The 57,671-nt window shown below is 71.3% G+C and carries 47 protein-coding genes (1 of these 47 cut by a window edge); 39 read left to right on the top strand and 8 right to left on the bottom strand.

The annotated features are described in order from the left end of the window. The 3 genes from AC07AB_RS20480 to AC07AB_RS20470 all read left to right on the top strand — a co-directional run. A protein-coding gene (locus tag AC07AB_RS20480) for a hypothetical protein (RefSeq protein ID WP_478568764.1) crosses the window boundary here: on the top strand, window positions 1-848 show its 3' portion. It extends 415 nt beyond the left edge of the window; only the last 848 of its 1,263 coding nucleotides appear in the window; its start codon lies beyond the left edge, outside the window; its stop codon occupies window positions 846-848. 157 nt (window positions 849-1,005) lie between these two features. Next, entirely contained in the window at window positions 1,006-1,989 is a 984-nt protein-coding gene (locus AC07AB_RS20475; protein WP_478568761.1) for a TauD/TfdA dioxygenase family protein, read from the top strand. Window positions 1,990-2,005: 16 nt separating this feature from the next. Beyond that, window positions 2,006-2,857 (top strand): glycosyltransferase family protein, encoded by an 852-nt coding sequence (locus AC07AB_RS20470; protein ID WP_478568758.1) that lies wholly within the window; start codon window positions 2,006-2,008, stop codon window positions 2,855-2,857. 11 nt (window positions 2,858-2,868) lie between these two features. Here AC07AB_RS20470 and AC07AB_RS20465 read toward each other — a convergent pair whose 3' ends face one another. Then, window positions 2,869-3,561 (bottom strand): class I SAM-dependent methyltransferase, encoded by a 693-nt coding sequence (locus AC07AB_RS20465; protein ID WP_478568755.1) that lies wholly within the window; start codon window positions 3,559-3,561, stop codon window positions 2,869-2,871. 192 nt (window positions 3,562-3,753) lie between these two features. Between AC07AB_RS20465 and AC07AB_RS20460 the strand changes: the two genes are divergently transcribed. From AC07AB_RS20460 to AC07AB_RS20435, 6 genes are all read left to right on the top strand, one after another. Beyond that, entirely contained in the window at window positions 3,754-5,856 is a 2,103-nt protein-coding gene (locus AC07AB_RS20460) for a Gfo/Idh/MocA family oxidoreductase (protein ID WP_478568752.1), read from the top strand. Further along, window positions 5,853-6,455 (top strand): hypothetical protein, encoded by a 603-nt coding sequence (locus tag AC07AB_RS20455; RefSeq protein WP_478568749.1) that lies wholly within the window; start codon window positions 5,853-5,855, stop codon window positions 6,453-6,455. Before AC07AB_RS20460 ends, AC07AB_RS20455 begins: the two co-directional genes overlap by 4 nt. A 113-nt stretch (window positions 6,456-6,568) precedes the next feature. After that, on the top strand, window positions 6,569-7,474 hold the full coding sequence (locus AC07AB_RS20450) for an ABC transporter ATP-binding protein (RefSeq protein WP_478568746.1): 906 nt from the start codon (window positions 6,569-6,571) through the stop codon (window positions 7,472-7,474). Next, the gene (locus AC07AB_RS20445; RefSeq protein WP_478568743.1) at window positions 7,471-8,217 is read left to right on the top strand and encodes an ABC transporter permease; all 747 of its coding nucleotides are present in this window, start codon (window positions 7,471-7,473) and stop codon (window positions 8,215-8,217) included. Before AC07AB_RS20450 ends, AC07AB_RS20445 begins: the two co-directional genes overlap by 4 nt. Next, window positions 8,214-9,329, top strand: coding sequence for a sensor histidine kinase (locus tag AC07AB_RS20440; RefSeq protein WP_478568740.1), 1,116 nt, complete (start codon window positions 8,214-8,216; stop codon window positions 9,327-9,329). The genes AC07AB_RS20445 and AC07AB_RS20440 overlap by 4 nt, the downstream gene beginning before the upstream one ends. Beyond that, window positions 9,326-9,928, top strand: coding sequence for a response regulator (locus AC07AB_RS20435; RefSeq protein ID WP_478568737.1), 603 nt, complete (start codon window positions 9,326-9,328; stop codon window positions 9,926-9,928). Before AC07AB_RS20440 ends, AC07AB_RS20435 begins: the two co-directional genes overlap by 4 nt. 28 nt (window positions 9,929-9,956) lie before the next feature. Here AC07AB_RS20435 and AC07AB_RS20430 read toward each other — a convergent pair whose 3' ends face one another. Continuing rightward, window positions 9,957-12,029, bottom strand: a complete 2,073-nt coding sequence (locus AC07AB_RS20430) for a radical SAM protein (RefSeq protein WP_478568734.1) — start codon at window positions 12,027-12,029, stop codon at window positions 9,957-9,959. Between the two features lie 314 nt (window positions 12,030-12,343). Between AC07AB_RS20430 and AC07AB_RS20425 the strand changes: the two genes are divergently transcribed. From AC07AB_RS20425 to AC07AB_RS20370, 12 genes are all read left to right on the top strand, one after another. Further along, window positions 12,344-13,408, top strand: a complete 1,065-nt coding sequence (locus AC07AB_RS20425) for an LLM class flavin-dependent oxidoreductase (protein ID WP_478568731.1) — start codon at window positions 12,344-12,346, stop codon at window positions 13,406-13,408. 21 nt (window positions 13,409-13,429) lie between these two features. Further along, window positions 13,430-13,597: a thiomuracin/GE37468 family thiazolyl RiPP peptide gene (locus AC07AB_RS20420; RefSeq protein ID WP_106980492.1), complete on the top strand. Its 168-nt coding sequence runs from the start codon at window positions 13,430-13,432 to the stop codon at window positions 13,595-13,597. A gap of 118 nt (window positions 13,598-13,715) precedes the next feature. Beyond that, the gene (locus AC07AB_RS20415) at window positions 13,716-15,716 is read left to right on the top strand and encodes a hypothetical protein (protein WP_478568728.1); all 2,001 of its coding nucleotides are present in this window, start codon (window positions 13,716-13,718) and stop codon (window positions 15,714-15,716) included. Further along, entirely contained in the window at window positions 15,709-17,361 is a 1,653-nt protein-coding gene (locus tag AC07AB_RS20410; RefSeq protein WP_478568725.1) for a TOMM precursor leader peptide-binding protein, read from the top strand. Before AC07AB_RS20415 ends, AC07AB_RS20410 begins: the two co-directional genes overlap by 8 nt. Window positions 17,362-17,375: 14 nt before the next feature. Next, window positions 17,376-18,938 carry a SagB family peptide dehydrogenase gene (locus AC07AB_RS20405; protein WP_478568722.1) on the top strand — a complete coding sequence of 521 codons (1,563 nt, stop codon included), beginning with the start codon at window positions 17,376-17,378 and terminating at the stop codon, window positions 18,936-18,938. After that, window positions 18,938-21,601, top strand: coding sequence for a lantibiotic dehydratase (locus AC07AB_RS20400; RefSeq protein WP_478568719.1), 2,664 nt, complete (start codon window positions 18,938-18,940; stop codon window positions 21,599-21,601). Before AC07AB_RS20405 ends, AC07AB_RS20400 begins: the two co-directional genes overlap by 1 nt. Then, window positions 21,594-22,571 carry a lantibiotic dehydratase C-terminal domain-containing protein gene (locus AC07AB_RS20395; RefSeq protein ID WP_478568716.1) on the top strand — a complete coding sequence of 326 codons (978 nt, stop codon included), beginning with the start codon at window positions 21,594-21,596 and terminating at the stop codon, window positions 22,569-22,571. Before AC07AB_RS20400 ends, AC07AB_RS20395 begins: the two co-directional genes overlap by 8 nt. A 3-nt stretch (window positions 22,572-22,574) precedes the next feature. Then, window positions 22,575-23,990: a nitroreductase family protein gene (locus AC07AB_RS20390; protein ID WP_478568713.1), complete on the top strand. Its 1,416-nt coding sequence runs from the start codon at window positions 22,575-22,577 to the stop codon at window positions 23,988-23,990. Window positions 23,991-24,003: 13 nt separating this feature from the next. Continuing rightward, window positions 24,004-25,857, top strand: a complete 1,854-nt coding sequence (locus AC07AB_RS20385; RefSeq protein WP_478568710.1) for a TOMM precursor leader peptide-binding protein — start codon at window positions 24,004-24,006, stop codon at window positions 25,855-25,857. Then, window positions 25,854-28,340 carry a lantibiotic dehydratase gene (locus AC07AB_RS20380; RefSeq protein ID WP_478568707.1) on the top strand — a complete coding sequence of 829 codons (2,487 nt, stop codon included), beginning with the start codon at window positions 25,854-25,856 and terminating at the stop codon, window positions 28,338-28,340. Before AC07AB_RS20385 ends, AC07AB_RS20380 begins: the two co-directional genes overlap by 4 nt. Further along, the gene (locus AC07AB_RS20375) at window positions 28,337-29,443 is read left to right on the top strand and encodes a thiopeptide maturation pyridine synthase (RefSeq protein ID WP_478568704.1); all 1,107 of its coding nucleotides are present in this window, start codon (window positions 28,337-28,339) and stop codon (window positions 29,441-29,443) included. Before AC07AB_RS20380 ends, AC07AB_RS20375 begins: the two co-directional genes overlap by 4 nt. Before the next feature lie 404 nt (window positions 29,444-29,847). Further along, the gene (locus AC07AB_RS20370) at window positions 29,848-30,282 is read left to right on the top strand and encodes a winged helix-turn-helix transcriptional regulator (RefSeq protein WP_478568701.1); all 435 of its coding nucleotides are present in this window, start codon (window positions 29,848-29,850) and stop codon (window positions 30,280-30,282) included. A gap of 131 nt (window positions 30,283-30,413) precedes the next feature. Here the strand turns inward: AC07AB_RS20370 and AC07AB_RS20365 are convergent, their stop codons facing one another. Together AC07AB_RS20365 and AC07AB_RS20360 are read right to left on the bottom strand one after the other, a co-directional pair. Further along, a complete protein-coding gene (locus AC07AB_RS20365) occupies window positions 30,414-30,851 on the bottom strand; it encodes a hypothetical protein (RefSeq protein WP_478568698.1) in 438 nt (145 codons plus the stop codon). A 57-nt stretch (window positions 30,852-30,908) separates the two neighbouring features. Further along, window positions 30,909-32,147, bottom strand: a complete 1,239-nt coding sequence (locus tag AC07AB_RS20360; protein WP_478568695.1) for an MFS transporter — start codon at window positions 32,145-32,147, stop codon at window positions 30,909-30,911. Between the two features lie 251 nt (window positions 32,148-32,398). On the opposite strand from AC07AB_RS20360, the gene AC07AB_RS20355 reads away from it, so the two are divergent. Continuing rightward, window positions 32,399-32,887, top strand: a complete 489-nt coding sequence (locus AC07AB_RS20355; RefSeq protein ID WP_478568692.1) for a hypothetical protein — start codon at window positions 32,399-32,401, stop codon at window positions 32,885-32,887. Between the two features lie 515 nt (window positions 32,888-33,402). Here AC07AB_RS20355 and AC07AB_RS20350 read toward each other — a convergent pair. After that, window positions 33,403-34,128 (bottom strand): dienelactone hydrolase family protein, encoded by a 726-nt coding sequence (locus AC07AB_RS20350; RefSeq protein WP_478568690.1) that lies wholly within the window; start codon window positions 34,126-34,128, stop codon window positions 33,403-33,405. A 562-nt stretch (window positions 34,129-34,690) separates the two neighbouring features. On the opposite strand from AC07AB_RS20350, the gene AC07AB_RS20345 reads away from it, so the two are divergent. From AC07AB_RS20345 to AC07AB_RS20290, 12 genes are all read left to right on the top strand, one after another. Further along, a complete protein-coding gene (locus AC07AB_RS20345) occupies window positions 34,691-35,686 on the top strand; it encodes a beta-ketoacyl-ACP synthase 3 (RefSeq protein ID WP_478568687.1) in 996 nt (331 codons plus the stop codon). A 51-nt stretch (window positions 35,687-35,737) separates the two neighbouring features. Further along, window positions 35,738-35,980 carry an acyl carrier protein gene (locus AC07AB_RS20340; RefSeq protein ID WP_478568684.1) on the top strand — a complete coding sequence of 81 codons (243 nt, stop codon included), beginning with the start codon at window positions 35,738-35,740 and terminating at the stop codon, window positions 35,978-35,980. 225 nt (window positions 35,981-36,205) lie between these two features. Continuing rightward, window positions 36,206-37,498, top strand: a complete 1,293-nt coding sequence (mvk, locus tag AC07AB_RS20335) for a mevalonate kinase (protein ID WP_478568681.1) — start codon at window positions 36,206-36,208, stop codon at window positions 37,496-37,498. 7 nt (window positions 37,499-37,505) lie between these two features. Further along, on the top strand, window positions 37,506-38,489 hold the full coding sequence (mvaD, locus tag AC07AB_RS20330; RefSeq protein ID WP_478568678.1) for a diphosphomevalonate decarboxylase: 984 nt from the start codon (window positions 37,506-37,508) through the stop codon (window positions 38,487-38,489). Then, on the top strand, window positions 38,489-39,685 hold the full coding sequence (locus tag AC07AB_RS20325; protein WP_478568675.1) for a phosphomevalonate kinase: 1,197 nt from the start codon (window positions 38,489-38,491) through the stop codon (window positions 39,683-39,685). Before mvaD ends, AC07AB_RS20325 begins: the two co-directional genes overlap by 1 nt. Next, window positions 39,682-40,809 (top strand): type 2 isopentenyl-diphosphate Delta-isomerase, encoded by a 1,128-nt coding sequence (fni, locus tag AC07AB_RS20320; protein WP_478568672.1) that lies wholly within the window; start codon window positions 39,682-39,684, stop codon window positions 40,807-40,809. Before AC07AB_RS20325 ends, fni begins: the two co-directional genes overlap by 4 nt. Next, the gene (locus AC07AB_RS20315) at window positions 40,757-41,857 is read left to right on the top strand and encodes a hydroxymethylglutaryl-CoA reductase (RefSeq protein ID WP_478568669.1); all 1,101 of its coding nucleotides are present in this window, start codon (window positions 40,757-40,759) and stop codon (window positions 41,855-41,857) included. Before fni ends, AC07AB_RS20315 begins: the two co-directional genes overlap by 53 nt. After that, window positions 41,847-43,037 carry a hydroxymethylglutaryl-CoA synthase gene (locus AC07AB_RS20310; RefSeq protein ID WP_478568666.1) on the top strand — a complete coding sequence of 397 codons (1,191 nt, stop codon included), beginning with the start codon at window positions 41,847-41,849 and terminating at the stop codon, window positions 43,035-43,037. Before AC07AB_RS20315 ends, AC07AB_RS20310 begins: the two co-directional genes overlap by 11 nt. A gap of 576 nt (window positions 43,038-43,613) precedes the next feature. Continuing rightward, a complete protein-coding gene (locus AC07AB_RS20305; protein WP_478569220.1) occupies window positions 43,614-44,690 on the top strand; it encodes a hypothetical protein in 1,077 nt (358 codons plus the stop codon). A 324-nt stretch (window positions 44,691-45,014) separates the two neighbouring features. Further along, window positions 45,015-45,584, top strand: coding sequence for a flavoprotein (locus AC07AB_RS20300; RefSeq protein WP_478568663.1), 570 nt, complete (start codon window positions 45,015-45,017; stop codon window positions 45,582-45,584). 92 nt (window positions 45,585-45,676) lie between these two features. Continuing rightward, a complete protein-coding gene (locus AC07AB_RS20295; protein WP_478568661.1) occupies window positions 45,677-46,138 on the top strand; it encodes a hypothetical protein in 462 nt (153 codons plus the stop codon). Window positions 46,139-46,154: 16 nt separating this feature from the next. Then, entirely contained in the window at window positions 46,155-46,643 is a 489-nt protein-coding gene (locus AC07AB_RS20290) for a hypothetical protein (protein ID WP_478568658.1), read from the top strand. A gap of 317 nt (window positions 46,644-46,960) precedes the next feature. Here AC07AB_RS20290 and AC07AB_RS20285 read toward each other — a convergent pair whose 3' ends face one another. Then, window positions 46,961-47,983, bottom strand: a complete 1,023-nt coding sequence (locus AC07AB_RS20285; RefSeq protein ID WP_478568655.1) for a recombinase family protein — start codon at window positions 47,981-47,983, stop codon at window positions 46,961-46,963. A gap of 208 nt (window positions 47,984-48,191) precedes the next feature. Continuing rightward, entirely contained in the window at window positions 48,192-48,689 is a 498-nt protein-coding gene (locus AC07AB_RS20280; RefSeq protein ID WP_478568652.1) for an Lrp/AsnC family transcriptional regulator, read from the bottom strand. 320 nt (window positions 48,690-49,009) lie between these two features. Between AC07AB_RS20280 and AC07AB_RS20275 the strand changes: the two genes are divergently transcribed. After that, complete coding sequence (locus AC07AB_RS20275; protein ID WP_478568649.1) at window positions 49,010-49,543, top strand: EamA family transporter; 534 nt, start codon at window positions 49,010-49,012, stop codon at window positions 49,541-49,543. 123 nt (window positions 49,544-49,666) lie between these two features. Next, a complete protein-coding gene (locus AC07AB_RS20270; protein WP_478568646.1) occupies window positions 49,667-50,827 on the top strand; it encodes an aminotransferase class V-fold PLP-dependent enzyme in 1,161 nt (386 codons plus the stop codon). On the opposite strand, the gene AC07AB_RS20265 is transcribed toward AC07AB_RS20270, so the two are convergent. Continuing rightward, window positions 50,814-51,971 carry a hypothetical protein gene (locus tag AC07AB_RS20265; RefSeq protein ID WP_478568643.1) on the bottom strand — a complete coding sequence of 386 codons (1,158 nt, stop codon included), beginning with the start codon at window positions 51,969-51,971 and terminating at the stop codon, window positions 50,814-50,816. The two genes, AC07AB_RS20270 and AC07AB_RS20265, sit on opposite strands and share 14 nt — an antisense overlap. 261 nt (window positions 51,972-52,232) lie before the next feature. On the opposite strand from AC07AB_RS20265, the gene AC07AB_RS20260 reads away from it, so the two are divergent. The 3 genes from AC07AB_RS20260 to car all read left to right on the top strand — a co-directional run bounded on the left by AC07AB_RS20260 (window position 52,233) and on the right by car (window position 57,466). Beyond that, window positions 52,233-52,973: a FadR/GntR family transcriptional regulator gene (locus AC07AB_RS20260; protein WP_478568640.1), complete on the top strand. Its 741-nt coding sequence runs from the start codon at window positions 52,233-52,235 to the stop codon at window positions 52,971-52,973. Then, the gene (locus tag AC07AB_RS20255; protein ID WP_478568637.1) at window positions 52,970-54,211 is read left to right on the top strand and encodes a CynX/NimT family MFS transporter; all 1,242 of its coding nucleotides are present in this window, start codon (window positions 52,970-52,972) and stop codon (window positions 54,209-54,211) included. Before AC07AB_RS20260 ends, AC07AB_RS20255 begins: the two co-directional genes overlap by 4 nt. Before the next feature lie 357 nt (window positions 54,212-54,568). Further along, window positions 54,569-57,466: a carboxylic acid reductase gene (gene car, locus AC07AB_RS20250; RefSeq protein ID WP_478568634.1), complete on the top strand. Its 2,898-nt coding sequence runs from the start codon at window positions 54,569-54,571 to the stop codon at window positions 57,464-57,466. The last annotated feature ends 205 nt before the right edge of the window (window positions 57,467-57,671 follow it).

Raw genomic sequence — 57,671 nt, 5'->3', positions numbered from 1 at the left:
AATTCCCCGCCGAATTCGGCGCTCCGGCCCACCCCTTCGGCTCGCTCATCAACGCGCTCGCCGCATCCATGCGCGAACGGCTCGGGCCGGACCCGGTCGCGCATCATCTGACCAACAACGCCTCCCGGCCGCACGGGGTCCACTACACCGTGCAGCGACTGCGCGAGGCGGGTATCCGGCACTTCGGCTGGGACCCGGTCCAGTGGCAGGACTGCGATTTCATCCGGGCCCACGAGTTCTACGACCTGAGGTACAACGGGTTCTTCGACCAGTGGATGGAGAAGTGCGAGAAGGGGGGGCTGCAATTCGACCATCCCCCCATCCCGCTGTACGACGCCAAAGTGGTCATGGCGTGGCCCTTCTGGGACAAGACCCGGAAATACTATTCGGACGAGATCCGTGGGTTGTTCCCCCACACCGAGATCATCACGCCCGACGGTTTCCGTATGCCCGACGGGTCCTGGATCAGCCTGGAGGAATACTGCACCCCGGGCGAGCGTAGTAAGCGCGTGCACTATTTCAAGTTCGGCAGCCACCACCCGACGCTCAACTGGGGCAGCCGCGCCGTGTACTTCTCCGGCAGTTTCTCGACGGTGGCCCTGCGGAAGCTGCTCGACCGCATCCTCGCCGACAGTGCGGCAGGGCACCCCTGGGTGGCGCAGGAGGCGCGGATGCACCCCGAGCCGGCCACCGCGGTGACACGGCAGGGGGAGGAGCTGAAGATCGAGGCGTACACCAAGTTCAGCGCCTTCTACACCCCCGAGCGCCTGATCGGAGTGCTGGCCATGCAGGAACGGTCCCGCAAGGTCCACGGCTCGGTGCAGACCGTGGTGAGCATCGCCTACTGACGCCGGGAACGGCGAGCGGGTCCGTACCCGGCGCGTGCGCGCCGGAACCCGGCAGCGTACTCACCGGCACCACACGACGACGCCGGCGCGCACCTCACCTCGTGGACCGCGAGGCGTGCGGGGTGCGGCGCACCGGCATCCGGAGTCAGGAGGGGGCATGGCGACAGCGTTCGAAACCTTCGCCAGGATCGGGGTACGACGGGTCGCGGGGCGCATCGGGGCCGATATCGAGGGGGTGCACCTCGCCAAGCCCGTCGACGCCGAGACCATGGCCGAGATCCGTGCGGCGCTGCTGCGCCACAAGGTGATCTTCTTCCGGGGCCAGCACCTGAACCACGCCGAACACGTGGCGTTCGGGGAGCGTTTCGGCGAGCTGACCAGGCGTCCGGGGAGCAAGCACGGGATGCACCCGGAAGGCTTCCCGCAGGTCCTCACCGTCGACCCCGACGCCGACGACACCCGGTACGGCCAAAGGTTCGAGGAGCGGCTGAAGCCGAAGTCGCTCAGGCACGACTCGGGCTGGCACGTCGACCTGGCCGCCGCCGTCAATCCGCCGGCCATATCCGTCCTACGGGCCGAGGTCGTCACCGAGTTCGGCGGCGAGACCCAGTGGACCAACCTCGTGTCGGCCTACGACGGTCTCTCCCGTCCGCTCCAGGAGCTGGTCGGCGGGTTGCGGGCGGAGCACACCCCTTATGCCGCCTGCCAGTTGCTGCTGTCCGATACCGAGGACGTCGAGATCATCCGCAAGCTCACCGAGGACACCCTCCTCTCCGTCCACCCGTTGGTGCGGGTCCACCCCGAGACAGGCGAGAAGGCGCTGTTCGCGCCGCCCGCCTCGGTGACCCACATCGTCGGGCTGCTGCCCTGGGAGAGCCGGCGGATCCTGGCGCTGCTCTTCGAGCACAGCACGCGCGCGGAGTACACGCTGCGGCAGCGCTGGGCAGCCGGCGACGTCGCCGTGTGGGACAACCGGGCCGTGGCGCACCTCCAGCCGTCCGACCTGGACGACACGGAATACCACCGGACCCTCTACCGGGTCACGGTCCTGGGCGACCGCCCCGTCGGACCGGACGGCTTCCGTTCCGAAGCGGTCCGCGGCGAGCCGCTCACGGCCTTCACCGCAAGCCCCGACCACTGAGAGGGAGCGTGCGCCGATGCCCGAGAAGCGAGGCGTCTACTTCGTGGCCAATGACAGCGTCCGGGAGCTGGCCATCGTCTTCCTCAACAGTTTCAGGAGGAGCAACCCGGACATCGCGCTCTGCCTGATCCCCTTCGACGACGACTTCGAGGGCGTCGCGTCGCTGCGGTCCCGGTACGACTTCTCCGTATGGGACGATCCCGACCTGCTGCGGCAGTGCGACAAGGTCAGCCTGTCGTTCCACGACCGGCCCATGGGGCATTTCCGCAAGCTCGCGGCCTGGGAGGGCGAGTACGAGGAATTCCTCTACATCGACTGCGACACGGCCGTCCTGCACGATATCGGCTTCGTCTTCGCCTACCTCGAAGAATTCGGCTTCGTCGTCGCCACGTCCCATGTGCCGGGGCGCGCCTGGAAGGCCAGCATCGGACCGTCCGGAAAGCTGACGCCGGAACAGTTCGAGTACGCGGCGAACACGGGTTTCGTCGCCTCGCGAAAGGGCGCGCTGACGCTCTCCCGCATCGCCGACAGCCTGCCCGCGGCGCGGGAGCTGGCCCCTCATATGAAGCTGGGGTACGAGCAGCCGCTGCTGAACTACCTGATGGTGACGTCCGGGCTGCCGTACACGAGCCTGCGCCGGCTGAGAGGAACGACGGGGGACCAGAGCATTCCCGGTGAGGTCTACGCCTGGACGCCGGGTGTCGTCGCGCGCGACGGAAAGGTGGTGGACCCGGCCTCGCCGCCGACGCTGCTGGTCCACTGGACGGAGCCCGTGAAGCCGACCCAGCCGGACAAGCGAGCCGTTCCCCTGTACGAGCTCTGGCAGCACTACCGGAACCTGCCGGCGCCGCGAAGGCAGCGAGCCTGAGGGGCGCCGGATCAGCGCCCGTGCGGCGCGGCGGCCTTGCCCGCCACCACGTACAACGACTGCTGATCGTCATGGCGGGGCGGGAAGCCGGGATGGGCGGCGAGCAGGTCCGCCTCGACGATCCGGTCCACCGCCCCGAAGCCCGCCTGATCGAGAGCCCAGGCCAGGAGCTCGAAGTCGAACAGGTTCCGGTGTCTGCCCCTGGCCTGGAAGAGGTCGTTGACGAAGTGCTGGACCGGCGCCCCGCCGAGGGTGTAGTCCGGCCACCGCTGCCGCCGGTCCTCCATCAGCGCGCGCCCCCGGTCGTCCAGATACGCCGTGCACACCTTGGCCAGGTCCGGGCACGACAGCCACACCCGGCCGCCGTGGGCGCAGATCCGGTGCAATTCCCGCAGGAGCGGTATCAACTGTTCCCGTAGATCGAGGTGTTCGACGACGTGCTGCATGACGATGTCATCGGACGAGCCGTCCGGAAACGGCAGCCGTCCCGCCGCCAGGTCGATGTCGAACTCCGAACCCGCCACATCGCAGTTGAGCCATCCTGGAACGCGGCGGTCACCGCAGCCGAGGTGCAGTCTCCGTACGTCCTCGGGGACCTTGCGGTACCGCTGCCCCAGGCGCGCCCGAAGCCGGATCATGTCGTGCCTGATCAATGCCGCCGTCCGCTGATCGAGCAGCAGTCTGTGCGATATCCGAGCCGACATGTGATCACCGCTCTACTGAGGGGCATGAGGGGTTCGGCAGCTCACCGTACGCCATGGCCGACACGCTCTGTGCCGCTTCGCATATGCGGCTCGGCGCTGCGGTCGCGACCTTGGAAATCAGTGAACCCGGGTGGCCTCAAGGGCTGTTGTCCCCTGCGGTCCACGCGTCGGTCAATTCTCGCGGAGGTGCGTATGCGATCGGTGGTCCTTTCCGGTGCCGGAGTGTGCGAGGTCATCGAGTGCGACGAGCCGGCGGGCGGGCCGGGTGACACGGTGGTCGACATCAGCGTGAGTGTGATCAGCCCCGGAACCGAGCGGGCCATCCTCCTGGACTTGCCGACCGCGGGTGCCCGGTTCCCTGAACACCCCGGCTACATGGCCGCGGGCGCCGTACGTACGCGGTCCTCGCTGCCGGCCGGCACGCGGGTCGCGGTGCGCCGGGCCCGCCACGGCGACGTCGCCGTCGTACCCGCCGCCTGCGTGCGCGCCGTGCCCGGTCACGTACCGCTGGTGGACGCCGCGGTCTGGCAGCTCGCCCTCACCGCGCTGCACGGCCTGGAACGCGGAGCGCAGCGCCCCACCGAGCCGGTCACCGTGATCGGCGGCGGTCTGCTCGGCGTGATCACCCGCAGGCTCGCGGCGGCCCGCGGAGCACCGGAGGTACGGGCGGTCGCCGCCTCCGCGGCGAAGGCATGGGCCGCGGAGGCCGAGCCGGTCACCACCTTCCTCTCCGCCGGCGAGGCCGGTGGAGGCGCCCCGCTCGTACTGGACGTGACCGGCAGCGGGGCCGGGCTGCACGCCGCCGTCGCCGCCGCGGCGGACGGCGGCCGGGTGGTCCTGCTCGGCTCGCCCCGGAGCGACCTCGCCGACGTTCCGCTGCGGCGGTTCCACGACCGGCGGCTGGACCTGCGCGGCGCGCACGTCTCCCGGATGGGGAAGGAGGAGGAGACCAGGCTCAGCGATGTCTTCTTCACCCTGCTCGCGAAGGGGCTGTTCACCGTCCGGGACGTACTGGCCGAGTACCCGGCGGCCGAGGCCCCGTCGGCCTACCGCCGGTTGGCCACCGACCGCACCCTGGTCAGCGCCGTCCTGCGCTGGGGCCCCCGCCCGCCGTCCGGAACCTCCGCCGCCCCCGCCGGCACGGCGCGGGAGTCCGTGGCGAGCGGCTCCGTAACGCGGCAGGCGCCGGCCACCGCGCGTCCGCGGCGCACACCGCCCCCGTCCCCGGTGCGGTTCGGGCTGATCGGCTGCGGTGACATCGGGATCGAGGACGCCAGGGCCCTGGCGGACGCCGAGGGGGCCGACCTGGTGGCGTGCCACGACCCGGTCCAGCGGCTGGCCGAGAGCACGGTGGCGCGGTACGGCGGCGCCCACGAGCGGGACCTAGAGCGGCTGATGGCGCGCCGCGACGTGGACGCGGTGATCATCGCCACGCCGCACGACACCCACGAGCCGCTGCTCGCCGCCGCGCTCGCGGCCGGCAAGCATGTGCTGCTGGAGAAGCCCCTCGCACAGAACCTGCCCACGGCGCGGCGGATGGCGTCGGCCGCCGGCGCCAGCGGCCTGACGGCCGGTGTGCTGTTCCCGACGCGGACGGATCCGCGCTTCCTCCGAGCCCGCGAGGCGCTCGGGGCCGGAGCCGTCGGCACGCCGCTCGGCGTATCGGCCCACTACCTCGTGGACAGGTCCGCGGACTACTTCCACGGCGGCCTCAGCGGGCGGTCCCCCTCCACATGGCGGCTGTCGGCGGCCCGCTCCGGCGGCGGATTCCTGATCATGAACCTGATCCACCAGATCGACACGGTCCGCGCGCTGCTCGGCCGCGAGGCCGACCGCGTGTACGCCGAGACCGCGCCGTCCACCGTCGCCGGCGCCCCGGGCATCGAGGACGCGGTGACGGTGATCATCCGATTCGGCACGGTCATCGCCACCTTGGTCGGTGCGTCCAGCGTGGTCGGCGGCGACGGTCAGCACATCCGCGTCTGGGGAGACAAGGGGCACCTCCAGGTACTCCCGCACTACGCCGTCACGAACCGGCCGCGGGAAGCCGACCCGGCACCGGGCGGGAAGGGGCATCCCGCCCCTGCGGAGGCCGCCCCCGCGAAGCCGACCGCCATCGACCTGCGGGCCCGGGCCTTCACCAGGTTCGCGGGGGCCGTTCGCGACGGCGCGCCCGTCGACGTCAGCCCGTACGACGCGCTGCTGACCCAGGCCGTCGTCGAAGCGGCGTACGCCTCGGCCCGCTCCGGCCGGGGGACCACCCCCGCGCTCCACACCGCCGAGGGCGGGCCATGAGCATCTGGTGGCGGATCGCGGTCGGCGCGGACGGCGGCTACGCGCTGCCCGCCGAGGCCGGGCCGGACGCGGTGTGCTTCGTCGAAGGCACCGCCGAAGCGGCGACGTGGGGACGCGGCTACCCCACCGACGAAGCCGCCGCGCACGCCTGGGCGGCCACCGCGCAAGCCGCCGCCCGGGCCGCGCACGAAGCCGGCGGCACGGCGGCCGTCGTGGGGGAGGGAGCGCTCGCCGCGCTCATCCGGCGGGCGCTCCCGCTCGGCGGCATGCCCCCGGACGCCCCGCCGGACGTGGTCATGGAGACCACCGGAACCGGCGCCGGGATCGCCCGGGCCCTGCGGACGGTACGGACGGGAGGCCACGTGATCCTCGCCGCCCGCCCGCTGGAGCCGACCACCCCGGTCGCCACCTACCGTGACGTGCACCAGCGCGAGGCACGGGTGACGTCTGTCCCGTGGTGCGGCCGGAACGCACCGCCGGCGCCGGCGCACTCCATCGCCTGGGCGCTGGCCCGCCTCGGCTCCGCGACACCGGGGCGGCCGGCGCCACCGGGCCTCTGGCACCGCCTGGCGGGAGGCCCCGCACCGCCGCCCGCCTGAGGCGAGCCCGGACCCTCCCGCCGCCCGGTCGCATCCGGGATGACATTTGTCATTCGGGGCCGGTGACGGGGCATCACTACCAGCGGCGCCGGCGGGACGGGAACGTGGTGGCCATGGGAACGACACAGGCGGTGATGACAGCCGAGGGGCTGCGGTACCGGTACGGGGAGGCGGTCGCACTGGACGACGTGGACCTTCGGGTCGACCCGGGGGAGTGCGTCGCGCTGCTCGGGCCGAACGGGGCCGGGAAGTCGACACTGGTGACGATCGCGGTCGGGCTGCGCACGCCGCAGCACGGGACCGTACGGGTCCTGGGCGGTGATCCGCGCCGCGCCGCGACCCGCCGGCGGCTGGGCGTGGCGCAGCAGACGCTCGGCTTTCCGAACACGCTGACGGTGCAGGAGCTGGTGACCGGCGCCGCCGTCCGGGGCGGGCTGCGGGCGGCGGCGGCCGGGCCGGTCCTGGCGGAACTCGGGCTGAGCGAGTTGGCGCGCAGGCGGGTGTCCAAACTCTCCGGCGGCCAGAAGCAGCGCGTGCAGCTGGCGATGGCGCTGGTCACCGAGCCCGCGCTACTGGTGCTGGACGAGCCGACGGCCGGCCTGGACACGTCGGCCCGGCGGCACTTCTGGCAGATCCTGGCGCACCGCCGGGAGCAGGGCGCCGCGGTGCTGGTGACCACGCACCTGATCGAGGAGTCGGCCGCGGTCGCGGACCGCGTCGTGGTGCTCGACCACGGCCGGGTACTGGCGGACGCGCCGCCGGAGGAGCTGGTGTCGCGGCTGCCGGACCGCACGGTGACCGTCCGGACCGGCCTCGGCCGCGATGAACTCCAGCGGCTGCCGGGCGTACTGTCGGTCACGCCCGAGCACGACCTGGTGAACATCCAGACGCGCTCGCCCGAGGACCTGCTGCGCGTGCTGCTCGACCGGGACCCGGACCTGTCGGAACTGCGGGTGCGGGACGCGGGCCTGGAGGAAGCCGTGTTCGCGCTGACCGACGGTGCGGAGGCGGCGGCGTGAACGTACTGACGGCACGGATCTTCGGGGTCGAGCTGCGGGACGAACTGCGGGCGATCGTGCGGGAGCCGACATCGCTGTTCTTCAGCATCCTCATGCCGGTCGGGTTCTTCGTCCTGTTCAACCTGTTGTACGGACACGGCACCACGCAGGGGCTCTCGGCCGGTACGGCGATGGTGGCCACGTTCGGCACCTACGGGGTGATCACCGTGGCCGCGTTGCAACCGGGGATCGGGGTCGCGCAGGACCGGGACCTGGGCTGGCTGCGCATGAAGCGGGTGTCCGCGGTGCCGGTCGGGATCAGCCTCGCCGCGAAGGCCGCGGCCGCGCTGCTCTACGGGGTGGGCGTGCTGGCGCTGATGGGGGTGGCGGCCGCGGCGTTCGGCACGCTGCACGCCGCGCCCTGGGCGCTGCTGCGGGTGGCGGCGGTACTGCTGCTGGGCACCGTCCCGTTCACGCTGTTCAGCGTGGCGGTCGGGCTGCGGTTCCGCACGGGCGCGACGATCGCGCTGCTCAACGCGGTGCTGTTCCCGCTGGCGGTGCTGTCCGGGCTGTGGATCCCGATTCGGTTCCTGCCCTCGGCGGTGCGGCACATCGCGGAGTTCCTGCCCACCTACCACCTCGCGCAGCTCGGGCTCTCGCAACTGGGCGAGGGCACCGTCGTGATCCATGTGCTCGCCCTGGTCGTCACCACCGCGGTGGCGGGCGGAGTGGCCACCATGTCCTATCGTCATGCGCGGATATGAGTACCGTCGATGCTTCCGAACCCGGGTCCCTGGCCGCGCGGCTGCGGACCTGGGAGTGGGTCTACCTGGGCTATGTGCTGTTCGTGCTGGCGCAGCCGTACTTCTCACCGGACTGGGCGTGGTGGGACTGGCCGCTGGCGATCGCGGTGTGCGTGGCCACGGCCGTGCTGTACGCGACGGCGCTGCTGCGCGGCCCGTCCGCGCGGCACATCTGGTCGTCGATCGTGCCGCTGGCCGCGATCGGCGCGCTGGCCACGCCGTTCAACACCAACGCGAGCGTGCTGTTCATCTACGCGGCGGCCGTCGCCGGCAAGACGCTGGCATGGCGCGACGCGCGGCTGTGGTTCGCGGGCCTGACCGTGCTGAACAGCGTCACGGCGCTGGTGTCCCAGGTGCCGATGCCCTACCGGCTGTGGGGCTTCGGCTCGGCGCTCGTGCTGATCTGGGTGATCGGGCTGCTCGAACTCAAGCAGCGCGACCGGCGGCAGGAACGGGAGAACGAGCGGCTGCGCACCTCGCAGGTCGAACTGCTCGCCGCCATCGGGGAACGCGAACGGATCGCGCGTGACCTGCACGACCTGCTCGGGCATTCGCTGACCGCGGTGGTGATGCGCGCCCAGCTGACCAAGGAGCTGGTGCTGGCCGACCCGCGGCGGGCGCGCGCCGAGGCCGAGGAGATCGAACGCAACGCGCGGGAGGCGCTGGCAGCGGTGCGCAGCACGGTCACCGGCTGGCGGCAGACCAACATCCGGGCGGAGCTGGAGGCGGCGCGGCGGGCGCTGGCCGGGACCGAGGTGACCTTGCGGGTGGACTACGACGAGAAGATGATCCTGGTCGCGACGGCCGAGCACGAACTGGGGCTGGCGTTGCGGGAGGCGGTGACCAACGTGGCCCGGCACGCACGGGCCTCCACCTGCCGGATCGGACTGGACGCGGACGGGGAACGGGTGCGGCTGGTGATCGCGGACGACGGGATCGGGAGTACGGCTCCGGAGGGCACCGGGCTGACCGGGCTCCGGGAGCGGATCGCGAAGCTCGGCGGCGCGGTGCAGCGCACCGGCTCGGCCGGCACGACGGTGACCATCACGGTGCCGGTCGAGGCGGCCCGGTGATCCGGGTGGTGCTGGCCGAGGACCAGGGCATGGTGCTGGGCGCGTTCGCGTCCCTGCTGGACCTGCAACCGGACATCACGGTGGTGGCGACCGCGACCAATGGCGACGACGCGCTGGCCGCGGTGCGCGAGCACCGTCCGGACGTCCTGGTGACGGACATCGAGATGCCCGGCCGCACCGGTCTCGACCTGGCCGCGGAGCTGAACGGCCTGGGCGACCCCGCCCGGGTGCTGATCGTGACCACGTTCGCGCGCAGCGGCTATCTGCGGCGCGCGGTCGACGCCGGGGTGGCCGGGTACGTGCTCAAGGACGCGCCGATCGGTGAGCTGGCGGCGGCCCTGCGCCGGGTCCACGCGGGGGAGCGGGTGGTCGCGCCGGAACTGGCGGTGGCGGCCTGGGACGCGGCCGATCCGCTGACCGACCGGGAGCGTGAACTGCTGCGAGCGGTCGCGGAAGGGGCGGGAAACGCCGAGATCGCCGCGCGGCTCTTCCTGGCCGAGGGCACCGTACGCAACTACCTGTCCAGCGCCATGACCAAGCTGGGAGCGCGCAACCGGACGGAGGCGGCCAGGACGGCGCTGGCGCGCGGCTGGCTGTGAGTCGCGGCCGGCTGTGAGCCAGGCGGTCCTACGGCGCCGCCGGGGCGATAGCGGCCGGTCGTGAGGCGACCGGGAGCCGATCGGGCAGCGCGAACAACAGGTCGTGCAGGGGCCGGCCGGTGCCGTGCCAGATGGACAGCGCGTACACGCTGATCGGGTAGCGGACCCAGCGCGGCGGCGCCCACACCGTGCCGCGCACGGTGCCTCCCTGACCGCTCGCGTCGAGACTCGACGGCACGTCGCCGTCCGCGACGAGCAGGTCCCAGCCCTGCCGGGGCATGGCGAACTCCGCCTCGCGCAGGTCCCCGCGCAGGCTCGCGCGCAGGATCGTGGTGGCCGCGATGTCGAGCGTCAGCGCGCCGTCGACCAGCACGCGGTCGACCTCGTGTCCGGAGTCGGCCAGCCGGCCGCACAGCCGGTCGACCGCGGCGGTGAGCAGCTCCGCCGTGCCGCGTTCGGTGGAGACGGCGCGGCACAGCAGCGCCTGGAAGTGCACTTCCTCGGGCACGACGATTTGGTCGCCGATGACCGTCTTGAGCAGTTCCATGTCCAGGGCGGCCGGTTCCTGATGGGTGACGGCGACGTTGCGGGCGACGGCTCGCAGGAACGGGTCGGCGCAGTCTTCGAGCAGGAACTCCCAGACCCGCTGGCACAGTTCGACCAGCCGGACGCCTGTCGTCGCATGGATGACGCGCAGCGCACAGCGCAGCAGGATCTTCTGAAACAGCGTCATGCCCACCCGGAACTCCATGCCGCGCGCCCATTCCTCGGCGGTCATGGTCTCGTGCGCGACGACGACGTCGGCGATGAGTTCGGGGTTGGTGACGTCGCCGGGCATCCAGCGCGTCGTCAGCTGGTGCTTGTCCTGGAAGGACTCCCGCGAGTACTCGGTGTTGTTGAGCAGCAGCAGCGGATAGATCACCGGGGAGCCGCCCGCGGTCAGCACCTCCTCGACCCCCTTGAGGTACGAGTCGTACGTCTCGCCGGGCAGGCCCCAGATCAGGTCGGTGTAGGTGGGAACGCCGAGTTCGCGGAACCGGGACAGCAGTCGGCGGTAGTGGTCGGTACGGATGTTGGCGCGGTTGGCGATCTTCAGCACGTCGGCGTCGAAGGACTGCGCGGACAGCGTGATCGCGCCGGTCAGGTCGGCGGCGTGCAGCATGCTCGCGATCTCGACGATGCGCTCGTTGCCGTTCTTCGCCCAGTTCGTGCTGATGATCAGCCGCTTGTCGTAGCGCCGGCTGAGTTCCACGATGTGCTCCGCGATCTGCCGGTCGCGGGCGAGGATGCCGAAGTTCGCGTCCGCGATGAACAGTGTCGCGTCCGTGGGCATCAGCCGGATCAGGCGGCCCAGTTCGGCGAAGATCCGGTCGAGCTCGAACTGGCGCACCTTGGAGTTGGTCGCGCCGCCCCAGTAGCAGAACGCGCACTTGTACGGGCAGCCCCGGTTGGTCTCGTAGACGATCATGGACGAGCCGGTGATCTCCTCGTCGGAGTAGACCGGGGTGAGGATCGGCGAGACGATCTGGTCGAGATCGGTGATGCGGTCCGCGTCCGGGTTGGTGACGACCGCGCCGTCGGACCAGTGGCTGATGCCGGGGATCGTGGTGAGGTCCCCGTCGGCGAGGAAGCGGTGCATCAGCTCGCGGAACCGGAGTTCACCCTCGCCGTGCACCAGCACATCCACCCAGGGGGCCTCGGCGAACAGCGGCTCCTGCTGGTAGCTGACGTCATTGCCGCCGATGACGACCCGGCACTTTGGCCAGCGCCGCTTCACCTGGCGGGCCAGTTCCAGCGACTGGGCGCGGTTCCAGAAGAACACGGTCAGAGCGACGACGAACGGTTCGTCCCAGGAGTCGAGCAGCTCCGCCATCGCCCGGTCCCCGCCGCTCTGTTCGCGCACGCAGATCCGGAACTCGCAGGCGTCGTCGAGGACAGGGTCGGCGACCGATGTCGCCTTGAGATAGCCGAGGGTGATGCTGTATCGGACACCGTGCATCGCGGTGAACTCTACGAGTTGTACGGACTTCTTCCGGGCGGGCGCCGGCGCCGACTGCTCGCCGGCATGGGCGACGTGGAGCGTATCCATCGTGGAGGTCATGGCTGAACATCCGTCGAGCGAGTTTGCGGAGGCGGTGCGGGAGATTCCCGCATCGATACTCGGGGATGCACACGCTTGCAGTGCCGAGCGTAGGTGTCAATAACACGCGCTTTGTAGTGTAGGTATCTTTGAGGATACCGAGGCAAACCTTAAAGAACTTTCAGGTTCGGATAGTTGAGCTGACGGTTATTGACGGCCTAGCAGGCCAGATGTAGCGTCATCCGCGAATCGGCGGCGCCGGCAGGCCCCGAACCGTAGGGGACGCAAACCGGATGTCTATCCGGTGAATGCCCGGCTGCTAAGGAGTGGTATCGGTGCGCTTCGGTCTTTCCTTTCTTCCTGACTGCACGCCGGAGACGAAATCTCCACAGACCTACTTCGGCGACGCACTGGAACTGTCGGTCCAGGCCGAGCTGGGCGGTCTGGACACAGTCAAGATGACCGAGCACTACCTCCATTACTACGGCGGCTACTGCCCGAGCCCCTTTGGATTCCTGTCCGCCGTGGCCGCACGGACGAGTTCGGTCAGGTTGATGACCGGCTGCGTGCTGCCGGTCTTCCACCACCCGATCCAATTGGCCGCGGAAGCGGCGCAAGTGGACGCGATCAGCGGCGGCAGACTCGACGTGGGATTCGCGCGGGCATATCTGCCCGACGAGTTCGACGCGCTGGGCCTGGAGATGGACGAGAGCACCGACCGATTCCGCGAGACCATTCGCGCGGTACTGCGGATATGGACCGAGGAGAAAGTCAGCGAGCAGACGCCGTTCTTCTCCTACCGCGATGTGACCGGCCTGCCCCGGCCCACCCAGCGGCCGCACCCGCCGGTGTGGGGCGCGGCGGTGCGCACGCCGGAGAGCTTCACCTGGCTGGGCACCGAAGGGCTGGGGCTGCTGATCACCCCGATGATCTCGCCGCACGAGTTCCGCGGTCACCTGGGGCTCTACCGCGACGCGTTCCGGGCCACGCACGGCGCCTCCGGGCCCCGCCCCCGGGTCGCGGCCAGCCTGCCGCTGGTGATCGCGGACACCGACGAGCGCGCGGAGCGGATCGCCGAGACCTACCTGCGCCGCTATCTGGACGTATGGGCGGAGGCCGTGAACCCGTGGGACCGCAGGGAATCCTCGGCCTACCGCGGCTACTCCGGATTCGGCTGGATGCTGCGCGGCCTCCAGCCCGCCAAACTGTTCACCGAAGGTGGTGTGATCGCCGGATCACCGACCACGGTCATCGACCGAATCCGCGCGTTCAACGACCGCATCGGCGGCGTCGACGAAATCCTGTGGCAGGTCGATTTCGGCGCGATGCCGCTCCCCGAGGCTCGGCAGACCTTGGAACTCTTCTGCGACAAGGTGCTGCCCGAGGTGAAAGAACTCTGAAAAGGAAGGGAGGTGTACGACATGGAGGGATTCGACGACCTGGTGCTGGATGACAGCGCCTTCGAGTTGGTGGACCTGGGCGAGGTGGTGCCCGAGTCGGTGACGGCCGGTTACGGCCTGACCGAGCTGTCCGCTTCGGGCGGAGCGAGCAGCTGTTGCTGCTGCTGCCCGTGCTGTTCCTGCACCTGATCCGGGTGCTGATGTTCCGGGCACATGTGCTCTAGCCGGTGCGCGCCGTGAACGGGGACCGGGTGGCTCTCGGTCCTCCTCCTGACCAGACATCGAGAATGCGTGAGAAGCGGTGTTCATGGAAGCCAATGCCGAGCGAATACGGCCGCGACTGCGTGGCGACGTCTACGTCATGCGCGTGCCCGAAGGCGCTTACATCCGCAGCAACCTGGGCGGGTCGATACTCAAGGGCGCGTCGACCTATGAGTGGATCCAGCGGATCGCCCCGATGCTCGACGGCACCAGGACCCTCGGCGAACTGTGCGCGGGCGTACCGGAGTCCAGCCGCTCCGGGCTGGCCAAGCTGACGATGCTGCTGCTCGGCAAGGGATACGTCAAGAACGTGCTGGACGACCGTCCGCACACGCTGCCGGCCGACGTGGCCAAGACCTACGCGGCCAACATCGCCTTCGTCGAGTACTTCGTCGAGTCGCCGGAACTGCGCTTCGAGGACTACCGCGACAGCACCCTCGTGCTGGCCGGGTCCGGCCCGTTGCTGCAAGCCCTGGCCAACTCGCAACTGCGCTCCGGCGTCCGCGCCCTGTCGCTCGCGCCGTTCGCCGAGTCGCCGTTCGACCGCGACCGCGTCGCCGAGCACCTCGCCGCGGCCCGGGCGCAGGACCCGGAGCAGCGGATCGACTACCTGGACGCCGACGGCGGCCTCGACCGGATCGCGGCCGGCGCCACCATGGTGCTGCACGTCGCGGACCGCCCCATGATCGAACGCGCCCGGCGGCTGCCCCACAGCGCGGTCGCCGCGGGCGCCGCGTGCGCGCAGGTGGTCGTGGCGGGCGACGAGGCGTGGATCGGCCCGGTGACCGGCAAGGACGGTGACGCCACGGCCTGGGAGTCGGCCTGGCGCCGGCTGCGCGCACTCGCGCCGGACCTCGCCGGCGCGGATCTGCGCGACCACCCGGACGCCGCGGTGAGTGAGTTCCTGCGCGGCCCCACGGTCGCCCTGGTCGCCAACCAGCTGTGTTTCACGGCGTTCCGGCACCTCACCGGCATCGACCCGAGCGCCGAGGCCGATCACCTGGTCCGGTTCGACCTGGAGACGCTGGAGACCGCCAAGCACCCCTTCCTGCCGCACCCGCTCGCGCTGCCCGCCGTTCCCGACGACCCGGCACGGCTGACCGCGCTGCCGGCCGCGGCGCCCGTCGACGACGAGGAGCTGGCCCGGCGCGCGGTGGACTGCGTCGACCCGCGGACCGGCGTGTTCGCCGAGATCACCGAGCGCGACTACGAGCAACTGCCGCTGTTCGTCAGCGAGGTCGTGGTCTCCGACCCGGTCGGCCTGGCCGGCGGCCCGTTCCCCGTCCACGGCTGCGGCGAGAACGTGGTCGAGTCGCGCAGGCGGGCCGTCCGGCACGCGTTCGAGCGGTACGCGGCGGTCATGCCCGACCCCCGCAAGGGCGACCGGCTCTACGGCGTGGACGTACTGACCGGTGAACCGGTCGCGGTCGACGCCGCGCAGGTCTTCCCCGCGCGGACCGCGGCCTCCGCACCGGCCGAGACCCCCGGACCGACCGCGGCCTCCGGCAGCGACTGGCCCGAAGCCGTGCGCGCCGCGGTGGTCGCGGCAGCGAATGACAGCGTTGTCACGGCGGTCGCGAACGCCGCCGAGCCCTTCCCCCGGCTGGACCTGGCCGACATGGAACTGACCCCGCGCGCCGCGCGCTACGCGAAGCTGCTGAACATCGTCGGCCGGCCCGTCGAGGTCCACGACCTGTCCGCCCTGCTCGGGCTGCCCACGTTCGCGTTCACCACCCCGGACGCCACCGTCGCCTACGTGAGCGACCTGGACGTCGGCGCCGCGCTGGAGAAGGGGCTGGAGCGGACGCTGCTCGCCTACCAGTCCCGAGCCGCGGACCAGCCCGGATACGCGCCGCCGCCCGTACCCGACCTGCCCGTGGGCCTGCGCGGGGAGACCGGAGCGCGGCCGGAGTCCGTGACCCTCGAAGAGGCCGTGGCGAGCCTGACCCGCGAGGGCGGCCGCATGGTCGCGGTACCGCTCGACCACGATCCGCTCGTCGCCCGGATGTGTCCGTTCGTGGCAAGAGCCGTGGTCGTCCATGGCTGACCAGCCCCAGGTGCTGCTCGAACCGCGTCAGGTGATCGTCGGGCCGTGGCCGCCGGGCTGCCCGGAGTGCCTGCGCACCCGGCGCGCCGCCTCGGCGTCCGCCGAACGCACCGCCGAGATGGCCGCCGAGGTACGGAGCCAAGAGCTGCCGACCTTCCTCGCGGACACCGTCGCCGAGTTGGCCTCCGCCCGGCCCGAGGAGCGGCGGTTCTGGATCGTGGACACGGCCACGCTGGCCCTGTCCCGGCACGGCTTCCTGCCCGACCCGCGCTGCCCGGAGTGCTCGGCCATGCCCGCCGACACCGAGCGGGGCGCGCGGATCACCCGGGTGGCGCGGCCCAAGCTCTCACCCGAGTCGAGCCGCGTCCGCCTGCTGGACCAGGGCCAACTCGACGCGGCTTACGTCGACGCGCAGAGCGGCCTGATCCCTTCGGTCACCTCCTACACCCAGCACGCGTTTCCGTTCACCGAAGCCGTCATGGCCGTGCCCGGCGTCTTGGTGGAGGCGGCCGGCTACGGCCGCACCCGGGATTTCACCTCCGCGAGGGCCGTAGCGGTGGCGGAGTCGCTGGAACGGCTCGGCGCGTACGCGACGAGCAAGCGTACGAGCACCAGGGCCGGTTACGCGGAGGTGGCCGATGACGCGATCGACCCCCGCTCGCTCGGCCTGTACCCCGGCGACCGGTTCCGCACCCCGGGTTTCCCCTACCGGGAGTTCACCGAGGACGCGGTGACCGACTGGGTGTGGGGCTGGTCGTTCGGCCAGGACCGGCCCGTTCTCGTACCGGAGGACTTCGTCTACTACCGGCTGCCGAAATCCGGCGGCGGCGAGCCCGCGTTCGCGTGCGAGATCTCCAGCGGCTGCGCCCTCGGCGGCTGCTATGAGGAGGCCGTGCTGCACGGCGTCCTCGAAGTCGCCGAGCGCGACGCGTTCCTGATGGCCTGGTACGGGCGGACCCCGCTGCCCGAGATCGACCTGGCCTCCGTGCCCGATCGCCGGGTTCCGCTCGTGGCCGAGCGCATCGGGCGGCAGGGCTACCGGGTGCGCGTCTTCGACACCACGCGGGAACACGGGATTCCGTCGTTCTGGACGTTCGCCGAGGACATCACCGGGACCGAACGGCCGCAGGCCGTCTCGACCGGCGGCAGCGGGCTGCGCCCGGCCGAGGCGATGCTGGCCGCGCTGCACGAACTCAGCCAGACCGTCGAGTACGTGGGCGTCCTCGCGCTCGATCCGCGCTGGCGTGACCGCGCCCAGCACCTGGCCGACCATCCGGACGACGTCCGCTCGATGGCCGATCACCTGCTCTGCGCCGCCAACCCGGCCACCTTCGACCGGTATTCCTTCCTGCTCGACGACCCGGCGGCATCGACCTGGCAGCAGGGGCTCGAACGCTGGCACTGGCCCGGCAACGCCGACATCGGCGCGGACCTCGACGAGGCCGTGCGGCGCTTCGCCGCCGCCGGCATGGACGTCGTCGCAGTAGACACCACCTCCACGGAACAGGCCTCGGGAGGCTTCACATGCGTCAAGGTGATGGCACCGGGGGCGGTGCCGATGACCTTCGGACACACGGCCCGGCGGGTGACCGGACTGCCCCGGCTGCCCCGGGTGCGCAACCCGCACCCGCATCCGTTTCCATGACCGAGCCCGTTCCCATGACCGAGCCCGTTCCCACGACCGAGCACGAGGGCGGCCCCGGCCGGGAGTTCTGGCGGGTCACGCTGGAAGACCTCGCCGAGGCGATGGAAGCCCGGCAGTCGGAGTACGGCAACCCGGACGAGCCGCTGAAGTTCAAGCTCTACCGGGGCCTGCCCCGCCGCCCCCTGACCACCAGGGTGCCCGGGGAGCTGACCGAGACCGAGACGTTCGACGAGGCGGCGCTGTCGACGCTGCTGCGCTACGGCTACGGCATCTCCCGGCAGGAGTTCGACACCAACGGGACCTGGCCCTACCACCGGATGGTCGCGTCCGCGCGCTGCCTGTTCGGCATCCAGCTGTACGTGTGCCTCGCCGACGGCGTCTACCACTACGACGCGCCGCACCACGCGCTGGTGCGGCTGCGGGACGGCGACCACCGCGGGCTGGCGGCCAGGGCGACCGGCACCGCGGGCGCGGTGCCGGAGGCCGTGTTCGTACTCTCCGCGCTGTTCAACAAGGTCGCGTACATCTACCGGGAGTACGCCTACCGCCTGTGCACACAGGAGGCCGGTCTGCTCGCCGGCAACCTCGACCTGGTCGCACGGGCCATGGGGCTACGGGCGCACGTGCACCACCAGTTCGTCGACGAGCCGGTCGACAAGCTGCTCGGGCTCGACGGCGACGAGGAGTCGGCCCTGCTGGTCCTGCCGCTCCACGCCGCCGGTGCGGACGTCCGGCGACAACCGGCCGCGGAGACGGCCGCGGCGCTGACCGCGGCCCTCGACCCGATCGAGCCGCCCGTCGTGCGCAGCGGGCTGGAGGTCGCGCGGGCCTGCCCGACGATGACCGAGGTCAACCGCGCGTCCCGGCGCACGGACACCGCGGCCTTCACCACCGCCCTGCCGGTCACGCCCGGCGGGTCCGGAGCCGAACCGCTGCCCCTGCCCGAGGCCGAACTACCGGAGAGGGACCTGGCGGCCGTGCTGCGGTCCCGTGACTCCGGCCCCGGGATCTTCCGGCCGGTCGCGTCGCGGGTCGACGGAGTCGAACTGTGGTCGCGGCTCGCCCGTATCCGCACCGGGGTCACCAGCGACACCGTCCCGGCCGGAGCGCCCGCGCCGTTGGAGGTCTTCCTGACCGTCGGCGACCTCACCGGCATCCCGAAGGGCGCCTACCGGCTCGACCCGGACACCGGCGCGCTGCACCCGGTCGCCCCCGCGGACCCCGGCGTCGACGCCATCACCGCGATCGAGCGCGTCACCATCCCCGGACCGGTCTTCCGGGACCTGAACGCCGTCGTCCACCTCGTCGGCGACCACGACTGGGCGTTCGGCACCTTCGGCGACCGCGGCTACCGCGTACTGAACCAGGAAGCCGGGCTGCTCGCGCACCGCGTGTGCGTCGCGGCCGCGACGCAGGGCATGTCCGGCCGGATCGTCAACGCCTACCACGCCGAGGGGGTCCGCGCGGCCCTCGGACTCACCGGGCGACGCCACACCCCCGTCTTCCAGATCCTGCTGGCCAGGACCGGTCCGGGCGGACGAGTGATCGTACCTGTCGAGCCCGAGGCGGTGGACTGATGGACAGGCTGAGCGAAGCCCGCTCCGGCGCGGCGCACTACACGCTGGGCCCGGCCGCCGTGGTGCGCCTCGCCGGAAGCCCGGTCGCCGTGCTGGAGGGGTTGCGCTGCGCGCGGAGCTGGCGCACCGCCCAGGAACTGGTACGGCTGCGCGCCGAGATCGCCGACGCGACAGGCGAGCTGTCGGACCTGCTGCACGCGGCGATCGGCGCCGCAGGCGACGGGGAGCGGAAGGCGAGGCTCGTCGCGGTGCGCAGGGCCGTACACCGCGGCCGCCGTATCGATCCCGCGCGCCTGGCCGACCTGCCCGCCGACCTGGTCGCCCCGGTGCGGGAGTGGCTGGGGCGGCTCGCCGAACGCGACAGCCTGCTGGCGGCGCTGGACGAGCGGTTCGAAGAAGACCAGGCCGCGAGCTATGAGTCGCTGCGCACCGCGGCCGGGCTGCCCGCGTTCCAACTGGGTCTCGTGCACGCCAACCCGGACATGTTCCTGGCCCTGCGCAAGTGGATCGACACCGGACGCGCGCCGCAGCGCCAGAACGTGCTGCGACTGGCGCAGTACCTCGCCCGTTCCGCGGCGAAGACCAGCCCGTACTCCACGTTCACCAGCAGCGGCCTGGCCACCTGGAGCCGGTCCGACGACATCGTCGAGCTGTCCGGGCAGCTGGCCGAGGGGCGGTTCGCCGCGGCGACCGCCACCGAGATCAGCATCGGATCGCTGCACCGGATCGCGCGGGCCGTCCACGAACGCCCGGAGATCGCCGGCGGCTGCCGCATCCGCATCAACCCCAGCGCCACGGTCACCGACGGCGTGCTGGTGTTCCTGGGCCGCCGCCCGGTCGAGCACGTGCACAGCCTCGCACTCACCCCGACCCTGCGCCGGGTGATGGAACTGATCACCCACGAGAGCACGTTGGGGGGTCTGCGGGACAGGCTGCTGGACCGGGCGGCCGACGGGCGCCAGGTCGACGTGTTCCTCCGCCGCCTGGTGACGCTGGGCGTGCTGGAGCTCGTGCCGCCGCTCGCCGACCAGACCCCCGACCCGGTGGCCGATCTGCGCGCCTGGCTGCACCGGCTCGGGCAGCCCGGCCTGGCACGGCTGGACCGGACGCTGCACGGGGTGCACGAGGCGCTGTCGAGCTACCCGACGATCACCGCGCCCGGCGACCGGGTCCCCGTGCGCGACGCCGTGATCCGCGGTCTGGACACGGCGCTGCGCGAGGTGGGCGACCACGCCCACCTGGACAGCCCGAAGCTGGCCCAGGAGTTCTCCCGGTACAGCTTCTACGAGAACGCGGTGTATCCCGGTACGACGGCCGTGCTGGACCCGGGGAGCTGGCAGCCGCTGCTGGACGACCTCGACGCGGTACGCACGCTGCTCGGCCTGATCGGGCCCGACCTGCCGTTCAAGCTCACGCTCAGCTCGCTGTTCCACAGCCGGTACCCCGTCGGCGCGCGGGTCCCGCTGGTGGTGTTCTACCGGGACGTACTGGCCGAGCGGTCCGACGCCACCTCGGACCCGGCCGCGCGCGAGTCACCCCGGGCGCACAGCCGGTACGCCGGCGAGGACAGTCCGGTCGAGGCCGTACGGGAGCTGTACCGCCTGCGCGCCGCCGGCAAGCGGCTGCTGGGCGGGCGGACGCCCGACCGGGACGGCGTGGTCCGCGTCGACCCCGAGGACATACGCGCGCTGGCCGGCGAATGGCCCGACTGGGTGCGCACACCCACGTCCGTCGCCGTCTACTGCCAGCTCGCCGACGCCGCGCGCGGCCCGCAACTGGTCGTCAACAACATCAGCTGCGGCTTCGGCCGCGGCCGCAACCGGGTCCGGCAGATCCTCGACGGGCTCGACCTGCACGTCGGCGTACCGGCCGAACCGGGACTGGCCGCGGGCCGCGGCGACGTGCTCTTCGCCGAGTTCGAGGCCGTGGCCCGGTCCGCGGTCAACGTCAGGAAGCCGGGCGTCCGGCTGGTCGTCGACTATCCCGGTGTGCGCAGCGTGCGCGAACGCGACGACCTGCTGCCGGTCAACGACCTGTACGTGCGGCGCGGCGCGGACGGGCTGCTCGCGCTGGTGTCGGGGCGGCTCGGCAAGCAGATCTGCCCGGTGCACCCGGGCCTCGGCGACCGGCTGCTGCCGCCCGCCGCGCGGTTCATGGTCGAGGCGTTCGGCGAGTCCAACACCTGGTTCGGCGCGCACACCGAGCTGCGGATGACCTCGGACCCGCGCGCGGACAGCGGCGTGCGCCACCTGCCCCGGCTGATGGTGGGCCAGGTGGTGCTGCGGCGCGCGATGTGGCTGACCCGCGCGGACCGGCTGCCCCGGCGCGCGGACGCCGCGACCGACGCGGCCTGGCTGCTGAGGATCGCCGGCTGGCTGGCCGAACACGGCATCCCCGAGCGGTGCTTCGTCACCGTCCTCGACCCGGCGACCCTGATCCAGAACGGCCGGGGCGAGCACGGCCAGGGGCCGAACAACGGCGTCAAACCGAACTACGTGGACTTCGCGAGCATGCTGCTGCTGCTCGGACTGGAGCGCCGGCTCGCCGAGCCGAACGCGATCGTGCAGATCAGCGAGATGGTGCCGGACCCCGGCCAGGTCCGCGGCGAGCGCGTCGCCGAGTACATCGTGGAACTCAACGAGCCTGGAGTCAGATATGTCTGAGCGCCGCTGGGTCAGCGCCCACCTCTTCCACCACGGCGATCAGGATGCCGTGATCGTCGGAGTCGTCAAGCCCGCGGTCGACCGGCTGCGCGGGGCCGGGCTCTCGGACGGCTTCTTCTTCCTCCGCTACTGGGAGGGCGGCCCGCACGTCCGGCTGCGGGTGCGCGCACGGGCGGAGCACGCCCAGGAGGTCCGTACGGCCATCGAGGAGACGGCCGCGGAGTTCTACCGGACGTCACCGTCCCGGTCCTCGATGACCGGACAGGACTACGCCGAGTCCGCGCCCGCCCTCGCCGCGGTGGAACGCATGGCCGACTACGACCCGGTGCTGCACCCGGACAACTCGGTCGCGTTCATCGACTACGCGCCTGAGACCGGGGTGTTCGGCACGGGCCGTGCGCTGGAGGCGGTCGAGAAGCAGCTCATGGCGGCCAGCGCGGTGGCCCTCGAACTGATCGCCCGCGGCCGCACGCCGGGGCAGCGCGCCATGGACGCCTTCGCCATGCTGTCCGGCAACCGCACGCTGTTCACCGGCATCCTGCCCGAACTCGCCTATCAGACCCGGTTCATGGTCGAGAGCGAGGGCACGTCCGTGAAGCTGCTGGGATCGACGGAGTTCGAGCGGCACTTCGACGCGAACAAGGCCCAACTCCGCGCCGGCCTGGAGGCCGTGTGGGCGTCGACGCGGGGCGTGGCGCTGCCGGACGCGTCCGTGGCGAGCAGATGGCTGGCGACCGTGCGGGATCTCAACGACACCTTGGTCGAACTGGAGCTGCTGGGCCGGCTGGACGCCTACCCCGCCTTCGACGCCCCGGCCGACGTGCTGGAGCACATCAACCACCTGGTACCGCAGCTGATCGTGGAGCGGTGCGCGCACCTCATGTGCAACCGGCTCGGCATCAGCCTGGCCCAGGAGACCCACCTGCGGCTGCTGCTGACCAGGACCGCGTTCGACCTGTGCGCGGTGTGACCCGTGAGCGATGAGGCGACGCGCTACCAGCAGGACGTGCACACGCCGACCGAGGTGGCCAACCCGGAGGCGTACCCGCCTCGGCTGGTCAAGAGCTACCCCGGCGCACCGCGGCACGCGCTGCCCTGGCCGCCGGAGAAGTCCGGGCACCGGCTCGGGGCGCTGCTCGCCGACCTCGGCGGCATCACCCGCTCGCAGTGGCTGACCCCGCTGGACATGCTGCCCTTCACCGACAGCTTCGAGGCCATCCCGGACTCCGACCCGTTGCAGTGGCTGGTGACCCGGCGTCCGACGCCGTCCGGGGGCGCCCGGTACAGCGCCGAGTGGTACGTGCTCGCCGGCCCCGACTCGGGGGTGCCCACCGGCGTCCACTACTACGACCCGGCCCGGCACGACCTGGTGCGGCTGCGCGCGGGCGACTACCGGAGCTGGGCCGCCTCCCGGCCGGCGGCGACGGTCCTCGTGCAGACCAACGTGTTCTGGCGGCTGGCCGCCAAATACGGCGAGATGTACTACCGCCTCGCCTGTCTGGAGACCGGAATCCAGGTCGCGCAGGCGCTGGTGGTCGCGGACGGCCAGGAAGCCACGGCCCGGCTGTGCTTCCCCGACGCCGACATCACCGAGCTGCTGGGGCTCGACCCCGGAGAAGAGGGGGTGCACGCGGTGATCGAGCTGGTGCCGCCGGTGCCCTCCGCGTTCGGCGGCCCGTCGCTGGCCGCCTTCCCGCGCGCGGCCGGCGCCCACGCGGCCGTACTCGCGCAGAGCCGCCCCGGCCCGGAACCGCTGCCGCCCGCGCCCGCGGGAGAGGGCAAGCGGATCAGCCTGCCGCACGCGGTACCGGACCTGCGGGCCGGTACCCGGACCCGGCACGCGGCCATGCGCGGCTTCAGCGGCGAGAAGATGTCGATCGGCGCGCTGGCCGCGATCCTCACCGCCTACGGCCGGCAGGCGCGCTGGGACCTGCCGGCGAACCTGATCGAGTTCTACTGCGTCATCGCCGACGTGACCGGAGTCCCGGCCGGGGCCTACCGCTACCACCCCGGCGAACACCGGCTGGAGCTGGTGAGCGAGGACGACCCCCGGCAGCGGCTGCGCGAAGCGGCGCTGGCCGCGCTCACCCAGCAGGGCGCGCGCACCGGGAACCTGTGGCTGCTGCCCGTGGGAGACGCCGAAGCGGCCGAGGAACGGTTCGGCGCCCGCTGGTACCGCGTGCAGCAGGCGGCCGCCGGAGCCGCGCTGCACCGCGCCTGCCTCGCCGCCGCGGCGATCGACGTGGCCAGCCGGATCCAGAACGACGTGCTCACGCATCTGCTCGACGCCTGGTTCGGCCTGGAGGGGCGCAAGCGGAGCCTGCTGATGGCCCAACTGGGCACGGAGCACCCAGCCGGGTCGCGCCCCGAGTTCCGGCTGACCTGGTGAGGGAGAACCGCACGTGAGCGACACCGTACTCGGTGACGGCCTGCTGGCCGACGCCATCGCCCGGCGCCCGCCGTCGATGCTGGTGGTGGCGCGCGACGGCTGGGACACCGGCGACTGGGCCGCGGCGCACGACCGGGGCGGGCCCTGGCTGCCGGTGTGGACCGAACTCGACCGGGTCGTGATCGGCCCGGTCGTCCGGCCCGGCGAGCCCGGCTGCGTCCGGTGCGTGCAGACCTGGCGCTCCAGCGCGCCCCGCCGCGACCAGTGGACCGACGAGCTGCGCGAGGACGACCGGATCGTGACGCGGCCGTCGAGCTGGCTGACGGTCTCCGCCGCCGACACCGTGCGCGAACTGGTGCACTCGGGCGCCGCCGGGGACCGCTGCTGGTACCTCGGCCTGCGGGACCTGTCCCTGACCCGGCACACGTTCCTCCCGGACCCGCTCTGCCCGGACTGCGGCGCGCTGCCCGACGACACGGCCGTACGGGCCGAGATCACACCCCGGTCGCGGCCCAAGCCCCGGGCGCGCGCCACCAGGGTCCGCGAACTCTCCGAACCCCGGCTGACCGGCCTCTACGTGGACGCCGAGACCGGTGTGGTCGCCCCGCCCACCGGCCTGCGCGACGCGCTGTTCCCGCTGGCCGAAGCGGTCCTGACCGAGTACGGCTACCGCGGCGAGGCCGGGTTCGGGCGCACCCGCGACTTCGCCTCCTGCCGGGCCACCGCCATCGCCGAGGCGCTGGAACGGCTCGGCGGCCAATGGCCCTGGGGCAAGCGGACCACCGTGCGCGGCAGCTACGCCGAACTCGCCGAGCACGCCCTCGATCCCCGCTCGCTCGGCCTGTTCCCCCCGGACCGCTATCTGGAGCCGGACTGCCCCTACCAGCCGTTCACCGAGGACGCCGTGGTGGCCTGGGTGTGGGGGTACTCGTTCCGCGAGGCCCGGCCCGTGCTCGTACCGGAGAACCACGCGTACTACCGGACGGCGCTGCGGCCCGGCGCGGACCGGCCGGACAAGCCGTTCACCTTCGAGATCTCCAACGGATGCGCGCTCGGCGGCTGCCTTGAGGAGGCGATCCTGCACGGCATCCTGGAGGTCGTCGAGCGCGACGCGTTCCTGATGACCTGGTACGCCCGGCTGCCCGTTCCGGAGGCGGACCTCGCCCGGGCGCCCGACCCGCGTATCGGGCTCGTCGCCGAGCGCATCGAGCGCACCGGATACCGGGTACGGGCCTTCGACATGACCCTGGCCGAGGGGATTCCCGCGTTCTGGGTACTGGCGCAGGACACCACCGGCGACGACAGGCGGCCGAAGGCCATCTGCACCAGCGGATCGGCGCTGGACCCGGTCGCCGCCGTGCTCACCGCGCTGGGCGAACTGGCGCCCATCGTCGAACAGGAGCTGCGCAGATACCCCGCCGAGGCCGAGCGCGCCCGGCGGATGGCCGCCGACCCCGACCTGGTGCGCGTCATGACCGACCACGCGCTGTGCGGCGCGACGCCGGAGGCGTTCGACCGCTTCTCCTTCCTCCTCTCCGGCGACCGCGTGACCGGCTGGGACCGGCTCGGCCGCGGCCCCTGGCCGCTCCACACCGACCTGCGGGACGACCTGGCCGAGGCCACGGGCCGGATGCTGGCCGGCGGCATGGACGTCGTGGTCGTCGACCAGACGTCGCCGCTGCACGAGGCCGCCGACCTGACTTGCGTGAAGGTGATCGCGCCCGGCGCCCTGCCCATGACCTTCGGCCACCGCAACCGGCGGATCACCGGGCTGCCCCGGCTGCGGGAGGTGCCCCACCGGCTCGGGTACGCGCCGCGCCCGCTGACGGACGCCGACATCAGCCCCTACCCCCACCCCTTCCCGTGATCAGCCACGCCACCACGTTCGGGGTGCGCGTCGCGGGCCTGCCCGCGACCGTGCTCGACCGGCTCGCCGACCAGCGGCTGCGGCACGCGCTGATGACGACGGCGCGCACGGCGGCCGAGCTGGCGGCCGGCGCGGCGGCGCTGTCCGACCGCTGCCACGGTCTGATCGGGGCGCTGCCCGACCCGGCCGCCAAACCGAAGCTGGTCGCGCTGCGGCGGACCGTGCACCGGCTGCGCGACCCGGCGCGGCTGCTCGCCGACCCGCTGGTCACCGCCGCCCTCGGAGGTGAACTCGCCGATGAGATAGCCGAGTTCGGGCACGCCGTCGATCGGTACCGGGCCGACCGCGCCCAGTTGCCGACCGTACTGGCCGAGGCGGAGCGGTCCGTACACGCCGGTCTGCGAGAGATCAGCACCGACCTCCGCTTCGACCAGGGCCTCGCGCATGCCAGCCCCACCCTGCGCGAAGCCCTCCGGCGCGAGCCCGGGCGCAAGGAGCTGACCCGGCTGGCCGTCTACGCCGCGCGGACCGCCGCCAAGACCAGCCCGTTCACCACCTTCACCGCCGCCGGCCTCGGCCGGTACGTACCGGAGGGGCCGGCGCTGCGCTGGACCGCGAACGCGCGGGCGCGGTCGGCCGTCGAACTCGACCTGTCGGCCCTGGCTCCGCTGGCCGCCACGCTGACCGAGGTGACGGTCCGGGTCAACCCGAGCGCGCGGCTCGTGGCAGACACCGTCCGGTTCCTCGGCCCGGCACCGGCCGAGGAACTCCTCAGCCTGCCGCTGACCCCGCCGCTGCGGCACTGCCTGCGTGCCGCCGCCGGCCGGCCGACGCTCGCCGAGCTGACGGCGAGCCTCCCCGCGCCGCCACAGAAGGCGGCCGGGTATCTGCACTCGCTCATCGCGGCCGGCCTGCTCCTGACCCGGCCCGACATCGACGAGCACGGAGTCGACCCGCTCGGACGGCTGGCGGACCGGGCCCCCGTACTGGACCCGCTCCGGAAGGCGCTGCGCAGGTACGAGAGCGCGGACGGAACGGACCGGATCGCGCTCGGCCCGATCCTGCGCGAGCGGCTCCTGGAGCTCGGCATCACCGGCAGACTGCGGGACGTCGTGACCGAGCGGTCGGTCATCCCCGGCGTCGTGGTCGAAGCGGGGCTGCCGGCCTGGCAGGGCATCCTGGACGAGCTGGCCACCGCCTGCCGGCTGCTCGCCGTCTTCGACCACACGCTGCCCTTCAAGCTGGCGATCGCCGCGTTCGTACGGGAACGCTTCGGCACGGGAGCGCCGGTGCCGTTCGACCGGTTCTACGCCGCGCTGGTGCGCGACGGACACGAGGTCATGCGGCTGCACCCCGCCGCGGTCGCCTTCGACATGACCGGGCTGACGGCGACCCTCGCGGCCAGTCCGGTCGCGGAGGTACGCCACCTGGCCGGCCTGATCGCCGACGTCCGGCACGCGATGCCGGACCGGCAGCGGATCGAGCGGGTGCTCGCCGCGTCACCGGCCTGGGTGCGCCCGGCCGGCTCGGTCGCCGTGTACGCCCAGTACGGCGCCGGCGAGTTGGTCGTCAACGCGGTGAACTCCGGGTTCGGCCGGGGCCGGTCCCACGTACGCCGGCTGCTGCGCCATGTCGCGGATGATCCGCTCCCGGTCGACACGGTGCACCCGGACGCACCGACGTACGCGGAGTTCGACCAGACCCTGGCCACCTCGCTCAACCAACGCGAGATCACCCTGCCGGACCGGCTCGACTACCCACCGCCCGCCGGGCTGACGGTCGGCGTGGGCGACGACGGGCTCCCGGCCCTGTTCCACAACGGATCGGCGGTCCGCCCCGTCCACGGCGGTCTGTCCTACGAGCGGCAGTTCCCACCGGCCATGGCCCTGCTGATTGAGGCGTTCGGCGAGAACCCCATCCTGCTGCGGCCCGACCAGCCGCTGCGGCACGACGCGAGCGCCGGGAACGGGCAGGGGCGCGTGCTGCACGCGCCACGGCTCGGCATCGGGCGTGTGGTACTCCGGCGAGCCACCTGGGTGGCCCAGGAGGGGACGCTGCCGCGCCGCGGCGCCGGGCAGCCCGACGCGGACTTCCTGCTCGCGGTGGTGACCTGGCTGGCCGAGCACGGAATCCCGCCCCGGTTCTTCGTGTCCGTGCTGCGGATGGGCGCCGTCGCGGCGGGTTCGGCCGCGGGCAATCGCGCCCGCAAGCCGCTGTACGTCGACATCGGCTCACCGCCGCTCATGCTGGCCTTCGAGCGGCTGGCCAGGGACCCGGCCTGCGCGGCGGTGTTCTGCGAGGTCGCGCCGGAGCCCGGGACGGCGATCGTCGACCACCAGGGCCTGCCGAGAGTGACGGAGTACGTGATCGAGCTGAACTGCCAGGACGTGCAGGGCAGTCGAGACGGTCGAGGCGAACAAGACGGTCTTGATGCTCAAGGCGGTCAAGGCGGTCGAGACCGTCAAGAAGGAGATGGGAAATGACGGAGTCCCTGTGGCGCAGCGTGAACGTCTTCCACCACGACAGCGACCGGACCGATCTGCTGCTCGACGCGGTGCGCCCCTTCATCAGGGAAGTGACCCCGTCGGTGAACCGGGTGTACTTCCAGCCGCACTGGCGGCGCGGGCCGCACGTCCGCGTCCCGATCCAGGCGAGCCCCGAGACCTTCGACGACGTCGTCGCCCCGGCCGTCGCCGGCATACTCCAGGAGTACCTGCGGACGCACCCGTCCACCGTGGCGCTGGACGAGCGGGCAACGCGCGCCGAGCACGCCCGTCTCGCCCGACACGAGCGTGACAGCGGGCCGTTGACGCCCTGGGCGGCCAACAACACGGTCGAGATCGCGCCCTACGACCGGCGCCTGCGTGTGCTCGGCGGGCAGGCGGCGGCGGACCTGCTCGCCGACTACTACGTCGACACCAACGACATCGTCTTCGACATCCGCGACTGGGCCCGCGGCGGCGGCTCGAAGATGGCCCTCGCGGTCGACATGTTCATCGCGGCGGCGCACCGGTTCCTCCCGCCGGTGACCTACGGCTACCTGTCCTTCCGCGGCCACGCCGACGCGTACCTGGCGAAGATGCCCGAGGCCCTGCGCGGGCGGTTCGACCGGGTCTACGACGCCAACGCGGAGCATTTCCGGCGGCGGGTCGGCGAGATCGCCGCGGCCTCCGACTACCACGACGTCCTGCCGTTCGCCGCCCTCCTCGACATCCTGCTCCGCTACCGCGACCGGGCCAACGGGCTGATAAAGGCAGGTGAGTTGGCGCTCAACGCGGACGAGAACGGCGCCCCGGAAGCGTGGGGTTCGACCTGGAGCGCCTGGTCCGACCGCAGCGCGTTCCATCAGGTGCTCGGCGGCCACCGGGCAGCGGCCGACCAGCTCGGCGGCTGGAACACCTTCCAGCAGTACCGGATCGTGCTCAACTGGCTGTACCTCAATATGTACCGGCTCGGCATCGGCGAACTGGAACGCAACCTGATCTGCCACGTGGTCTCCCGGGCCGTCGAGGACGTGCACGGAGTGACCGCGATGGACCGCATCCAGGATCTGATCGGTTTCGTCGACGGCGGCGGCCGCCTGTAGCCGCGCCCGGCGCGTACAGTCCCGGCCGCGCCACCGCACCCTTCGGGCTGCGGCAACTCGCCGCATGCGGAGGGGATTTACCCCCCCCTTCGAGGTGATGCGACCGGCACCCACCCGGCCCCCGCACGCCCTTCGCCAAGCTCGCGCAAAATCAACTACATGAAACCGCCTGGTGAGTTCCTTCCGCACCGTGAACCGGGCGTGATCGCCGTACGGTCGAAGACGGGGCGACGGCGAGGCGGGCGGCGGGGAGGGTGCCGCGGTGGTGGGGCCGGTGGGTCGGTTGTTTCCGGAGTGGCGACGCTGAGAAGGATCACGCGTGTGCCCCCATGGGGACTCATACCATGAACACAGTTCAATATTAATGCACTTTCGGCATCGCAAGGATCGCGAAAGGTACCGATATGAGCACTCTGAAGCCCAGTACCGCCGTCGACATCGCCTCCCGATCCGACGGCCCCAGTCGCCCGATCCTCGACCAGATCGCCGACAAGTGGTCGATGACGGTACTGGCGGTCCTCGACGAGCCCAGGCGGTTCAACGAGATCAAGCGCCACCTCGAAGGCGTGACCCAGCGGGTCCTGACCCAGACCCTGCGCCGCCTGGAGCGCAACGGGATGATCAGACGACGTGTGCTGCCGACCTCGCCGGTCGGGGTCGAGTACTCCCTCACTCCACTCGGCGAATCCATATGGGAGGTCTTCGGCCAGCTGCACGCCTGGGTGGGCGCGAACGCGGAGGAGATACTGGCCCATCAGGCGGAGTACGACCGGCGGCACGGCTGTCGCGACTCGAACTCCAGAGCAGATCCCGGGTCCGCCGTGTCGATGGCCTCCTGAATTCCTCCCTGGCGCGGAGGCGTCAACTCCCCACCCCTTACCGCCTTTTCGCGGGCGGTGACTGTTTCGGCCGGGCAGGGCGGGGTGGCGCGGGTAGGGGAGTCGGCGCGGCCGCAGCCCTGCCGCGTCCGCTACAGGGCGAGGACGTACGCCCGTACGCCGGATTCGCCGGTGTGCAGCTTGAGCGGGTGGCCGAAGGCGCCGCGCGGGGTGGGCGGGCACGGGATGGTACCCAGGTCGCTGTAGGCGCCGTGGTCGAAGAGGGCCCCGCGCAGGTTCTGGTACGAGTCGGTCGCCAGAAGGGTGACCAGATGTGCGGGGAGAGATCCCAGGGATTCGCCCGTCCACGAGCGCACCCGGCCCGTGGCGGAGTCCGGCCCGTCGCGCTCCTGCACCTGGATGTGCGCGCCGTCAGGGTCTTGCAGCAGCAGAGCCCACAGCCTGCGTTGCACGATGTCGCGAGGGAGGGCGAACAAGCGCTGGGCCAGGGCGTCCGGAGAGCCCGAGAAGCAGTGGAACTCGGCGTCGGGCACGCGGTCCGCCGCGCCGGCGGGGTCTGTGCCGGTCATCTTCATCCGTCTCCTCTTCGTCCGGAAGGGCTCGGGGCCCGCGTGGGCGTGCGGCGGTCAGGAAGGGCCGGTGGGCGCCTTCACCGACCCGGGCCCGGTCCGGCCCCGCCGCCGGGTGCGCTCCTTGGCCGCGGGAAGCGTCATGGACGCGGCGGCGATCAGCGCCGCGGCGCCCGCCGTCAGCGCACCGGCCATGGTGGAGACGTGCTGCACGACCACGCCGGTGACGAAGCTGCCGGCCGCGAAGCCCACCCAGTTGGACGCGACCAGGCACGCGAACGCCTGCGCGCGGGTGGCGGCCGACGCGTACTCGCCGACCAGCACGGTCTCGATGGCGTCGGCCGGACCGTTGACGAAGCCGATGACCGCGAGCAGGGCCACGGTGAGCAGGGTGGCCGGGCCCAGCCCCAGGGCCAGGACGCACGCCCCGTACAGGCCCAGCGCGACGGAGAGCTGGGCGGGGCCGGTGCCGGGCAGCCGCAGCCCGCCGTACAGGAAGCTGCCGAGTACGCCGCCGCAGGCCAGCGAAGCGATGAAGAGCCCCGCGCTCGTGCCGAGTTCCCCGGCGTGAGCGGTCACCGTCACCTGCACCCCGCCGATCGCGAAGGCGGCCGCGGCCACCACGAGCTGGATATGCACCTGCCGCCGGTTCCAGTCGAGGCGCATCCCCGGTCCGGCCAGCGGCGGACGCTCCCGGTCCACCATCTGTACGGCAGGAGCCGCCCGCAGCCACCACACCCCGACGAAGGAGACGGCCGCGGTGACCACGACGGCGTACAGCACGGGCAGTACGACCACGATGGCCGCCACCAGCAGCGGCCCGCAGACGAAGACGCTCTCGGTCAGCAGCCCGCAGAGGGCGAACAGGGTCTTGCGGTCGTCCTCGTCCGACACCACCGCCATGTACACGGCGTTGGACACGGCCGTCGCGGGCGGGGTCGCCGCCCCGGCGAAGAAGGCGGCCGGAATCAACAGGACCGGCCATACCGAGGCGGCGACCAGCACCGTGAACAGGCCGAAGAACAGCGACTGCAGACAGACCGCCCAGGCCAGGGCGGTACGGGAGCCGCGCCGGTCGGCGATCCGCCCCCACATCGGGGACGTGAAGGCGAGGGCGACGGCGTAGGCGCCGGACACGGCACCGGCGTTGGCGTAACTCCCGCTCGCGTCCTCGGCGACGAGCAGCAGCGCCAGGCTGACCATGCCGGACAGCATGCGGCAGACGAATGCGGCCGTCACCACACGTGCGATGCCGGGGTGGGAGAGCGCTGACCCGTACCGAGCGAGGACTGCCATCCCGGTCACCCCTCACGCGGCGGATTCCTGAAGCCGGTCGGACGCTACCGGCAAGCCGGGAATCGGGGAAGTGCGGGCCGACGATTTCCGGGTAGCCCGGTGGTAAAGTCGCGACCGTCCCGAGAACGTCCAACCGCGCCAGTCGCGGGCGGCCGACTCGCCGAAGGCCGGACTCCGGCCTCGACCCCCGCCGTTCCGTGATTGGCCTGGCCGCCATCGAGCGGTCATCCGAAGATCAGGGGGTACGCGCAATGACCACCGAGTCCCTACGGACCTCCCAGCCCGTGACCGAGGCAACGACCAAGGCATGCAAGGCGGCAGCGTGGGACTGCCAGTCGCACGACTTCATGGGATCGCCCGAAACGGTGATGACGAACCTGGTCGGCCTGCCCGACGAGCTCGTCGGCCGTCGGGTCTACATGCTCATGGTCCAGGGCGACGGCCGCTCCGAGGCGTGTGTCTTCGAGCGCTTCAACCTTGAGGACGCGGAGAGCACGGTCTCCGTCTGGCCCGAGAAAGACGTACCGGGACTGGTCAGCCAGATCACCGAGGTCCTCGTCGCCAACCGGGGAGTGCACTGTCCGGGTGAGCAGGTCAAGGCCACTCTGGAGACCGAGCGCGAGATCCGCGTCGGCGCTCCGGCGCCCGCTCCGAAGACCGCGGCCGAGGCGTTCGGTCCGGTCCTGGACGGCTTCCGCGACGACAAGTTCGTCCGGGCCACCGTGCTGGTCCTCTGCTGACCAGGAAAACCAGGCGAGGGCGGTCACTTCGTTGTCCGTCCTCGTCGGCTTGCGCGTCCGGAGGGGGCGGCCGGTCCGGAATCCGCCTGCGGACAGCGCGGCGGATGCCGAGAGTGTTTGGGCCCGTCGCAGCCGTCGCCGCCCTGCTGCTGCCAGTGCTCCGGGCCGGCCACCTGCCGGCCACCGAAGAGGCCCAGCGGGCGAGCGCCGCTCTGCTCAAGCGGAGCTCCCGGACTCAGAAGATCTGCCTCATCGAGCGGGCCATCGAGCACATGCTCCGGCGCCAAGACGCCGGAAATCGCCGTCCTGCCCCATGAGTTGACCTCTTGACGCGATCACGGACGGAGCGGCGGACCGCGAGGTCCACGAGTGGGTGGAAGCGCGGGCGGGGCCGTACGGGCAGACGGAACCGGGCCGGTCTCCGCGGCGCGAGTGGGTGAGAGGCCCCACGAACCGGCAGCCGGTGGCGGGCGGCCGGTCTGGTCCGCGGACCGGGGGCACGGCTGCCGGCCAGATCACTCCGTGACGGGCAGGCACTCGGTGAGCAGGTCGACGACGTCGCGCCAGGCCCGCTGCGCGTGCTGGGGGTGGTAGCCGACGCCGGGACGCACGGTGTGGCCGACCGACGGGTGGTGGAAGGCGTGCAAGGCGCCGCCGTAGACCGTGAGGCGCCAGTCGACGCCCGCCGCCTGCATCTCGGCGGTGAACGCGTCCTGTTGGGCGGACGACATGATGGGGTCTTCCGACCCGACCCCGGCCCACACCGGGCAGCGGATGCGCGCGGCCTCGCCCGGTCGGCCCGTGATCAGTCCGTTGACGGTCCCGATCGCGCGCAGGTCGACGCCATCGCGCCCGAGTTCCAGCGCGATGGCGCCTCCGGTGCCGTAGCCGACGGCGGCGATCCGGCCGGGGTCGGTGCGCGGTTCGGCGCGCAGCACGTCGAGCGCCGCGTGGCCGATGTCCCGCATCCGGTCGGGGTCGGCGAGCAGCGGCATGCAACGGGCCAGCATCTCCTCGGGGTCGCTCACATAGCGCCCGCCGTGGAGGTCGAAGGCCAGCGCTACGTATCCCAGCTCGGCGAGCGCATCGGCGCGGCGGCGCTCGACGTCGCTGAGCCCCGTGCCTTCCGGGCCGATCAGGACAGCGGGCCGGCGGTCGGCACCGGCCGGGAGCGCGAGGTGCCCGACCATCGTGAGTCCGTCGGCCGGGTACTCGACCGTGCGTGTGGTGACTGTTGTCATGGGACCGGACTGTAGTGATCACCGAGCCCGGTCGGGCGGGAGTTCACCGCCGGCGGAAAATCGCGTCACGGCCGCCCGGGAGCGGCCCAGGGTGTTCGTGAACTTCACCACCCCCACCAAGTCCGGCCCCGAATTCACATGCGCACAAGGATTCAACCTGTTCACGGGGTGGCCGCCGCTGAAGGTGGCCGGAGTGGCCGCGGCCGGTATGTGATGGAGGGGAACCGCCTCGGTTCGAGCCGTGAGACGCCATCGGCGGGGCCGCCTCGAATTCATCCACCGCGGCGGGGCGGCAACCGGCCGCCATGCATGCCGGGACCGAGCGGCTCACGGACGAACAGCTGGGCAGGGTAGCGGTCTTGGCTGTCCCGGCCAGGCGGGGAAGGCGCGGCCCGACAGCCATCGAAGCCGAACCGCGTCGGGCCTTCCGGGCGCCGGCCCGGTCCGAACCCTCGACCGGGGCGCCGGCGTACCTGACGGCGCTCGCCCAGTTGATGACCGACCGCAACCACTGACCGCGGCAGGCGATTTCGCGTGGTCATCGAGGCAAAGGAAGTGCGAAGTGAATGAGGCGCAAGAACAATGCGGAGCACCCGTCGCCGCGTTGGGGCGCAGGCCCAGTGCCGGGTCGCGCATCGTCAGTGTCGGCGCCTACCGGCCCGCCGCCGTGGTGACGAACGAGGAGGCGGCCGCGTCCGCCGGGGTGGACACGGACTGGATCTCCCAGCGGGTCGGCGTCGAGGAGCGGCGTCACGCCGACGGTGGCGAGACAGTGGTGTCGATGGCCGTCGAGGCCGCCAAGGAGGCACTGGCCGATGCCGGCCGTACCGCCGATGACATCGATATCGTGCTGCTCGCCACGTGCTCGATGCCGTCCCCCATGCCCAACGGCGCTGCCTCCGTCGCCTCGGGGCTGGGGTGTCGCGCCGCGGCCGCGTTCGACCTCAACGCGGCCTGCTCGGGCTTCTGCCACGCGCTTGCCGTGGCGGACGGGTTGATCCGAGCGGGGACCGCCCGTGGCGTGATGGTGATCGGCTCGGAACGGATGACCGACTGGGTGTCGGCCGAAGACCGCAACACCGGACCGATCTTCGCCGACGGCGCGGCCGCCGTGCTGGTCATGCCCTCGACCGAGCCCGCGATCTTCCCCGTCGCCTGGGGCAGCGACGGCCGCAACGCCGACCTCATCAAAATCCCCGGTGACACAGGGGAGATGGAGATGGCGGGGCGCAAGGTGTTCCGCTGGACCACCACCGTGCTTGCCGGGGTCGCGCGGACCGCCTGTGAACGGGCGGGGATGGCGCCCGCCGACCTCAAGGCATTCGTCCCGCACCAGGCCAATCTGCGCATCATCGAATACCTGAGCCACACCATCGGCGACCACGACCTGGCGACCGCCACCGATGTGGTCCAGGCGGGAAACACCTGTGCCGCCTCGGTGCCGCTGGCCCTGCACGCGGCGCGTCAGCGAGGCGAAGTCCGCAGCGGCGACCCCGTGCTGCTCTTCGGGTTCGGCGCGGGGCTGACGTACGCGGCACAGGTCGTCCTCTGTCCGTAACCCGTCCACCGCACACACGCATCGACCGAACAACCCCTCAAGGAGAGAGACATGTCTGTGGAACAGAACACGCTGAAGCACGTTCAGAGCATCATCGCCACGATCACCAAGAGGGCTGCCGAGGACATCAGGCCGGAGCACCAACTGGTCGAAGACCTCGGCCTCGACTCCCTGCAGATCGTAGAAGTCGCCACGAAGCTGCAGAGGGCCGTGGGCAAGCCCATTGACGACGATCTGCTGAATGCCGAGGGGGCGACCGTCGGTCGCTGCGCCCAGATCGCACAGCAGGGATGACCCGCCGGCTCAGCCCCTCTCCGTACGCGCCCGTGCCGATCGGGAGGAGACCTTGACCGCACCGGAGCCGACGCGCAAGCGAGCGGCGGCGCTGCCCGGAGGGCGCCGGCACGGATCGTCGTACAGCCGGCATCGCGGCCGGCTGGTGACACTCCCCGCCGGGCAGCGCCGCACGCGCGCCCCGACCACCGCGAACCCGCGGTTCGCACCAGGAAGGCGAACAGCATGACCTCTGCCCAGGCTGCCCAGGTAGGGAACGGCCGCCTCACCGATCTCCGCAGCGTCGTCGAGCTGGCCCGGGAGATCTTCCATGCCGCCCGGCCCCAGGCCCCGGCGGTCGATTGCGCCGCGCCCGCCGCCCGCGACGGCGCGCGTGGAACGGACGCCACCGCCCGCCCCTCCGGTCGCTCACCGTCAAGAGACCTGCCGACCGCGACGCGGGAACCCCACGACCCCGCAGTCGAGGCGGCGACCGCGCGCCCCGGGACGGCCGCTGCGCGTGTCCCGGGCGCCGGCAAGGGCGTCACCGGTGTGGGGCGGGCGCATGGCAAGGTGATCCTGGCAGGGGAGCACGCGGTGGTGTACGGCGCCCCCGCGGTGGCACTCGCCGTGCCGGCACTGACGTGCCACGCCCGGGTCGCGTGCCGGGACGGAGATGGTGGTGGGGCGCCGGGAGCGGGCCGCGCGACTGCCCTGCCCACGAGCCGGGCCGATGCGCCGCGGGTGGAGATGCGTACGAGCGCCGAGTACAGCACCCTGTCCCCGGGCATGCGCATCCTCGTCGAAGCGCTGCTGACGCGTGGAGGCCCGCGCCGGCGGCCCGTCGTGGACATCCTGGTGGAGAGCGGCATCCCCTCGGCGCGCGGCCTCGGTTCCAGCGCGGCGTGCGCCCGCGCCGTCGTGTACGCACTCGATGACGCGCTCGGTCTCGGCCTCAGCGCCGACGCGGTCTTCCAGTACGTGCAGCTGTCCGAGGAAGCGGCACACGGAAAGGCGAGCGGCATCGACGCGCTGGCCACCGGAAGCAGCGGGCTCGTGCTCCTGGAGAACGGTCATGCCACCTCACCGCCGGTGGGCCGGGACTGCTGGATCGTCGTCGCGGACAGCGGCAGGGCCGCCGGGACCAAAGAGGCCGTCACGCTGCTGCGCGACGGTTTCGCGGACTGCCCCGGCCGCCGGGAGTACTTCCTGGACCGTTCGTCGGCCCTGACGCGCGAGGTTCTGAGCGGCCTGCGCGACGGCCGGTTGGAGGCAATGGGAAGGCGGCTGACGGACTGTCACAGCTTGCTCGCGTCCCACGGTCTCACCGTCGACCGGACGGACGCCCTGGTGGACTCGGCCCTCCGGGCCGGCGCCCTGGGCGCGAAGATGACCGGCGGCGGCCTGGGAGGCTGTGTCATCGCCCTGGCCCCCACGGCGCGGACCGCCGCCGAACTGGCCGGCCGGCTCCGACGGGACCACCACACGGACAGCTGGATCGCACCCATAGCGGCGAGGGACGGCCATGCGCGGGGATGAGCCGCCCGTGAGGGCGGCAGTGGCTCAGCCGAACATCGCGTTGGTCAAATACTGGGGCAAGCGCGATGACCGACTCGTCATCCCGTACGCCGACAGTCTGTCGATGACGCTGGACGCCTTTCCCACCACCACGCTGGTGCGCTTGCAGCCGCACGCCACACACGACGTGGTGATCATGGACGGTGTCGCCGCCCGGAACAACGCACAGCGCCGGGTCGTCGACTTTCTCGACCTGGTGCGGGAACGGGCGGGCCGGTCCGAGCGCGCCGTGGTGGAGACGCACAACACCGTCCCCGTAGGGGCCGGCCTGGCCTCCTCCGCCAGCGGCTTCGCCGCCCTCACCCTGGCCTCGGCCGCCGCGTACGAGCTGGAGTACGGGCCCGCGGCGCTGTCCCGGCTCGCCCGCCGCGGCTCGGGGTCGGCCGCACGGTCGATCTTCGGGGGCTTCGTCCGGTGGCATGCCGGGGCGCCGGACGCACCCGATCCGGACCGCGCCTCCTTCGCCGAGCCCCTCACGAGCGCCCGAGTCGATCTCGCCCTGGTCGCGGTACTCCTTGAGACCCGCCACAAGTCCGTCTCAAGCCGCGAGGCCATGCGCCGCTCAGCGAGGACGTCCCCCCTCTTCCCCGCATGGCTGGCGCGGACCCGCGCCGAGATCGGCGATATGTGCACGGCGCTGGACGAGGGCGACCTCGCCGCGGTGGGCGAGATCGCGGAGCGCAACGCCCTCGGCATGCACCGGACCATGGAGACGGCCACACCGCCGGTGCGCTACCGCAACCGGGACTCGTACAGGGTGCTGGAGCGGGTACGCCGCATGCGGCGCGGCGGACTGGGGGTGTGGTCCACGATGGACGCCGGCCCCAACGTCAAGGTGCTCTGCGCCGCACGCGACGCCCAACTGGTGGCCGCGGAGCTGAAGCGAGCCACCGGTCGCCCGGTCGTCGTGGCTCGCGGCGGGCCCGGCGCCGTACTCCACGGGGGGCCGTGATGCCTGCCGAAGTCACCCGCCGGGCCCCCGGCAAGCTCTTCATCGCCGGCGAATACGCCGTCCTGGAACCGGGCGAGCCGGCGGTCGTGGTGGCGGTGGACCGTCACGTCACCGTGTCGGCGACGCACCCCTCCGGCGCCGACGTGGTGCTCGCCACCGACCTGCTGGAGCACGAGGTGCGCCTGCGCCGCGACGCCTCGGGGCTGATCCCTCTGGACCCCTCGGACCTGCCGCACGCCCGAGGGCCGCTCGCCCACCTCATCTCCGTGACCGAGGTGGTCGCCGCACTCCGCACCGAACTCGGGCTTCCCGTGGTACCCGTACGGCTGGAAGCCCGCAGCGCGCTGCACGAACAGCGAGTGAAGGTCGGTCTGGGGTCGAGCGGCGCGGTGACGGTGGCGGCCGTCGACGCCGTCACCGCGTTGTGCGGCATGGCGACAACACGGGAGTCCCGCTTTCGCCTGGCGGCGCTGGCAAGCGTCCGCGTGGACGCCGGCCCGTCGGGGGCCGACCTGGCCGCGAGCGCCTGGGGAGGCTGGGTCGCCTACCGCTCCCCGGACCGGAACGCCCTTCGCAGGGCACTGGACGGCGACGGTGTCGCCCGCACCCTGCGCGCCCCGTGGCCCGGCCTCTCCATCCGCGGCCTGCCGCCTCCCACCCGACTGGACCTGTACTGCGGCTGGAGCGGCAGCCCGGCGTCCACCCCGGACCGAGTCCGCCGTCTCTCGCACGAGGCGTGGTGGAACAGCGCCGCACACGGCCGCTTCCTGGCCCGCAGCAGCCGCTGCGTGGGATCAGTGGTCCGCGCCCTGGAACGGGACGACCCGCCGGGCCTCGTCACCGCACTGCGCGACGCACGCGACCTCCTGGCCGACCTGGACACCGAGACGGGACTCTCCATCTTCACCGCCGCCCTCACCGAGCTGTGCGAGACGGCGGAAGCGTGCGGCGGGGCGGGCAAACCGTCGGGAGCGGGTGGAGGAGACTGCGGCATCGCCCTGCTCGCGCCGGATTCCTCCGCCGACCTGCTGCGCGATCGCTGGTCGCGAGCCGGGATCACCCCGTTGTCGCTGCGCGTCGCCCCTCGCGCCGCCGACGAGGCTCCGCACCACGAGGCGGAACCGGGCCCTCTCCCACCGCCCCTCCCCGTATCCACCCACCATCCCTCACCTCTACGACGAGGACAGCCACGATGACCGGATCACGCAAGGACGACCATGTGCGCCTGGCCGTGGCCCAGCACAGCAGCCAGGACACGCCGCCCGGCGGCGACCGCCCCTACCCGCACAGCCAGTTCGACGAAGTGCACCTCATGCACCACGCCCTCGCCGGCACCGACAGGGAACGCATTTCCCTGCGCACCCGATGCGACGTGTTCGACTGGCCCGTGCCGCTCTACATCAACGCCATGACCGGCGGCAGCGCCATGACCGGCGACATCAACCGCGGCCTGGGGATCGTCGCACGGGAGACCGGAGTGCCGATCGCCACCGGCTCGATGAGCCCCTACCTGAAGGGCCCCGCCACGGCCGGGACCTTCAAGGTCGTACGTGAACACAACCGCGACGGCTTCGTCATGGCGAACGTCAACGCCAACGCCACCCCCGAACAGGCCCGCCGGGCCGTGGGGCTGCTGGAGGCCGACGCCCTGCAGATCCATCTCAACGCGGTCCAGGAGACCGTCATGCCGGAAGGCGACCGCTCCTTCGGGTCGTGGCCCGCCGGTATCGAACGCATCGTCGCGGCGGTCGACGTCCCCGTCATCGTGAAGGAAGTCGGCTTCGGGCTCAGCGGTCGAACGGTGTCCACACTGGCCGGGCTGGGCGTCCGGGTGGCGGATGTGGCCGGCCGCGGCGGCACCGACTTCGCCCGCATCGAGAACGGACGCCGCCGGCACGCCGACTTCGCCTACCTGGACGGCTGGGGGCTGAGCACCCCGGCGGCACTGCTCGACGCCCGCGGCCGAGGTCTGCCGCTGCTCGCCTCGGGCGGCGTGCGCCACCCGCTCGACGCCGTCCGGGCGCTGGCCCTCGGAGCCCGCGCCGTAGGGGTATCGGGCGGTTTCCTCTCCACACTCCTGGACGGCGGTGTGGACGCGCTCGTACAGCAGATCACCCGATGGCTGGAGCACATCACCGCCCTCATGACGCTCCTCGGCGCGACCCGGCCGGCGGAACTGCCCGAGTGCGACGTGCTGCTGACCGGCTCCCTGCACGAGTTCTACGCCTCGCAGGGCATCGACACCCCGACAAGAAAGGAGCACCACGATGACCGACCAAGCCGAAACAGCTCTCCGGAGCGAGGCGTCCAGCACTCCTGAGCGGCGCTGCGCGGAGATCCCCATGCGCTGGGTCGGGCCGATACGGATCTCGGGCAACGTGGCCACCGCCGAGGCGGAGGTGCCGCTGGCGACCTACGAATCCCCTCTGTGGCCGTCCGTCGGCCGCGGCGCGCGAATCTCCCGGATGGTCGAGGGCGGCATCAAGGCCACCTTGGTGGACGAGCGTATGACGCGTTCCGTCCTCGTGGAGGCCGAGGACGCCGCGGCCGCCCACGCCGCGGCGCGCGCCGCGCACGGCCGCTTCCCCGAACTCTGCGAGATCACCCGGTCCACCAGCCGCTTCGCCGAACTCCTGGCCGTACGGGACGAAATCGCCGGCCCCCTGCTCTTTCTGCGCTTCGAGTTCGCCACCGGCGACGCGTCCGGCCACAACATGGCCACGCTGGCCTCCGACGCGCTGCTCACCCACCTGCTCTCACACATCCCCGGTATCCGCTACGGATCCATCTCGGCCAACTACTGCACCGACAAGAAGGCCACCGCCATCAACGGCATCCTCGGCCGGGGCAAGAACGTGATCGCCGAGATCCGGATACCCGAGGAGACCGTGAGCACCGTCCTGCGCACCACAGCGGCACAGGTCGTGAAACTCAACGTGAACAAGAACCTGGTCGGGACGCTGCTCGCCGGCGGCATCCGCTCGGCCAACGCCCACTACGCGAACATGCTCCTCGCCCTCTACCTCGCCACCGGCCAGGACGCCGCCAACATCGTGGAAGGTTCGCAGGGCGTCACCTTCGCCGAGGACCGCGAAGGCGATCTCTACTTCTCCTGCACCCTGCCCAACCTCATCGTGGGCTCGGTCGGCAGCGGCAAGGGGCCCGGCTTCATCGAGGAAGCCCTCACCCGCCTCGGGTGCCGCGAAGAGCGCCCCACGGGCGAGAACGCCCGCCGCCTCGCCGCGTTCGCGGCCGCCACCGTCCTGTGCGGCGAACTGTCCCTCCTGGCCGCACAGACCAACCCCGGCGAACTGATGAAGACCCACACCCGATTCGAACGCCACAAGGGAGCCTCCCATGACCGCTGATCCCGCCGTCGGCATTCATGACCTGTCCTTCGCGACCGGCAGCCTCGTGCTCACACACGAGGAACTCGGCAAGCACACCGGCACCAGCCTGTCCAAGTACCACGAAGGAATCGGCCAGCGGGCGATGAGCGTGCCGAGCCCCGACGAGGACATCGTCACCATGGCCGCCGACGCGGCCCGGCCGGTCATCGAGCGGCATGGCGCCGACCGCGTCCGCACCCTGCTGCTCGCCACCGAGACCGCCGTCGACCAGTCCAAGGCCGCGGGGGTCTACGTCCACTCCCTGCTGGGCCTCCCCTCACAGGTCCGTGTCGTCGAACTCAAGCAGGCTTGTTACGGGGCGACCGCGGCCCTTCAGTTCGCGACCGCCCTGGTCCAGCGCGACCCGGCCCAACAGGTCCTCGTCCTCGCCAGCGATGTGGCCCGCTACGACCTCGACAGCCCCGGAGAAGCCACCCAGGGCGCCGCCGCGGTGGCCATGCTGGTGTCGGCCGAGCCCGCTCTCGTCGAGATCAACAACCCGTCCGGCCTGTTCACCCAGGACGTCATGGACTTCTGGCGCCCCAACTACCGCAGTACCGCGGTCGTCGACGGCAAGAAGTCGCTCGGCGTCTACCTCCGGGCCGTCGACGCCGCCTGGCACGACTACCAGGAACGGGGCGGACTCCCGCTGGAGAAGATCCACAACGTCTGCTACCACCAGCCCTTCACCCGGATGGCGTTCAAGGCCCATCAGCAACTCCTGCACTCGGCCGGCCTGGACGCCGACGACGAGGCGGCCATCGACCGGGCCGTCGCGCCGACAACCCACTACAACGAGATCGTCGGCAACAGCTACACCGCCTCCATGTACCTCGCACTCGCGTCCCTCCTGGAGACGGGCAGCCCACTCGACGGCGAGACGCTGGGCTTCTTCAGTTACGGCTCGGGCAGCGTCGCCGAGTTCTTCACCGGACAGGTGTGCCCCGGCTACCGGACCGCCCTGCGGACGGACGCCCATCGAGAGGCCATCGCACGCCGCCGCGCCATCGACTACGCGACATACCGCCGCCTGCACGCCCAGCGCCTGCCCACCGACGGGCGACGCCACGAACTCGCCCACCAGACCCTGGGCGGCTTCCGCCTGGCCCGCGTCCAAGCACATCAACGCATCTACGAGGCGGCCGGAAGGCGATTGTGACACCTGCCCCCGGACCCGTGACCCGGTGCCTGGACGACGGGGGCGGAGACGGTGACGGTGACGTCGGCGAGCGCGACAGCCGAGGCGGCGGAGGCAGCGGAGGCGAGCCAGGGCCGAAGAGGTCTCCTGGTACGTATCCGAGACCGCCAACTCGCATCCGCGCGCGCCTGGTTGGCCATCGCCCCGGCGCATCGGCGTGCCGATCGGCCGGCGAAGCGGTACGGAGCAGCCCCCAGGGCGGACATGCCGCCGGATGGCTGGCGGCCGCCAATCCGGCGTTCGCGACTCCGGCGTTCGCCATTCGGGCGTTCGCTCCGATGCGGGCGGAAGCCGAGACCCTGGGCCCGTGACGGCGGGATCAGACGGCGGGCCAGGTGTCGGGCCAGGCGCCGGATCAGGCGCGGGTTCAGGCGCGGGTTCAGGCGTCGAGGGCGTAATTCGCCTGGTCAGCGGCTTGATGAATTCGTTCGTGCTCGCGGGCGAGGACGGCTCGGTACGGCTGCGCTGTGTGATGATGCTCCGATGGCAGCCGGTCCTGGGGAGGGCCGGATTCATGAGAAGGGGCGGGAACGCGGCGTGGGCAAGGGCGGGTCCATATCGGATGAGGAGTGGGATCGCTTCCTGCGGGAGGCCGGGGCCGAGGCTCCGGGGGCACCAGAGGAACCATCGGCGCGGGCGCGAATCGTGGCCCGGCGGTTGCGGGAGGAGCCCGGTCGGCCAGAGGGGTGGCGGACGTACCAGCCGGTGCGGCGTCGACAGTTCAAGGGCTGGTACGTAGTCGGGCTGCTTGCCGCGGTCGCCCTGCTCGTGGTGGCCCTGATTCCGGGGAAGCTGACGGGATGGTTCGGGGGCGACGACGGTACGCCGCAGGCCGCCGAATCCGAGCGGCCGGGGCACCCGCCGGCGGCGGCAGCGGCTCAACGACCCACGCTGGACGCGCCATACAGGGGGTCGCCCGCCGCGCAGTGGAGCGACGGAGCGGCAGGAATCCATGTGCCTGCCGCGCGGGCGACCGGCTGGATGGACCGGGCCCAGGTCGCGCGGGCCCTCGACCGGTCCCGGGATTTTCTCGTCGCGTCCAGCCTGGATTCCGGCGTGCTGCGCGGTGACCGGCCCGACAAGGCGATCGCGTTGATCAACCCGCATCAGGAAGACGTGCAGGGCTACCTGACCGCCGCGTTCCACACGCCCAGCCGCGAGAACGACCCTCTGCTGCTGTTCAGCCGTTTCGAGAAGTCGAAGGTGCGGCTGGTCGGGGACGTGGTCAAGACGCGGGGACGGATCACGTTTCGCGAAGGCAAGCGCGGCGCGGTCGAGGTGACCGCCGACGTCACGTACGTCTATCCCGTCGTCCGCTCCGCAGCGGGCGACGATGATGTCGTGCGCACCATCGTGCGCCGCGAGACCGTCATGAGCTGGGACGACCCGGCGAAGGTGAACACCGAGCCGGGCACCTTCTCCCTCGTCTCCTACAAGTCCGACACCACCAACGGCGGTTGTGACAAACCCACCGGCTACTTCACCCCTCCCTTCGGCGCCGGACGGGCCACCTCGGGCGGCTCCGAGGTCGACCCGTACGACCGGAGCACGCCGATGGACGCACGTACGCGGGAGACCGACGGATCGGGCTGCGGAACCGCCACTCGGTCGTGAGTGGCACACGACTCGTAGTCGAACTCCTTTTTCGCGGCCCGTAGCGGCTCCCCTTGACCGCGACCGCTCCGGGCTCGGGACTGGTTGCCGTCGGCATGGTCGGCGGTGTGCGCGGTGGCGACCAGCCCAGCGTCGTCCGGTATCTGTACCGCGTCCCGCCGGCGGCCGGCGCGTTGTTCGGACAGTCCGTCGTGATCCAGCCTAGGCATGACGGCCCCCTGTTCCGTGCGTCCACTCGGAACCTACCCGCGCAGACACGCGTGGGAATACCTCCGCCCTCGAACCCGTCGGTTCGGGGGCGGCTGCATGTGGTGAGATCGGCGCATGACCACTCGTGTCCTGTACCTGTTCGGCTCTGCGGCTCCGCCCGTCCTGAACGTCGCTTCCGTGATCCGACAGGCCCAGGAGCAGGGGTGGCAGGTATGTCTCGGGCTGACCCCAACGGCCGCTCATTGGTTGGAGGATCAGCTGGCTGACCTGACCGAGTTGACAGGGCACCCGGTGCGCACGCGGTACAAGATGCCGGGCGAGCAGGACGTATGGCCGCCGGCGCACGCCGTGTTGGTTGCCCCGGCGACGTTCAACACGGTCAACCAATGGGCGTTGGGTATCACGAACCACTTCGTGGTCGGATTCGTGGCGGAGGCGATCGGCAAGGGGATTCCGTTGGCGGCAATGCCGTGCGTGAACAGGGCCTTCGCTCAGCATCCGCAGTTCGAGCGGTCGGTGGCCACGCTGCGGGAGGCCGGGGTGAGCGTGCTCTATGGCGAAGGCGGCTTTGTCCCGAATGAGCCCGGGAAGGGAAGCCCGGAAAGATTCCCCTGGGATTTGGCGCTGAATGAGGCCGCTCGGATCGCCATCGATCAAGTCCGACACCACCAACGGCGGTTGTGACGACCCCGCCGGCTACTTCACCCCCATGGGGAATCGCGGGGCCGTGTGTCAGGGCGATGCTGTATACGCGAGAGGCGTGGGCGATTTCGGCTATGGGGCGCGAAGCCGCGTTCCGCCGGGCCACCGCCCAGGCCGAGGAGGCGCTCGCCGCGACAGGCGACGTCGACGCGGACCCCTATCGGATCGCGTATTTCGACGAAGCCGAGTTGGCAGGAGTAACCGGTGGTCGGCTGCTGGACCTGGCACGTCAAGACGCGAAGAAGCATGCTCATGCCGCTGCTGACCGGATTCGTGAAGCGCTGGCCGGGCGAGGCCCGGAGGCCGGGCGCAGCTGGGCGCTCGACCGCATCGGACTCGCGGAATGCTGCTTCCTCTCTGGTGACTTGAACGGAGCCGTCGAACAGACACATCTGGCAGTCGATGCGGCGCAGGGGACGCAATCAGGACGTGTCCATACCCAGCTCGGTGTTCTGTACCCCTACACGGTCGGGCACAGCGCTTCAGCGCCTCTGCGCGAAGCTCGCCATAGGATGCGTTGTCTGCTGGCCAGCTGACGAGATGGGGAGCAACGTGACCGCCATCGCCGTGACCGGGCACATGGACTTGACCCCTGGGGCTGCCGAGTTGGTACGGGGAGCGATCCGGCAGCTCCTTGACGCCTACCCCGCCGAGTCCCTTGTGGGCATCTCCTGCATTGCGCGGGGCTCCGACAGCCTGTTCGCTGACGCCGTCCTGCAAGCCGGTGGCCGCCTGGTCGTGGTCCTCCCCTCCCGGGACTACCGGGAGACGAAGGTGAAACCGGACCATGCCGACCTCTTCGACCGACTCGCAGGCGCCGCGGACGAGGTGCTGATCATGCCGTACGACAAAGTGAACCGTGAAGCCTATGAGGCAGCCAACCGGCAGGTTCTCGACCGCGCGGAACGACTTGTCGCTGTGTGGGACGGTGCGCCGCCCAGCGGGAAGGGCGGGGGCACAGCCGACGTCGTCGTGGCGGCCCGAGAGGCGGGCCTTCCCGTGGATGTGGTCTGGCCGTCGGGTGCCTCACGCGAGAGCTGATCCTTCGGAGTCCGGGAGACCTGAGCGGGACAGACGGGGGCGTGGCCCGCCGCGGCGGGGCCTCTGTGTTCTTCGCCGAAGCGGGGATGAGTGGATCGGGGCTCTGTCCGCAGCGGCGGGGCCCTTCGCCGATACCGGAGGAGCGGACACGGCCTCCGTCCCATCCTGGTAGCAGGAGAAGGCCGAGGGGCCCGACGGCCCGCTGGCCGGCCAACAACCGAGATCAGCTGATTGGCGGCCCCGACCCGCCACCTGGAAGCGCGAGGTCGGCCCTGTTCTCGTATAGCTACCGCCAGGTGGCATGTAGCACTGAGTAACTACGTGGGGCTGCGGTCGTGCTGCTGGAGGGCGGAGAAGTCGGCGCGGGCAGCCTCGACGGCCTCAGGGTACGCCTGGGTCTTCTCGTGTTCGGCGAGTGCCCGGTAGAGGCCGGCGACGGAGGGACTGTGTCCCTTGCGCCTGCCGGTGTGGATGATCAGGGCGGGCTGGATCTGCTCGACGGACTCGCCGAGTACCTTGTGCCGCAGCACGGTGTGCAGCATGTCGTCGGTGACGACCGGGGGCCGGCCGCCGTACTTGCCTTTGTGGGCCGCGGTGTCGAGTCCCTCCAGCGTCGATTCCCGGATGTTCTCCCGCTCGGTCTCGGCCATCGCGGCGAAGAGGCCGAACAACAGCTTGCCGGGGTCGGTGGGGTCGTAGACGCCGGGCAGCGGCCCGGCGAGCATCTCCAGTACCAGGCCGTGCTCGGTCAGATGGTCCGCGAGGGCGGTGAGTTCTGCCGCGTCGCAGCCCAGCCTCTTCATCTCGAACACGCTGAAGATGACCCGGCAGTGCGGGGCGTGCGCCTTGATCTCCCGGGTGGTCTTCAGCGACTCCTCGAACTGCGGGCGGACCTTGATCCGGGTGCTGGTCTCCTCGCTGAAGATTTTGTCCTTGCCGATGCCGTGCTTGTCGAGCGCGTTCAGCTGCGAGTCGAGCTCCTGGCTGAGGAGCGAGCAACGGGCGTAGCCGATGCGGATGTTCGCGCTCGGCAGAGTGGGGGCGATGGCCGCGGGCACCGGTTTGCCGGGCCGAAAAGGCTGGCCCGGCCCTCGGTTGGCCGGGGTCGGCACCCGCAGTTCCTTCGCCAGCTTCGCCAGCTTCGCCAGCTTCGCCAGCTTCGCCAGCTTCGCCAGCTTCGCCAGCTTGGTGAAGCGGCCGGTGTGGTAGGCACTCGTGACGGCCACGCTGCGCGAGCGGCACGGCGAGCCGGGGGCGGCCTTGCACTTCGGGCACGGATGGCGCTCGACGAGATCGGCTTCGGACTCGGCTTCGGCGGGGCGTTCTTGAGGGACAGTCATGAGTCCGGGCAACGCAAGTCGCAGAACCTCGCTTCCTTCATTTTTGAGTGCGAACGGGTCCTGAGAACCGATTGAAGATCAGCGGGAGTCCGGAGGCCGGTTGCTGATCTTGCTCTGGCAAAGGGGCGTTTGCGAGAGAGGTCGCGCGGGCGCGCTGACCCCGCCTACGTAGGTTTACGGCGCCCCGCATAGGCACGGGTGGGTCGTCTCATGAATCGGGGAGAGGCGGGTGCCGTGGTGAGACCGGGGTGGACTGAACGATGGAGCTCGTGGTCTGGCCGAAGAGGAGGAACTGGTCGAGCACGTCCTCCAACGCGTCGACGGCGGCCACCTGGATGCGCAGCAGGAAGCAGTCTTCTCCGGTGATGCGGTGGCACTCGACCACCTCCGGTACCTGGGCGGCCAGTTCAGCAATCTTGCGGAGTTGCCCGGGACCGGGCCGGATGCGGACATAGGCGGCGACGGGGAGGCCGAGTGCTGCCGGGTCGACATCGAGGCGATAGCCGCGGATGACCCCCGCACGTTCCAGGCGCTGTACGCGCTCGGTGGCGGTGGGTGCGGACACCCCGGCCCGGCGTGCCAGTTCAGACATGCTCAGCCGTGGGTCGTCCCTGAGCTGTGCGAGTACCCGCAGTCCGACAGCGTCAAGAAGGTTCTTGTCGTTCTGAAAAACTCTTCCGGCTTTCTCTTTGCGAACTGTAGGCATTTTGGCTCTCACTGTTCTCGGTATCCATGGCCCTGAGCGTCTCTGGTTTCAACAATAGAGGTATGGATATTGCTGAAGCCGCTCCCGACTCCCGGCCCTGCCCGGGAGTAGTCGCGCGGATACCGGCACCCGCCTGGCCGGCGACCAGCGCGGTCTTTCACTACGCCGGACCGGCCTTCGCGGTGCTCCTCTTCGCACAGGTCGATGTTCTGGGTGTCACCTGGTTTGCGCCTCGCCACGGCTGCCGCGCTCCTCTGCGGGTGGCGCGCCGGCCGTGGAGATGCCTCGCCGTGGCGACCTGGCCGTAACGGCGTCTGATCGTGGCACTGGGTCTGGTTCTGGGTGCCATGAACAGTTGCTTCTATCTGGCGATCGACCGGCTACCGCTCGCCACCGTCGCCGCGATCGAGTTCGCCGGCCCGGTGCTCCTGGCGGCCGCCGGAGTCCGCAATGGGCGCAACGCCGCAGCCCTGGCCGCCACCCTCGTGGGAGTCGGGCTGCTCAGCGATGTCCACCTCACACACGAGCCCCTCGGCTTTGAGTTCGCCGTGGCCAACAGTCTGCTGTTCATGGCCTACGTGGCCCCGGGCCATCGCATCGCGGGTGACGGGCCCGGCCACAGCGCGGACCGCCTGGCAGCGGCCATGGCGATCGGCCGCATTGCTGTCACCCCCTTGGGGGCACGCCCGGCGCTGTCGGCATTCGGAGATCCACTGCTGCTCACAGCCGCGGTCGTAGTGGGCGTGTGCCCCTCCGTCATCCCCTATCTGTGCGATCAACTGGCGATGGCACGAGTGTCCCGAACGACCTTCGCGCGCCCATGCCCGCGCTCCTGCCGGCAACGGCGTGCGTGATCGGCGTAGTGGTACTGCGTCAGCTCCCTGGCCCGTGGGAGATCGCGGCCATCGCCACCGTCGTCCTGGGGGCGCCCTCCACCAAGACCCGCCTACTTCCTCACCCTCGCGAAAGGCCACATCATGACTACCGTCTCCGGCGACCGGCATCTCCCCTCTGCCCGTCACCTCTTCGACGTCCCCGACGATATCGCCTACTTCAACACCGCCAGCCTCGCACCGACCCTGCGCAGCGGACTGTCCGCGGGCAACGCATCGCTGCAGAACCGAGCCCAGCCCTGGAAGATCACCGGCGAAGACTGGTTCACCGCCGCCGAACGCCGCCGGGAACTGTTCGCCGACGTCATCAACGCCCGAGCCGACGACATCGCCTTCATCCCTGCGACCAGTTACGGCATTGCGACGGCAGCCCAGAACCTGACCGCGAGCCGCGGACAGCGGATCCTGGTGCTTGCAGAGGAGTACCCCTCCGGCATCTACACCTGGTGGCGCTTCACCGAACGCACTGGGGCCAGCTTGCTCACCGTGCAACGCCGCCCCGGGCAGACCTGGACCGAGGCAGTCCTGGACGTTCTGGATGGGACCGTGGCCGTGGTCTCCGTGCCCCAGGTCCACTGGACCGACGGCTCGCTGCTGGACCTCGACGCGATCGCCGAAGCCGCAAGAGCCGCTGGAGCCGCACTGGTCATCGACGCCAGCCAATCCGCCGGGGCGATGCCTCTCGACATGAACACGCTGCAGCCCGACTTCCTGGTCACCGTCGGATACAAGTGGCTCCTCGGGCCCTTCGGCCTCGGCTACCTCTACATCGCCCCCGCCCACCACAACGGCCGCCCACTGGAGGAAAACTGGATCGTTCGCCAAGGCGCACAGGACTTCGCCCGCCTGGTGGACTACCGCCAGAACTACCAGCCCGGCGCACGACGCTTCGACATGGGACAACGCACCGCCTTCGAACTCACCCCCATGGCCATTGCCGCTCTCGAACAGATCACCACCTGGACCGTCCCCAGCATCGCCACCACACTGAGCACCACCACCGGGCGCATCGCCGCAGCCGCACAAGAACGGGGACTGATCGTTCCCGACCCCCGCGGTCCGCACATCGTCGGCATCACCGTCCCCGGCGGCACTCGGCAGCAGCTCTTGGCCACCCTGGCCGACGCCGATATCCACGTCGGAGCACGCGGTGGATCTCTACGCATCAGTCCCCACCTTCACACCAGTGAACAAGACATCAACAGGCTTGTCGCCGCGCTCGACTCCGCCGTCACCCGGGCTTGAGACCCAGAATCGGAAACACGGCATCAGGGTGCACGCTTCGCATCGCGCGCACGCGCCGGCCGAGAGTCACGCAGGCGTTGCGGCTGTGTCTCGCTGTGGGCGCGCGGGCCGGGCACCATCCCGGACGGCGAAGGCGGCGTTCACCAGCTTCCGCAGGGCCGCGCGCATGTTGGCCCGGCTGACGAACAGGTGCCGCACCCGCCGCGGCGTCGCCTCCGACGCGCCGTGCTTGCCGGCCACCGCGACCCGCTTGGTCCCCATGTTCGTGCAGCACATCCTTCGACAGCATCTCCCTGGTGACGACCGACGTGAACTCGGCGATGAAGTCCGTGTCGAACTCGGCGTACTTCAGGATGTCCAGCAGATCGATGGTCCCCCAGCGCCGCTCGATCTCGCCCTTGATCGCCACCAGGCTCTCGGACTCCTCCTGCTTGCCACGCGGGGAGACGCGAATCCACGGCTCGCCGTGCTTCTTCACAAGCGCCACCCCGCCCGTCATGCCCTCGGCCAGGGCCTGCTCGAAGCGGTCCAGCGAGGTACGGAGCTTGCCTTGCAGGGCGACGATGAACTCCCCGGCGTCCTGCGGCTGGCCCAGGGCGGCGCAATGCACGTCCCGGTTGTCCTTGAAGTCCTCCGGCAGGTCGTCCTCCGGGTTACGCCACCGGTTCGCCCCCACCACCCAGATCTCCCGGCGCCGCACCGCGTCCCGCAGCGCCACCAGCACGCATAGCTCGTACGGGACGCGCTCGATGCGGCCCTTGTCGTCCGCTACCGCCGCCCGCCGGTGCTCGGGCACCACCCCCGCGAGCGGCACGCTCTCCGCCGGATCGAAGAACGCGCCCTCCTTCAGCGGCTGCTCCAGGTAGCGCTGGAGCAGATCGATCGCGTCCATCACCGGCCGGCAGGAGGTGTTGTCGCACTTCAGCTCCAGCGCGCCCAGCAGCGGCGAGAGCATCCGGCGCCAGTGCGCCGAGTACGACGACCGCAGCACCGTACGGACCCGCGCTTTGTAGCGGGCCTCGTTCGCCGCGGCCTCAGCAGCCAGCGCCTTCAGCGTCTTCTCCCCGCCGACCACCGGGCAGATCACCCGCAGCACCGTGCCGGACGGTTCCGACAGTGCCGCCTCCACGCTCCGCAGCAGCATGCCGGGTCGCCCCGGATTTGTTCCGCACCTTCTTCATGTCTTCGAGCAGCGCCCAGACCTCGATCAGGTCTTCCGGCCCCCAATCCTGCCGCACCCGTGCTCTCTTGCCCAACCAGTTGGATCACCGCAGCGTGGCGAGGCGGAACCGGAGCGAAGAACTGTTGCCCGATGGTTACTCAGCGCTACACGCCACCTGGCGGTAGCTATGTGAGACCAGGGTCAGGGCAGGGGGCTACCCGAGCCCGTAAGTGCGATGTTCAAATGTCTGACCTCTGTATGTATGCTGTTTCCATGAAACGCATCAGCACACCGCGGAGGTCGTCAAGCCTGTCCTCGCAGCTCGTGGACAGCCTCCGCTCACACATCGAAGCGGGGGGATGGCCCGTGGGGACGCGCATCCCGCCGGAGCAGGCCCTCATCGAGGAGCTCGGGGTCGGGCGCAGCACGCTGCGGGAGGCGCTCGGTGCGCTTGTGCACCTGGGGCTGCTGGAAGCCCGGATCGGGGACGGCACCTACGTGCGCGCGTCGAGTGAGCTCCAGTCGGTCATGGTGCGGCGAGCGAGTTCGGCGCAGCGGGACAACGTCCTCGAACTGCGTACCGTCCTTGAGGAGTACGCATCGGGGGCCGCCGCCCTGCGTCGCAGCGAGGAACAACTGCACCAGCTGAGAGAGCTGTTGGCCGACGCCGACACGGCCTGCGCGGGTGAGGACATGTCCGCGGCCGGGAGCGTCGACGCGTTGTTCCACCGGGCCGTCGTCCGGGCGAGCGGAAACGACCTCCTGGTCGAGGTGTACGACTACCTCGGTACGGCCCTCACCTCCGCCCTGGGGGGCCTGCCCTGGGATGCCGTCGGCGCCGAGGAGCACGCCGGCCTGCACCGGCGGCTCGTCGACGCGATCGAGGCCCGGGACGAGAGCGGCGCCCGAGACGCGGCGGCCGCGATCGTCCAGCTCACCCGCGACAACGAGGTCGAGGCGTCACGAGAGGCGGAGGGGCGGTGAGTCCGCGGCCGTCTTCGATATCCGACCGCCGCTCCGCCTCCGGGGCGCCGGCCGCCGACCACACCCGGCCTGCCGTGTCGATCGGGCTCGTCATCGGGATCTGCCTCGTAGCGGCGAACCTGCGTACCAGCCTCACCGGCGTCGGCACGCTGCTGCCGGCGATCGAGCACGGCAGCGGCCTGACGGCGAGCTGGGGCGGGCTGCTGATCACCCTCCCGCTGCTGACGTTCGCCGCGACGTCGCCTCTGGTGGCCCGGGCCTCTCACCGGTTCGGCACCGCACGTCTGATGGTGGCGGCCCTCGGCACGCTGGTCGTCGGAACCGTGGTCCGGTCGCTTCCCTCGGTGATCTGCCTGTTCGCCGGGACCGTGATCCTTTCCGTTGCCATCGCGTTCGGCAATGTGCTGCTGCCCGCTCTGATCAGGCGGAGCGTGCCCGCGCACCGCATCCAGGGCATCAGCGCCCTCTACGTCACCGTCATGGGCGTCACGGCCGCGGTCTCCTCCGGGATCTCCGCGCCGCTGTCCCACACGTTGCCGGGTTCCTGGCACACCGCTCTCGCCTGGGGCGTCGCCTTCGCTGTCGCGGCGTTCCTCATCTGGCTGCCGCGGATGCGGGGCGACAAGCCTCAGGCATCCAGCGGCGCGACCCACACCCCGACCCCCTGGCGGTCGCGACTCGCGTGGCAGGTCGGCATATTCATGGGCCTGCAGTCCCTGGCCTTCTACACGGCCGTCGCGTGGCTGCCCAGCATCCTGATCCACCATGGCACGAGCAGCACCACGGCCGGATGGATGCTCTTCTATTACCAGGTGATCGCCTTGGCGGCCGGCAGCCTGCTGCCCCTGCTCACCCGGGGCCGTCACGACCAACGATGGACTGCGGCCGGGGCTTCGGTCGTGGTGGCCGGTGGCTTCGTCGTGCTGCTGTCCGCCCCCGCGCTGTCCATCCTGGCGTGCACCCTGCTCGGCCTGGGCGCCGGCGTGTGCCTCGTCCTCGCGCTGACCTTCCAGAGCGAACGCGCCGGCAGCTCCGGCGAAGCCGCCGCGCTGGCGGGCATGGCGCAGTCCATCGGCTACCTCGTAGCGGCGGCCGGCCCCCTCCTCCTCGGCATCCTGCACGACACCACGGGCAGCTGGACACTTCCGCTCACGATCCTCGTCGTCCTCGGCCTTGTCATGGCAGGCGCCGGATACGGCGCCGGACGGAACCGCCAAGTGAGCCACTCCGCCCTTTGACGGGCTGACGGGCGCGCGCTGCCTGCCCGGGCGCGCACTGCCTCGACAGGCGCCGGACCCGTCGGCAGCCGGTCGCCGACCCGTGGCAGACCGCGCCGCCCGACGGGTTCCGCGCTCCACCGCGACCCGCGTGCTGAACCCTGCGACGGCCCGTGGACGCGCCATGCGCCGGCGAGGTTTTGATGGCGCCGCCCCGGACGCGTATCGCCCCCACCTCATGTGCACAGGCCCGAGCCGCGTGCCCGGCCCAGGTCCGTTCCGGCACCGCTCCGCCGGCCCCTCCCTACCCTCCCCTGCCCGAAAAGTGAAGATCTCCCCCAGATGAACGGCCTTCAAGGCCACGAAGGAGACACACCCATGACCGGCTCGCGGCCTCCAACTGACGAGTTGAGCGCACGTACCGCTCAGCGCAGTGCTCACCTGTACGCGACAGATCCGCAGTTCCGCGCCGCCGCGCCGCTGGAATCCGTCACCGAGGCGATCCGGCGGCCGGGCCTGCCGCTCGCCGACCTCGTGGCCACGGTGATGGAGGGGTACGCGGACCGCCCCGCCCTGGGCGAGCGTGCCACGGAGCCGGTCACCGACCCGGACACGGGTCGCACCACGCTGCGCCTCGTGGAACGGTTCGACACGCTCACCTACGGCGAACTGTGGGAACGCGTCGGCGCGGCGGCCTCCGAGTGGCTGGCCCGCCCCACCGAGTTCCTCATGGTGCCCCGCATCTGCGACATGCTCTCCCAGCGCTACCAGAGCGAGCTGACCCGCCGGAACGAGACCCGCCAGAACGAGACCCGCCGGAACGAGGCGGGAGGCGACGCGGCCGAGCGGGCGAACCGCGTGAAGGAGGAGCTGCGGGAGAAGAGCATGGGCGGCCGCCTGCTGTGGGCCGCCAGCGCCTCGGCCCCGCTCAGCGCGGAGATGACGGCGTTCGTCGAGAGCTGCCTGCACGTCAGAATGCTCGACGGCTACGGGTCGACGGAAGCCGGAATCGTCTGGCTCGATGGCCGGGTGCTGCGCCCGCCGGTGACCGACCACAAACTGGTGGACGTGCCCGAGCTGGGATACTTCCGCACCGACTCGCCGCACCCCAAGGGCGAACTCCTGATCAAGTCCGACCGGCTCATCCCCGGCTACTTCCGACGGCCGGACGCCACCGCCCAGGTCTTCGACGAGGACGGCTTCTACCACACGGGCGACTACCACACGGGCGACATCATGGCCCGCGTCGGCCCCGACGAGCTGGTGTACGTCGACCGCCGCTCCAACGTCCTCAAGCTGTCACAGGGCGAGTTCGTGGCCGTTTCCCGGCTGGAGGTCCTCTTCGCCGGCAGCCCGGTCGTCCGGCAGGTCTTCGTGTACGGCAACAGTGCCCGTTCCTACCTGCTCGCGGTCATCGTGCCCACACAGGACGCGCTCGACCGCTTCGGCGAGGACACCCCGCGCCTCAGGTCGACCCTGCGCGAGTCCCTGCACCACCTCGCCACCGAGGCGGGCCTCAACTCCTATGAGATCCCAGGGGACTTCCTCATCGAGACCGAGCCGTTCAGCCGGCACAACGGGCTGCTCTCCGGAGTGCGCAAGCCGCTGCGCCCCGCGCTGACGAAGTACTACGGCGAGCGCCTCGAAGCGCTGTACACCGAGCTGACCGAGCGCGAGAGCGACGAACTACACGCCCTGCGCCAGGCCGGCCGGGCCCGGCCGGTGCAGGAAACCGTGTTACGGGCCGCCCGAGCGCTCCTCGGACACCGGCAGGGCGACGTGCGCCCCGGCACAGGCTTCCTCGAACTCGGCGGTGACAGCCTCTCCGCGCTGTCGTTCTCCCAGCTGCTGAAGGAGATCTTCCACGTCGACGTCCCGGTCGACGTCGTCATCAACCCGGTCAACACGCTCCAGCAGGTGGCTGATCACATCGAGAAGGCGCTCGCGTCGGGACATCACCGCCCGACCGCCGACAGCGTCCACGGCCCGGGCGCGACGCGGCTCGCGGCGGGCGACCTGAGGCTGGACGCGTTCCTCGACGCGGAGACCTTGGCGAAGGCCGCCGGGCCGGCCGGTCCGCGACCCGAGGCGCGGACCGTCCTGCTGACCGGGGCCAACGGCTACCTGGGCCGCTTCCTGTGCCTCGAATGGCTGGAGCGCGTCGCGGAGCGCGGCGGCACGCTGATATGCGTGGTCCGCGGCAGCACCGACGAACTGGCCCGGGCACGGCTCGACGCCGCCTTCGACAGCGGCGACCCGGAACTCCTCCGGCATTACCACGGCCTGGCCGCCGAGCACCTGGAGGTGGTCGCCGGCGACGTGGGGGAGGCCGATCTCGGGCTCGGCAAGGAGACCTGGCAGCGGCTGGCCGACACCGTCGACCTGATCGTTCACCCGGCGGCGCTCGTCAACCATGTCCTGCCGTACGACCAGATGTTCGGCCCCAACGTGCTGGGAACGGCCGAACTGATCAGGCTCGCGGTCACCTCCAGGATCAAGCAGTTCACCTTCCTGTCGACGATCGCCGTCGTCTTCGGGGCCGGGGCCGCGGCCGACGAGGCGGCGGACATCCGCACGGCCTGCGGGGAGCGCACCCTCGACAGCGGCTACGCGGACGGCTACGGGGCCAGCAAGTGGGCGGGCGAGGTGCTGCTGCGCGAGGCGCACGACACGTTCGGCCTGCCGGTCGCCGTGTTCCGCTCGAACCTGATCCTCGCCCACCGGCGCTACCGGGGCCAGCTGAACGTCCCGGACGTGTTCACCCGCCTCCTGCTGAGCCTGCTGGTGACGGGGATCGCCCCGGGCAGCTTCTACGTCAGGGGCGCCGCCGGTGACGGCGGCGGGCATTACGACGGGCTCCCCGTGGACTTCACCGCGCGGGCCATCGCCTCGCTGGGCGACGACGCGCGGGAGGGGTACCGGACCTTCAATGTCGTCAATCCGCACGAGGACGGAATCTCCCTCGACACCCTCGTCGACTGGCTGGCGGAAGCCGGGCACCCCCTGGCGCGCATCCCCGACTACGACGAGTGGTTCGACCGCTTCGAGACCGCCATGCGCGCCCTGCCCGACCGCCAGCGGCAGCATTCGCTGCTCCCCCTGCTGCACGCCTTCACGATGCCGGAGTGGCCTCTGCCCGGGTCCGCCCTGTCGGCGGACCGCTTCCGCGCGGCGGTACGGGCCGCAGCCCTCGACGACGAGAACGACATCCCCCGCCTGTCGCGGGACCTGATCACCAAGTACGTGGCGGACCTCCGGTCGCGGCAACTGCTGTGACCGAGCCCCGGCGCCGGGCCGCCGGGCGGCTCGGACGGCGCCGCGCGTCGGGGGCCGGGCCCATACGGGATCTTCTCCCGGACGGTGATGTGACGGGCGTGGGGGGGGGGGGGGGCGGACCCTGGCCGCGAGACCATCCGGTCACATATCCACCCGTTCCCCCACCTCTATCTCGCTCCCCTCATCCCCTTGCCCTCCCTCTCCC

The sequence above is a fragment of the Streptomyces sp. NPDC044033 genome, assembly GCF_056434425.1.
The sequence above is the reverse complement of the archived record's forward strand: the minus strand, read 5'-3'. Positions and strand labels throughout refer to the sequence as shown.

What these genes read in the sequence shown, in the direction of transcription:
- AC07AB_RS20270 (WP_478568646.1), top strand. Translation starts at nt 49,667, where the DNA reads ATGACTACCGTCTCCGGCGACCGGCATCTCCCCTCTGCCCGTCACCTC.
- AC07AB_RS20455 (WP_478568749.1), top strand. Translation starts at nt 5,853, where the DNA reads ATGAGCATCTGGTGGCGGATCGCGGTCGGCGCGGACGGCGGCTACGCG.
- AC07AB_RS20300 (WP_478568663.1), top strand. Translation starts at nt 45,015, where the DNA reads ATGACCACTCGTGTCCTGTACCTGTTCGGCTCTGCGGCTCCGCCCGTC.
- AC07AB_RS20340 (WP_478568684.1), top strand. Translation starts at nt 35,738, where the DNA reads ATGTCTGTGGAACAGAACACGCTGAAGCACGTTCAGAGCATCATCGCC.
- AC07AB_RS20415 (WP_478568728.1), top strand. Translation starts at nt 13,716, where the DNA reads ATGGAAGCCAATGCCGAGCGAATACGGCCGCGACTGCGTGGCGACGTC.
- AC07AB_RS20400 (WP_478568719.1), top strand. Translation starts at nt 18,938, where the DNA reads ATGGACAGGCTGAGCGAAGCCCGCTCCGGCGCGGCGCACTACACGCTG.
- AC07AB_RS20475 (WP_478568761.1), top strand. Translation starts at nt 1,006, where the DNA reads ATGGCGACAGCGTTCGAAACCTTCGCCAGGATCGGGGTACGACGGGTC.
- AC07AB_RS20395 (WP_478568716.1), top strand. Translation starts at nt 21,594, where the DNA reads ATGTCTGAGCGCCGCTGGGTCAGCGCCCACCTCTTCCACCACGGCGAT.
- AC07AB_RS20430 (WP_478568734.1), bottom strand. Translation starts at nt 12,029, where the DNA reads ATGACCTCCACGATGGATACGCTCCACGTCGCCCATGCCGGCGAGCAG.
- AC07AB_RS20285 (WP_478568655.1), bottom strand. Translation starts at nt 47,983, where the DNA reads ATGACTGTCCCTCAAGAACGCCCCGCCGAAGCCGAGTCCGAAGCCGAT.
- AC07AB_RS20405 (WP_478568722.1), top strand. Translation starts at nt 17,376, where the DNA reads ATGACCGAGCCCGTTCCCACGACCGAGCACGAGGGCGGCCCCGGCCGG.
- AC07AB_RS20310 (WP_478568666.1), top strand. Translation starts at nt 41,847, where the DNA reads ATGACCGCTGATCCCGCCGTCGGCATTCATGACCTGTCCTTCGCGACC.
- AC07AB_RS20420 (WP_106980492.1), top strand. Translation starts at nt 13,430, where the DNA reads ATGGAGGGATTCGACGACCTGGTGCTGGATGACAGCGCCTTCGAGTTG.
- AC07AB_RS20355 (WP_478568692.1), top strand. Translation starts at nt 32,399, where the DNA reads ATGACCACCGAGTCCCTACGGACCTCCCAGCCCGTGACCGAGGCAACG.
- AC07AB_RS20370 (WP_478568701.1), top strand. Translation starts at nt 29,848, where the DNA reads ATGAGCACTCTGAAGCCCAGTACCGCCGTCGACATCGCCTCCCGATCC.
- AC07AB_RS20360 (WP_478568695.1), bottom strand. Translation starts at nt 32,147, where the DNA reads ATGGCAGTCCTCGCTCGGTACGGGTCAGCGCTCTCCCACCCCGGCATC.
- AC07AB_RS20295 (WP_478568661.1), top strand. Translation starts at nt 45,677, where the DNA reads ATGGGGCGCGAAGCCGCGTTCCGCCGGGCCACCGCCCAGGCCGAGGAG.
- AC07AB_RS20440 (WP_478568740.1), top strand. Translation starts at nt 8,214, where the DNA reads ATGAGTACCGTCGATGCTTCCGAACCCGGGTCCCTGGCCGCGCGGCTG.
- AC07AB_RS20460 (WP_478568752.1), top strand. Translation starts at nt 3,754, where the DNA reads ATGCGATCGGTGGTCCTTTCCGGTGCCGGAGTGTGCGAGGTCATCGAG.
- AC07AB_RS20350 (WP_478568690.1), bottom strand. Translation starts at nt 34,128, where the DNA reads ATGACAACAGTCACCACACGCACGGTCGAGTACCCGGCCGACGGACTC.
- AC07AB_RS20365 (WP_478568698.1), bottom strand. Translation starts at nt 30,851, where the DNA reads ATGACCGGCACAGACCCCGCCGGCGCGGCGGACCGCGTGCCCGACGCC.
- AC07AB_RS20465 (WP_478568755.1), bottom strand. Translation starts at nt 3,561, where the DNA reads ATGTCGGCTCGGATATCGCACAGACTGCTGCTCGATCAGCGGACGGCG.
- AC07AB_RS20280 (WP_478568652.1), bottom strand. Translation starts at nt 48,689, where the DNA reads ATGCCTACAGTTCGCAAAGAGAAAGCCGGAAGAGTTTTTCAGAACGAC.
- AC07AB_RS20470 (WP_478568758.1), top strand. Translation starts at nt 2,006, where the DNA reads ATGCCCGAGAAGCGAGGCGTCTACTTCGTGGCCAATGACAGCGTCCGG.
- car (WP_478568634.1), top strand. Translation starts at nt 54,569, where the DNA reads ATGACCGGCTCGCGGCCTCCAACTGACGAGTTGAGCGCACGTACCGCT.
- AC07AB_RS20450 (WP_478568746.1), top strand. Translation starts at nt 6,569, where the DNA reads ATGGGAACGACACAGGCGGTGATGACAGCCGAGGGGCTGCGGTACCGG.
- AC07AB_RS20325 (WP_478568675.1), top strand. Translation starts at nt 38,489, where the DNA reads ATGCCTGCCGAAGTCACCCGCCGGGCCCCCGGCAAGCTCTTCATCGCC.
- AC07AB_RS20375 (WP_478568704.1), top strand. Translation starts at nt 28,337, where the DNA reads ATGACGGAGTCCCTGTGGCGCAGCGTGAACGTCTTCCACCACGACAGC.
- mvk (WP_478568681.1), top strand. Translation starts at nt 36,206, where the DNA reads ATGACCTCTGCCCAGGCTGCCCAGGTAGGGAACGGCCGCCTCACCGAT.
- AC07AB_RS20260 (WP_478568640.1), top strand. Translation starts at nt 52,233, where the DNA reads ATGTCTGACCTCTGTATGTATGCTGTTTCCATGAAACGCATCAGCACA.
- AC07AB_RS20315 (WP_478568669.1), top strand. Translation starts at nt 40,757, where the DNA reads ATGACCGACCAAGCCGAAACAGCTCTCCGGAGCGAGGCGTCCAGCACT.
- fni (WP_478568672.1), top strand. Translation starts at nt 39,682, where the DNA reads ATGACCGGATCACGCAAGGACGACCATGTGCGCCTGGCCGTGGCCCAG.
- AC07AB_RS20265 (WP_478568643.1), bottom strand. Translation starts at nt 51,971, where the DNA reads ATGCTGCTGCGGAGCGTGGAGGCGGCACTGTCGGAACCGTCCGGCACG.
- AC07AB_RS20410 (WP_478568725.1), top strand. Translation starts at nt 15,709, where the DNA reads ATGGCTGACCAGCCCCAGGTGCTGCTCGAACCGCGTCAGGTGATCGTC.